The organism is Allobosea sp. P5_A5, assembly GCF_056400625.1.
The window spans coordinates 225,496-280,899 of the sequence record NZ_JBFUKY010000003.1 but is presented as its reverse complement, the minus strand read 5'-3'; the positions used below and the strand labels follow the sequence as shown (position 1 = coordinate 280,899).

Here is a 55,404-nt window from a genome sequence, read left to right as displayed (position 1 = left end):
GAGCCTGGTCAGCCTCGCGCTCGGATGTTTCGGCATCGCCGAGATCACCAAAAACCTCGACGCGAAGGAGGAGCGCACGCCCTTCAACGGCGCGATCAAGCTGATGCCGACCTGGCCGGAGTTCAAGCGCATTATCCCGAGCGCGCTGCGCGGCAGCGTCGTCGGCTCCATCCTCGGCATTCTGCCCGGCGGCGGGCCGGTGATCGCGCAGTTCGCGGCTTATGGTCTCGACAAGAAAGTCAGTAAATATCGCGACGAGATCGGCCAGGGTGCGATCGAAGGCGTCGCTGGCCAGGCGGCGGCGGACGAGGCTGCCGCACGCACCAGCTTCATCCCGCTGATGAGCATCGGCATCCCTGAAAATGCGGTGATGGCGCTGATGATGGCCGCCTTCATCATCAAGGGCATCCAGCCCGGCCCGAACATGATCGCCAAGCACCCCGACCTGTTCTGGGGCCTCGTCGCCAGCATGTGGGTGGGCAACTGCTTCCTGCTGATTCTCAACGTGCCGCTGGTGCGGTTCTGGCTCTCGGTCTTCAAGATTCCCTACAACGTGCTGTTCCCGTCGATCCTGTTCTTCTGCTGCATCGGCACCTTCAGCACCAACAACAGCCTGCACGACATCTACACCACCGCCGCCTTCGGCCTGATCGGCTACATCATGATGCGGCTGGCCTTCGACCCGGCGCCGCTGATGCTGGGCTTCATTCTCGGGCCGATGCTGGAGGAGTATTTCAGGCGCTCGATGCTACTGAGCCGGGGCAGCTTTCTGACCTTCTTCGAGCACCCGATCAGCGCAACGCTGCTGACGATCCTCGGGCTGTTCCTGGCCTGGCAGACCTATGCCGCGATCAAGGGAAAACGCGCGACTCTCGCGGACGCGATCGACGTCCAGCCTGCCCCGCACTGACAAACGCGGGCTTAGACGGCACGCTCCCGGCGCGCCGACAGTCGAACCGGAACCCTTCCGAGGCGGCCGGCCATGATCATGGCCTTCGGCGCGACGATGCCGGCCCGCAGACGGCGCCCTCCGAAGGAGATCGCGGCGCGCTCGCTTAGCGCCGCCGCCACCCCACGCAGTGGCAGGAGGGCAGGCCGTTCCGGCGCCAGCAGAAGATGCCGCTCGAGCACCTGGACCCAATGAGGCTGCGGCACGTCTCCGGCATCCAGCAGCAACAGCATGTCGCCCCGCGCCTGCTGGGCGCCCAGATGCCAGACCTCGGAGTGGCCAGCGCGGAGATAGCTTGCGCCGGTGGCATCGGCGATGCGCTCGATCTCGCCGCCGCCGGCCGTCTCGACCACCACTGCATGGCCGAGAAAGCCCTCGGCCACCGCCGGGATCAGGACGGCGAAGGTGGCGGCAAGCGCCTGAGATGAGCCCGGCACACGGATGACGGCTGTGAGCATCCGCAATTCTTATGTCGCAGCGCAGCATGTCGCAATCCTGTCACTTGCCAAATGTTCTTGCTCTGTTCACATTGGGGTTCAGGAAATCAGCGGCGACTCGTGGCGCCGCTCGGGATCGACAAAGATGATTCAGGTCAGACCGACATCACGTCCCACGCCCGCGGCCCAGCCGCTTCGGCGGCAGGACGGCGCTTCCGTATCCGCCACAGTCAAGGTCGCGCCGGTTGATCCGCTCGCTTATGCCGGTCATCGCATCGACCCCGAGCGCCGGCGCGGGCGCGGCGCCACCATCAATCCCGGCGGGCGGTTCGAGTCGGAGCAGCGCGTCGCCGAGGACGATGGCTGGGGGTCGCTCGGCGAATTGCCGGCGTTCAAGACCGAGATCGCTTTTGAAAAAGCCCGCACGATCATCACGCGCAATGATTCGCCCGACATTTCCTTCGACAGGTCGATCAATCCGTATCGGGGCTGCGAACATGGCTGCGTCTACTGCTTCGCGCGGCCGAGCCACGCCTATCTTGGTCTTTCGCCAGGCCTCGATTTCGAGAGCAAACTGACGGCGAAGCCCGATGCGGCGGCGCTGCTGGAAAAAGAGCTGTCCGCGCCCTCATACCAACCGCGCACTATCGCGATCGGTACCAATACCGACCCCTACCAGCCGATCGAGAAGAAATTCCGGATCATGCGGGATGTGCTGGAGGTTCTGGCCAGGTTCAATCACCCCGTCGGGATCGTCACAAAATCCGCGCTGGTGCAGCGCGACATCGACCTTCTGGCTCCGATGGCGGCGAAAGGGTTGGCGAAGGTCGCCCTCTCGGTGACGACGCTCGATCCCAAGACGGCGCGCGGGATGGAGCCGCGTGCGGCCTCGCCCGCAAAGCGGCTGGAGACGATCCGCAAATTGTCGGACGCCGGCATCCCGGTGACGGTGCTGGTCGCGCCGATCGTGCCGGCGATCAACGAGCACGAAATCGAGCGCATCCTCGATGCCGCGAAGGCCGCGGGTGCGCAGGAGGCCGGCTATGTCCTGCTCCGGCTGCCGCTCGAGGTGCGCGACATCGTGCAGGAGTGGCTGCTGACGCACCACCCCGACAAGTTTCGCCATGTCATGTCGCTGATCCGCTCGACACGGGGCGGGAAGGACTACGATGCACAATGGGGTCAGCGCATGGTCGGCTCCGGCCCCTACGCCTGGATGATCGGCCGGCGCTTCGAGATGGCCGCAGAGCGCATCGGCTTCAATACGACGCGCAAGCGGCTGCGCACCGACCTGTTCGTGAAGCCGCAAAAGGAAAAGGCGCAGCTGAGTTTGTTTTGAGGGGCGGAGGATCCGCGCCGTCATACTCGCCCTTGTGGCGAGTATCCACGTCTTGAACACGACACTCGACCAGCGAAGACGTGGATGGTCGGGACAAGCCCGACCATGACGATGAAGCGCCTGTCGCACGGGATAGGCGGTAAGTCCTCTGGCCCCTTTCGCCCATCCGTTGCATAAGCCACGCCATGCCCGCCGATTTCACCCGCGAGACCCTTGCCATCGCTGGCGGCCTCTGGCCGCTCGCCGGCGTCGACGAGGTCGGGCGCGGGCCGTTGGCGGGACCGGTGGTGGTCGCCGCCGTGATTCTCGACCCGGACCGCGTGCCGGCAGGGCTCGACGATTCGAAGCAGTTGCCGGCGCCGATCCGCGAAGAACTCTTCAACGAGATCATGGAAAAGGCCCTGGCGGTCAGCGTCGCCAGCGCGACGGCAGTCGAGATCGACATCATCAACATCCGGCAGGCGACGCTGCTGGCGATGCGTCGCGCGGTCGCGGCGCTGCCGCTGTCGCCGCTGCACGTCCTGGTCGATGGGAACGATCCGCCGGTCTTCGCCTGCGGTTGCGAGGCCATCATTCAAGGAGATGGGGCAGTGGCCTCCATCGCCGCCGCCTCCATCATCGCGAAGGTGACGCGCGACCGGATGATGGCGCGGCTCTGCCGGCGCTACCCGGCCTACGGCTTTTCCAGCCATGTCGGCTATGCGACGCCGCAGCACCGGCGCGCCATCGCCGACCACGGCCCCTGCCCGGAGCACCGCTTTTCCTTCGCTCCCGTCAAAGGCGTCTGGGCGCGATAGGACGGCCGGTTCGCTTCCCGTCATTGCGAGGAGCGAAGCGACGAAGCAATCCAGAGGGACTGAGTTCAAACTCCTGCGCCTGCCCCCTGGATTGCTTCGCTGCGCTCGCAATGACGGTTGAGGTTGGCCCCTGCGCGCCAGTCTCGGCAGCGTCACCCCGACGCCATCGCGTGCATTAACCTCGGCTTAGGAATTTCCCTTATCGCGCAAAGGGCTAGGCAAAAGCTGCAGCCCCAGAATGGGACGCATTTTTTTCAATCCGGAAACGCGGCTTTTACCCTGTCTCGGCAATATCGAGCTTGTTGAAGTTGCGTAACGGTCTTGGCGTCATGGGTATCTCGCGTACCGGGACCGCCAGCGCTCCCGTCCGGATTCAGGTTTCGCGTACCGGACGGCCCGCGCTGGGGGCTCGGATGAAGGCCTCGGGCCTTCACGAACATCTCGGGACGGTCGAGCTCCCGCTCGACCAGGTTCTCGTCGGCGATTGCATCGCGGCGATGAACGCCCTGCCGCCGGCCAGCGTCGACCTCGTCTTCGCCGACCCGCCCTATAATCTTCAGCTTGGCGGCGACCTGCGCCGGCCCGACGACAGCCTCGTCGATGCCGTCGATGACGACTGGGACAAGTTCGCCTCCTTCGCCGAATACGACGCCTTCACCAAGGCCTGGCTCGCGGCCGCACGCCGCGTGCTGAAGCCGGACGGGGCGCTGTGGGTCATCGGCAGCTACCACAACATCTTCCGCGTCGGCGCGATCCTGCAGGATCTCGGCTTCTGGATGCTGAACGACATCGTCTGGCGCAAGGCCAACCCGATGCCGAATTTCCGTGGCCGGCGCTTCACCAACGCACATGAGACGCTGATCTGGGCGGCGCGCGGCGAAGCCTCGAAATACACCTTCCATTACGAGGCGCTGAAGGGCGGCAACGACGACCTTCAAATGCGCTCGGACTGGTATCTGCCGCTGTGCACCGGCGACGAGCGCCTGAAGGACGAAAGCGGCACCAAGGTGCACCCGACGCAGAAGCCGGAGGCCCTGCTGGCCCGCGTGCTGCTCTCGGCGTCCAATGCCGGCGACGTGGTGCTCGACCCGTTCTTCGGCACCGGCACCACAGGCGCGGTCGCCAAGGCACTCGGCCGCCGCTTCATCGGCCTCGAGCGCGATCCGGTCTATGCCAAGGCGGCGCGCGCGCGGATTGCCGGCGTGACGCCTTTGCCACCGGAAGCCTTCGCCACGGCACCCTCCAAGCGCAGCGAGCCGCGCGTGCCGTTTCTAAGCCTCGTGGAGGCTGGGCTGGTGAAGGCGGGCGAAACCGTTGTCGACGACAAGCGCCGCCATCAGGCCGTCATCCGCGCCGACGGCACGCTCTCGATCGGCCCCGCCATCGGCTCGATCCACAAGGTCGGCGCGCTGGTGCAGGGTCTGCCGAGCTGCAATGGCTGGACCTTCTGGCATGTCGAGCGGGACGGAAAGCTGATGCTGCTCGACGTGTTCCGCGGTGAGATCAGGGCGCAGATGGCGGCGGCTTGAACCGCCCTCTGGCACCGTTCATGCTTCAGCCTGCCGCCTAGGCAGGAGACAGGACATGGACCCGACCACATTGGCGGCCTTTGCCGCGGCTTTCTTCGTCTTCGCGGCGAGCCCCGGTCCGGACAACATGACGATCGTGGCGCGCACGCTCTCTCACGGAGCGGCTTCCGGCATCGCCTATGGGCTCGGCACTGTCGCCGGCATCCTCATCTTTCTGGTGCTTGCGGCATTCGGCCTGTCGCTGCTTGCCGCTGAAATGGGCATGGCGATGACGGTGCTGCGCTATGCTGGCGCCGCCTATCTCGTCGTCATGGGCGTGATGCTCTGGCGCGCCGAGCCGACCCTGCCGACCGCCGATGACGGGACCAGCCGACGCGGCGTCCTGCCAGTATTCCTGACGGGCGTCGCTCTCAATCTCGGCAATCCCAAGATGCCTCTGTTCTATCTGGCGCTGCTGCCGCATGTCGTCGGGCCGCATCTGAACATCTCGGAGGTCGCGATCCTGAGCGGCATCATCTTGGTGGTCGAAGCCGTGGTGATCTGTGGCCATGTGCTTCTGGCAGGACGGGCGCGGCGCTGGCTGCGCACCACCCATGCCGTGAAACGGATGAATCGCGCGGCCGGTGGAGTCATGATCGGCACCGGCGCGCTCGTCGCCGTCACACGCTGAGGCCTGCGGGTTTCAGACCGACGACAGCCAGCACCTTGACCATCAGCCCCGATAACGGCTCCTCCCCGAGCCGCGCCAGCGGCGTGAAGCGCATGCCGACAGGCGCCAAGGTCTCGGTCGGAACGCTTCCGGTGAAGACCGTCAACTCCAGCGGGAAATGCGTGAAGACGTGGCGCACGGGCTGCGACACCGTCTCCCAGCGCAGCGGCACCGGGGCGTCTTGGGCGGCGCCGTCGAGCTCGTAATCGACACGCCATTCGCTGGTCGGAACCTCGGCCATGCCGCCGAGCAGGCCTTTCGGCGCGCGTGTGCGCAGCAGCACGGCGCCATCGGCACGAGTGAGCACGAAGGCGGCGCCGTACCGGGTCGCGCCGGCCTTCTTCTTCGCCTTGCGCGGAAAGCTCTCTTGCGTGCCCTCGATGCGGGCGGTGCAAGGCCCTCGCCATGGGCAAAGGCCACAGGCCGGGTTGCGCGGCGTGCAGATGGTGGCGCCGAGATCCATCAGCGCCTGGGCGAAATCGCCCGGCCGCGCGCGCGGCAATAGCGCCAGCACCTTCTCGCGGACCAAAGGCCGAGCGCCGGGCAATTCCTGCTCGATGGCGAAAAGCCGGGTCATCACGCGCTCGACATTGCCGTCCACGGCTGCGGCGGGCTGGTCGAAGGCGATCGAAGCCACCGCACCTGCGGTGTAGGCGCCGATGCCCGGCAAGGCGCGCAATCCCTCTTCCGTTTGTGGAAAGCGTCCGCCATGCTGCTCGACCACAGCCTTGGCGCAGGCATGGAGATTGCGCGCACGCGAGTAGTAGCCGAGCCCGGCCCAGGCCTGCATCACCTCTTCTGACGGCGCTGCCGCCAACGCTTCGACGCTCGGAAACCGCGACATGAAGCGCTCGTAATAGGGTTTTACCGCCGTAACGGTGGTCTGCTGCAGCATGATCTCGGAGGCCCAGACCTGGTAAGGGTCGGGGGTCGTGCCGGCCGTGGCGCGCCAGGGCAGCGCCCGGCGATGGCCGTCGTACCAGGCAAGAAGATCATCGGCAGCAGGCTCAGTCATGTTGCCGATGTAGCGTGTCCTTTCCGACGAGCAAGCTGACCACTCAGCCGAGCGCCACGGGCCAGGCCATCATAGCGCGCTGTGCCACCGCCTCGAGCTCGGCTGCATCCGCACCGTCGCGAGCCAGGATCGACATGCCGCCCTGGGCGGCCACGACGAAACGAGCCAGGCCGGCGATATCGGTATCGGCGGCGAGTTCGCCAGCGGCCAGACCGCGGCCAAGACGCTCCTCGATTCGGGTTATAGAGGCGGCCCGCGCAGCGCGGACACGCTCGCCAAGCTCGAGATATCCCTCGCAACCGACCGAAGACAACATCACCATGCAGCCGCGTTGCCCCGCCGGCTCGCCGGAGCTAGCCAAGGCCGCAGCCGAATCGAACAGGAAGGATGCGACGGCCTCCCGCGCGCTGGCGGCGGCCGCAAAGTTGGACCAGACCAACCCACCGAAGCGCTCCGAATAGAAGCTTAGAGCTTCCGCATAAAGAGCCTCCTTGGAGCCGAACGCTGCGTACAGGCTGGGGGCGCCAATGCCCATGATCTCCGTCAGATCGGCGATCGACGTTGCGGCGTAACCCTTGCTCCAAAACAGTCGCGTCGCCAGCTCCAGAGCAGCCTTGCGATCAAAAGTACGCGGCCGGCCACGTGGGCGCTGGGAAGTCCCACCGGCCGTTCCCATCTGTCCACCCGCTTTCTGCATCGCTCACTATATAAATCTCTTGACGGGTCGATGCAACGCACCTAGCTATTTCTGTATCGCTTAATACAGAAAGATGGATCCATGACCGATCTGACCGGCAAGCGCGCTCTCGTCACCGGCGCATCCCGCGGCATCGGGGCCGCCATCGCTTTGGCCCTGGCGGAACAAGGCGCCGATGTCGCCATCACTTATGAGCGCTCGGCCGATAAAGCCGCCGAAGTCGTGCGAGCCATCGAAGGCAAGGGCCGGCGGGGCTTCGCGATCCAGGCCGACAGCGCCGATGCGGCCGCGGTAAAGCGCTCGGTGGACGAGGCGGCACAGCGCCTCGGCGGGCTCGATATTCTCGTCAATAATGCCGGCATCGCGCGCGGCGGGCCGGTGGCCGAGCAGAGCCTGGTCGATATCGACGCGCTTCTGGCGGTCAACATCCGTTCCGTCGTGCTCGCCTCGCAGGCGGCGATCGCGCATCTGCCGGAAGGTGGACGGATCGTCTCCATCGGCTCCTGCCTCGCCGAGCGCGTCCCCTTCGGCGGCGTCACCGTTTATTCCATGACCAAGTCGGCGTTGCTCGCATTTACCCGCGGCCTTGCGCGGGAGCTCGGGTCGCGAGGCATCACGGTCAACCTGGTGCATCCGGGCTCGACCGACACCGATATGAACCCGGCCGATGGCCCGCAATCCGACGTGCAGCGGGCAAATTCGGCGCTTGGCCATTATGGCAAGCCGGAGGATGTCGCGGCGGCGGTCGCGTTCCTGGCAAGCCCGGCCGCGAAGCAGATCACGGGCACCGGCATCACGGTCGATGGCGGCGCAAACGCCTGAGCGGCGCGGGGCCGGCTCGTGGGCCTCGCGCACTGCGTGTGCCGAGGCTTGCGAACCGTCTGCAGGGGGCTCAGAATGTCGGCATGGTTGCCAAGGCGCTCGCCGAACTGATCGAGGATTGCATCGCGCCCGCGCTCGCCGCGCAGGGCTTCGCGGGGCGCGCCATCGTGACGCTCTGGCCTGAGATCGTGGGCGAAAGGCTGGCGACGCGCTCGCGCCCGCTCAAGATCGACTGGCCGAAACGACGCCCGGCCCCGGGCGAGACAGCCGATCCCGCCACGCTGGTGGTGAGGGTCGAGAGCGCTTTCGCCCTCGAGATGCAGCAGGTCGGACCTCTGGTGGTTGAGCGGGTCAACACGCATCTCGGCTGGCGGGCCGTCGGCAAGCTCGTGCTGAAGCAAGGGCCGGTGGCGGTTGCCGTGACCAAGCGGCCGCAGCCGAAGCTGGACGAGGCGACGGCGGCCGCGGTCGATCGGCAGGTGGCGGGTGTCGAGGACGAAGGCCTGCGAGAGGCGCTGGCCCGGCTCGGCAAGGCCGTGGCGCAAAAGGCTCTGGCTGAAACTGACACGGCTTCGTGAGCCGGGGCTTGCCGGCGCAGATGCGCTCTTGCCACAATCTCCTTGCCTCTATAGCTCCCGAGTTCGACCTTTGCCCCTTCTTAAGGACGCTTCACGATGACCAACAGGCGACAGCTCCTGACCGGTGCAGCCGGGATCGCCGCCGCCGCGCTGATCGGCACCGAATTCGAGCTTGGTGCCGCCCAGGCACAGACCAAGCTGCCGGATGCGGGCCCGCTCGGCGATGCCTGGCTCGGCTCCACTGAGGCCAAGGTCACCGTCATCGAGTATGCCTCGATGACCTGCTCGCACTGCGCCGCCTTCCATGAGACGACCTGGCCGGAATTCAAGAAGAAATACATCGATACCGGCAAGGTGCGCTTCACGCTGCGGGAATTCCCGCTCGATCCGCTGGCGACGGCGGGCTTCATGCTGGCGCGCTGCAACGGCAACGACAAATACTACCCAATGACGGATTTGCTGTTCTCGCAGCAGAAGAACTGGGCTTTCGTCGACAAGCCGGTCGATGCGCTCTCGGCGCTTGTGAAACAGGCCGGCTACACCCAGGAATCCTTCGAGGCCTGCTTGAAAAGGCAGGACATCTATGACGGCATCACCGCTGTGAAGGATGGCGGAGCCAAGGCTGGCGTGGACTCGACGCCGACCTTCTTCGTCAACGGCCAGAAGGTCCCCGGTGCCATCTCGATCGCCGAGTTCGACAAGATCCTGGAGCCGCTGCTCGCGAAGTGAACGGCGCGCGTCTGCGCGCGCTCGGTTCGTCCCGCGCCTTTCAGCCTTCGTCAGCCGCGTTGTCGCCTTGCGATTCCTCGGGATGAGGGCTGATTTGTTTCGTGCCCACCATGCAGCTGACCTGACCCTATGCAGCTGACGCGGCTCAAGCTCACCGGCTTCAAGACATTCGTCGAGCCGACGGAGTTTGCGATCGAGCCCGGTTTGACCGGGATCGTCGGCCCCAATGGCTGCGGCAAGTCCAATCTCGTCGAAGCCCTGCGCTGGGTGATGGGCGAAAGCTCGTTCAAGAACATGCGCGGCTCGGGGATGGACGACGTCATCTTCGGCGGCTCCAGCGAGCGGCCGGGCCGCAATATGGCGGAGGTCGCGCTGACGCTGGACAACAGCGACCGCAAGGCCCCGGCCGCCTTCAACGAGACCGACGTGCTGGAGATCACCCGCCGGATCGAGCGGGACGAGGGATCGACCTACCGCGTCAACGGCAAGGAGGTTCGCGCACGCGATGTCCAGCTCCTGTTTGCGGATGCAGCCACAGGCGCCCGCTCGCCGGCACTGGTCCGGCAGGGGCAGATCAGCGAAATCATCTCGGCCAAGCCACAGTCTCGCCGTCGCATCCTGGAAGATGCTGCCGGCATCGCGGGCCTGCACAGCCGCCGCCACGAGGCCGAGCTCAGACTGCGCGGTGCCGAAGACAATCTGATGCGGCTGGAAGACGTCCTCGGCGAGATCGACGGGCAGATCGAATCCCTTCAACGGCAGGCGCGACAGGCCGGACGCTATCGCAGCCTCGCCGCCGATATCCGGCGCAGCGAGGCCGTGCTCGCGCTGATAGCCCTGCATGAGGCGCGGACGCAGGAGGCGGCAGACAAGCATGCGCTGGACGAGGCCGTGCGTGCCGTCGCGGATGCGACCGGGATCCAGGCGGGCGCGGCGAAGCAGCAGGCCGTCGCCGCCCATGCGATGCCGGCCCTGCGCGAAGCGGAAGCCGCAGCCGCTGCGGGGCTGGTGCGCCTCAAGCGCGGCCTGGACGAACTGGAAGCCGAGAATCGGCGCGCCAAGCAGCGCGCGGAAGAGCTGGCCAAGCGGCTCGCCGAGCTGGAAGCCGACCTTGCGCGGCAGGAGAGCGCCGGCCGCGATGCGCAGGAGAGCCTCGACCGGCTGAGGGGCGAGGACGCTGCGTTGCGCGATGAAGGCGATCGCGCCGGCGACATGGCGGCAGCCGGCGCCGCCTTGCGTGATACGGAAGAGGCGCTTGCCGCCGCAGAAGCAGCCCATGCCACGGCACAGGCAGCGCTTGCTGAGCTCAGCGCTCGCCGGGGCGCCCTGGACCGCGCGCTGCGGGAGGCGCGCGATCGCGAGGAGCGCGCGGCGGCCGAGCGCGACAGGTTGAAGTGCGATCGCGCCTCTTTGGTTGGAGCCGGTGCCGGGACGGAGCTCGACGGGCTGCGCCTCGCGCTGTCCGAAGCCGAGGCCGCGCTCGCCGACGCGGACCGCCAGGCGATGGCGGGCCGCGTTGCGCTCTCACAGGCTCGCGAACAGGAAAACCGCCTCCGCACGCCGCTGGCGGAGGCGCAACGTAAAGCTCAAAGCCTCGAAACCGAGGTGGCAACCTTAAAAAAGCTGCTCGCGCCCGCGAGCAGCGGCCGCTGGCCTGCGATCCTCGATTCGATCCGGGTTGCGCATGGTTTCGAGATCGCGCTGGGTGCGGCGCTCGGAGACGATCTCGACGCATCGGACGATGTGAAGGCGCCAGCGCATTGGCGGGAGACGGCCACCCCGGCCGACCCTACTTTGCCCGATGGCGCACAGGCACTCGCGCTGCATGTCGAAGCGCCCGCCGCCCTGCGTCGGCGCCTCGCCCAGATCGGGATCGTCGAACGGGAAGCCGGCGCGCAGCTTCGGGCGGGGCTGCGACCCGGCCAGATGCTGGTGACGCGCGAGGGCGACATCTGGCGCTGGGACGGCTTCACCAGCGCCGCTGACGCTCCCTCCCCGGCCGCGCGCCGGCTTGCCGAACGAAACCGCCTCGACGTGCTGGCAGGGGAGGCCGAGGTCGCTCGCGCCGCAGCCGAGACCGCGCGTCTCGCGCTGGAGGGCGCAACCACCGCCACACGCGTGGCGACGGGAATGGAGGCCGCCGCGATCGAGACGGCCCGGCAAAGTCGCCGCCAGGTCGACCAAGCGCGAGACGCCCTCGCGCAGGCCGAGCGCAAGCAGGCCGAGACGGTGGCGCGACTTTCCGGTTTGTCGGACGCGATCCTGCGGGCGGAGCGCGCTGCCACGGAGGCCGCCGGACAAAAACGCGAGCATGAGGTGGCGCTGGGCGGCCTGCCGGCTTCGGACGTGCTCGAACGAACGCAGCTCGAAGCCAGGGCCGCGCTCGCCGAACGCCGCGTCGCGGCATCTCATGCCAGCGCGCGTCAGCAAACGCTTGCGCGCGAGATGGAGCTCAGGGCCAGGCGCCGCGAGGCGATCGCCGCGGATATCGCCGCCTGGACGAAGCGAGCCGATGCCGCCCGGCTGTCAGCTCAGGAGGGGCAGCAGCGCATCGTGAGCATCGCCGCCGAACGGCAGGTCCTGCTCGAGGCGCCGGACACGTTCCTGAGCGAAAAGCGCCGGCTGACCGTCGAGATCGAGCAGGCGGAGATGGCCCGGCGCGCAGCCGCCGACGGGCTGGCAGGCGGCGAAGTCGCGTTGGCCGAGAGCGATCGGCAGGCGCGCATCGCGCTCGAAGCGCTCGCCGGCGCCCGCGAACGGCGCGCAGCGGCTGAGGTGAGATGTGACGCGTCCCGGCAGCGCATTACCGACGTGATCCGCCAGATCGAGGATGGGCTGGAGACGGACCTCGACGCGCTTCATGCCATCGCCGGCGTCAGACCTGGCGACGCCTTGCCCGAGGCGGAAGCCTTGGAACGTCGCCTCGCCAATCTCAAGGCCGAGCGCGAGCGCCTTGGTGCGGTAAACCTGCGGGCAGAGGAGGAGCTAGGCGATATCCGGGGCAAGCGTGAAGGCCTGTCGACCGAGCGGGACGATCTGACGGAGGCGATCCGGCGGCTGCGCCAGGCCATTGGCGCACTCAACCGCGAAGGCCGCGAGAGGTTGAGCGCGGCCTTCGAAATCGTCAACGGGCACTTCCAGCGGCTGTTCGGCGTGCTTTTCGGCGGCGGCGAGGCGCAGTTGCAGCTGGTCGATTCGGAAGACCCGCTGGAGGCTGGGCTGGAGATTTTCGCCCGGCCACCGGGCAAGAAGCCACAGGTGATGACGCTGCTCTCCGGAGGCGAGCAGGCGCTGACGGCGACAGCGCTGATCTTCGCGGTATTCCTCACTAATCCGTCGCCGATCTGCGTGCTCGACGAGGTCGATGCGCCGCTCGATGACGCCAATGTCGAGCGCTACTGCGACCTGCTAGCCGATATGGCGCGCGACACCAGCACACGCTTCATCCTGATCACGCACAACCCGATCACAATGGCGCGGATGCAGCGGCTGTTCGGGGTCACCATGGCCGAACGCGGCGTGAGCCAGATGGTCTCCGTCGATCTGACGACCGCTGCGCTGATCCGCGAGGCGGGCTGACGGCGCCTGCCAGGACCATGGCGGCACCTTGCACCGCCGAGCCGTGAATGGCCTTCAGGCCGCTGAAAAAATGCCACAATCCCCGCCGCATTCCGGCAAGATTGTCGCAGTTTGCCCGAATTTATAGATATTCCAATGCGTTAGGCGTTCCTTCCCTGCCTTGACAGCGCAGGAGGCTGCCAATAAAGGAGGCCTTGCTGACGACGGCTCGATGCGCGGGTTGGGCGAGGTTGCACTGGTTTTTCGCCGTATCGTGGCGTTTCCACGATGAGAACGGAGTTAAACCATGACCGAGCCCGAACCCAACGCCTCAGACTCGGAGTTGCGCGCAAGACTGGGTTCCCTGAAGTCCGCCCTCAAGCGGACGGAGGCGGACGGAAAGCCGGGCGCCAGCTCGGCTGGAGAGGACAAGGCGCTTGCGGGCGCGATGTCCTCGGGCTTTCGCGCCGCGACGGATCTTGCAGGTGGTGTCATCTCGGGTGCCCTGATCGGGTACTTCGGCGACCGATGGCTTGGAACCTCTCCGTTCCTGCTGATCGCCTTTCTGGTGATCGGTACCATCGCCGGCTTCCGGTCCGTCTATCGGCTCGGCTCGCGTCCGACCTCCGGGTCAGGCAGCGGCTCGAAGGACAACTAGCGAAGGGCGGCCGCCTCCGGCCGCACGGCAAGGGACGAAACAATGGCGGCTGGCGGCGGAATCGATCCGATCCACCAATTCCAAATCCACCCGATCGTGGAATTGAAGCCGTTCGGCCTCAATCTGTCCTTCACCAACACCTCGCTGTGGATGGTGATCGTGCTCGCCATCGTTTCGGCGGTGATGATCTATGGTTCGAGCCAGCGTTCGGTCGTCCCCGGCCGGCTGCAGTCGCTCGCCGAGATGATGTATGAGTTCGTCGCCTCGACCATCACCGGCGTGATGGGTCGCGAAGGCATGAAGTTCTTTCCCTTCGTGTTCTCGCTCTTCATGTTCGTGCTGGCGAGCAACATGCTCGGCATGATCCCGGGCTCCTTCACCGTCACCAGCCAGATCATCGTCACCGCCGCCTTCGCCGTCCTCGTGATGGGCGTCGTGCTGGTCTATGGCATCGTCAAGCATGGCACGCATTTCTTCGGCCTGTTCGTGCCGTCGGGCGTTCCCGGCTGGCTCCTGCCCTTCATGGTGCTGATCGAGGCCGTTTCCTTCCTGTCGCGCCCGGTTTCGCTGTCGCTTCGTCTGTTCGGCAACATGCTCGCCGGCCATATCGCGCTCAAGGTCTTCGGCGGCTTCGTCGTCGTGCTGCTGGGTTCGGGCGCTGTGCTGAACTATGCGATCGCGCCGCTGCCGCTGCTGCTGGCGGTCGCGCTGACCGCGCTCGAGTTCCTTGTCGCCTTCCTGCAGGCCTATGTCTTCGCGATCCTGACCTGCGTCTATCTCAACGACGCGCTGCACCCCGGCCACTAAAGGTCGCAGCGCTCGCGAGAGTTCATCCCACCCGTCAAAACGTTCCACACTGGAGAAAAACCATGGATCCCGTTGCAGCCAAGTTCATCGGTGCCGGCCTTGCTTCGCTCGGCATGGGCCTCGCCGCCATCGGCGTCGGCACCATCTTCGGCAACTTCCTCTCCGGCGCGCTGCGCAACCCCTCGGCCGCCGACGGCCAGTTCCCGCGCGCCTTCATCGGTGCGGCGCTCGCCGAAGGCCTGGGCATCTTCGCCTTCGTCGTGGCGCTCGTCCTGCTCTTCGTGGTCTGACGCCTCCGCGCGACTGCCGCTTTACAAGTCGCGCGCGCCGACCTTCGATGGCGGCGGGCGCGACTTGATCCCTATTTTGCGCTGAAAGGCTCCTCATGCCGGTTCGTTCTTCAGGGTTCGTGCGACAAGGATGGGCACTGGCCCTCGCCTGCCTCGCCACTCTGGTGGCTGGAGCGGCTCAGGCTGCTGCTCCGCATGGCGAAAGCGGCGAAGGTTCGTCCTTTCCGCCCTTCGACCCCACCCATTTCGCCAGCAATCTGTTCTGGCTGGCCATCACCTTCACGGCCCTCTACTGGCTGATGTCGACCGTCGCGCTGCCGCGCGTCGGCTCGATCCTGGAAGAGCGCGCCGGCACGATCAGCCGTGATCTCGACAATGCCAACGCCATGCAGGCCAAGGCAGAGGAGATGGCGCAGGCTTACGAGAAAGCCCTGACCGAGGCTCGCAAGAATGCCCAGGGCATCGCCCAGGCAGCCCGCGAGACTGGTGCCAAGGCGAGCGACGCCCAGCGCCACGCCACGGAGGCGGAGCTTGCCGCTAAGCTCGCCGAGGCGGAAGCCACCATCGCCACGACCAAGACCAGCGCGATGAGCAATGTGCGTGACCTCGGCGGCGACATCGCCGTCGCCATCGTCACCAAGCTGACCGGCCAGGCGCCGACGGCGGCCGAAGCAACGGCTGCGGTCGACCAGGCCCTGACTCGCGGCTGAGGAGAGTTTCGATGGATACCTTCTGGGTCGGTGTAGCCCTCGTCATCTTCCTCGCCATTCTTGGCTATTTCGGCGTGCCGAAGACGATCGTGAAGGCGCTCGACGCGCGCGGCGAGCGTGTCGCGCAGGAGCTGGCGGAAGCCCGTCGCCTGCGTCAGGAAGCCGAGAAGCTGCTGGCGGAGTACGATTCCAAGCGCAAGGCTGCCGAGGCCGAAGCTGCCGAGATCATCGCGTCGGCCAACGACGAAGCCAAGCGCCTCGCGGCCGAGGCTGAAGCCAAGCTCGCCGATTTCGTCGCGCGCCGGACCAAATCGGCGCAGGAGAAGATCGCGCAGGCTGAAAGCCAGGCTGAGGCGGAGGTTCGCGCCGCAGCGGCCGAGGCAGCGACCAAGGCAGCTGCGACCATCCTGCGTGGCCAGATGGCCGGCAATGCCGGCGAGGCTGCCTTCTCCTCCGGCCTGAGCGAGGTCCGCGCCAAGCTCAACTGAGCCGGCCGGTACCCCTGACCAAGCGAGACACGCCGCTCCCGACCGGGGCGGCGTTTTGCTTTGGCGGCGCGATCGAACTCTGCCCGGGTGGCGCGCGACGCGTGTCGTCGAGGTTCGAAGGGCCACAACGATCCGACACTTTCGGCGCCGTGCAGGCCGCTTGAAAGCCTGCTGGTAGCAGCATTCACAACCGGCGCGCTCGCCCTCAGCCTTTAGATCCCCTCCGGCTCAGGCTCAGAACCGACGGGCTGCTGTCGAGGCTGGCAGAAGCCGGGCGTTTCCCGTTCGTGCTCGGCCGGCATGGCTATGCCGGACTTTATCCGCGTTCTGGCCAGACCGGCGCATTGGGAGGCCGACTAGGACACCCACCCCTGTCAGGAGCTTGCCCGCCGCAGCGGAGCACGCTTCCTCGGCTTACACAGGCACCTATCCGCGAATTCGGCCATCGCAATCCTCGGCCCCGCGAGCGCGAGGCGGCCTGATCGCAACGACCGGCCGGCAGGGTAACGATCGGCGGCGAATCTTGGCCGCGTGCTCGGGCGATCAAAGCGGTGACAGCGATCCCGAAAGCGCCCAGGAGGCTCAGTTGCGGATGGTCGACGCCGGAGCCGGCGCGTCGCCTGCGGTATTGACCGGGCGGACCGGAGGAATGGCAGCCGCCTTGGGCTTCGGCTTGCGGGCCTGCACGGTCGAGGTGGCGATGCCTTGCGGCGTGTCGAGGCCATAGATGTCGTCGCGGAACTGGACCTGTCCGTCAGCGCCTTGCCAGGCCGTGAGATAGACCCAGGCGACCGGCACCGACTTCTTCAGCGCGATGTTCTTGCGCTCCCCTTTGGCGATTTCGGCGTCGATTGCGGCCGTGGTCCATTCCGTGCCGTCGAGCAGCCAGGCGGCCAGCTCCCGCACCCCCTCGATTCGGGCGCAGCCGGACGAGTTGAAGCGGACATCGTTCTTGAACAGCGTCTTTTTCGGCGTGTCGTGCATGTAGACCGCCTCGCCATTGGGCATGTCGATCTTGAGCTGGCCGAGCGAATTGGTCGGGCCAGGCTCCTGGCGCACGTAGAAATAGGGGTTGGTCAGGCTCGCCCATTTGACGCTCGCCGGATCGATCTCCTTGTTCTCCGCACCGAGCAATTTCATGTTCGATTTCGCGATGAAGGTCGGGTCCTTGCGCATATGCGGGATGATGTCGGCCTTCACGATCGACATCGGCACCGTCCAATAGGGGTTGAGGTTGACCGAGGTGATGTTGGCCTGGATCACCGGCGAGGGCCGATCCGCCCGGCCGACGATCGCCAGATGGCGTTCTTTCACCTGCCCGTCCTCGACAGCCTCGACGCTGGCGCCGGGGATGTTCACCACGACATAGCGATGGGCAAAATTGAAGCCGTTGCCCTTGAGCCGCTCCAGCGTCGCCGTGAGCTGGTTCAAGCGCGCCTCGACCGGCGTATTCATCGCCTTCAACGTCAGGCGGCCGACAGTGCCGAGGTCCGACAGGCCGTGGCGGCGCTGGAAGCGCTTCACCGCCTCGACCACCGTGGCATCGTAGAGATCTCCGGGGAGCGCTTCCGCCGGCAGGTCGCCACTGGCAAGGAGCCGCTGCTTCAGTGCCAGGACATCAGGCCCCGTCGCATCCGGCTTCAGTGCGGTTGCACCCCCCGGTACCCGGGGCCAGCCGCCGCGCGAGGCGACATCCTCATGCGCGATCAGGGCCTCGAGCGTGCGATCATAGGTGTTGGGACCGTAGCTCGGCTCGTTGGCACGGGCAGGCTGCACCGAGAGAGCGGCAATCGTCGCCGTCGCGAGGATGGCGTTACGCAGGAACATCGAAGAACCCCCGAGCCGCGCAAGGCGGCACGGGGGCCATCATTCCCGGACATGGTCAAGGAATGTTTAAGGAGCGCGGGTTGCCCTTCACCATACTGACGTGAGGCGTCAGGGATAGCACATGCAAAGTCATTCGGTCCGGTCGTCATGCTCGGGCTTGACCCGAGCATCTTATGCCGGAGGAGGCTCCGTTACGGATGGAGGCTCCCCTACCTCCTCGTCCGGAGATTCTCGGGTCAAGCCCGAGAATGACGCCCCGCCCCAACCCAGCGCGTTACTCCGCCGCCGCTTGCACTGGCTGGGGTGGCGTCCATTTCAGCACGGGCTGACGCGCGGCGCGGGTCTCATCGAGCCGGCGCAGGGGGGCGTGATGCGGAGCGGCGGTAAAGCGCTCCTTGTCGTTGCCCTTCGCGGCCATGGCGAGATCGCGCAAGGTGGCGATGAAGAGGTCCAGCGCAGCCTTCGATTCCGATTCGGTAGGCTCGATCAGCATCGCGCCATGCACGACGAGCGGGAAATAAACCGTCATCGGGTGATAGCCCTCGTCGATCATCGCCTTGGCGAAGTCGAGCGTGGAGACCCCCGAGCCCTTCAGCCACTCGTCATCGAACAGCACCTCGTGCATCGAGGGATGATCCGGGAAGGGCAATGTCATCAGGTCTGACAAGCCCGCCCGGATGTAGTTGGCGTTCAGCACCGCGTCTTCGGAGGCCTGCTTCATGCCGTCGGCGCCGTGGCTCAGCATATAGGCCAGCGCGCGGACATACATGCCCATCTGGCCGTGGAACGCGGTCATCCGGCCGAAAGGCTGGTTGCCCGCCGGGGCATCCTCGCGCGACTCGATCAGATCCGGCCTGCCGTTCTCGACATGGATAAACGGCACGGGCGCGAAGGGCGCCAGACGCTCGGAAAGCACGACCGGGCCAGCACCGGGACCACCTCCGCCATGCGGCGTCGAGAAGGTCTTGTGCAGGTTGATGTGCATGGCATCGACGCCGAGATCGCCCGGACGGGCCTTGCCAACGATCGCGTTGAAGTTGGCGCCGTCGCAATAGAAATAGGCGCCCGCCTCATGCAGCGCGGCGGCGATCTCGACGATCTGCGGCTCAAAGATGCCGCAGGTGTTCGGGTTGGTCAGCATGATCGCGGCGATGTCGGGCCCAAGCAGAGCCTTGACGTCCTCGACTGCGACCGTGCCATCCGCGCGGGCCGGCACCGACTTCACCGAGAAGCCGATCAACGCCGCGGTCGCCGGATTGGTGCCATGCGCCGATTCGGGCACGAGCACGACAGTGCGGGTGGCGCCCTCGCCCTTGGCGGCGATCGCGGCCTTGATCGCCATCATGCCGCAGGCCTCGCCATGGGCGCCGGCCTTGGGGCTCAGCGCGACGGCCGGCATGCCGGTCAGCGTCATCAGGTAACGCGAAAGTTCCAGCATTAGCTCGAGTGCGCCCGGCACGGTCGATGTCGGCTGAAGCGGATGCACATCGGAAAAGCCGGGAAGCCGCGCGACCTTCTCGTTCAGTCGCGCATTGTGCTTCATCGTGCAGGAGCCGAGCGGGAACAGGCCCGTGTCGATGCCGTAGTTCTTCTGGCTGAGGCGCACATAGTGGCGCATCGTCTCGGGTTCGGAGAGGCCGGCCAGGCCGATCTCGCCTTGGCGCATGTGCTGGCCCAGCCGCGACTTGAACGGCGCAGGTGCCTCGATATCCACACCGGTGGATTCGTGATGGCCGATCTCGAAGATCAGCGGCTCGATCTGCTGAAGCGCGCGGTTGCCGGTGAAGGTGGGGTGCTCGGCCTGAGCGACCTCGCCTCCCTGAGTGGGGCGTCCCTGACGGTTCAGCATCACAGCACCTCCGCGAGCGCCGCCGCGAAGGCCGCCCGGTCATCATCGGTATTCACCTCGGTCGAGGCGACGAGCAGCAGGTCGTCGAGACCGGCCTTCGGCAGCAGCCGCGAGACCGGCACACCGGCGAGGATGCCCTTGGCGGCCAGAGCCTCGACGATGTCGGCCGCAGGCCTGGGCAGCTTCACGGTAAATTCATTGAAGAAGGTCTCGTTTAGCACCGAGACGCCCTTCACGCCTGCCAACAGATCGGCGAGCTTGACGGCGTTGGCATGGTTGACCTCGGCGAGGCGCGTCAGCCCCGCCTGCCCCAGCAGCGTCATGTGGATGGTGAAGGCCAGCACGCAGAGGCCGGAATTGGTGCAGATGTTCGAGGTCGCCTTGTCCCTGCGGATATGCTGCTCGCGGGTCGAGAGCGTCAGCACGAAGCCGCGCTGCCCGGTCGAATCGACCGTCTCGCCGCAGAGCCGGCCGGGCATCTGGCGGATATATTTCGATTTTGCCGCGAAGAGCCCGACATAGGGGCCGCCAAAATTCAGGGCGTTGCCGATCGACTGGCCTTCGCCGACGACGATGTCGGCATCCTGCGCGCCCGGAGGCACGACAGCGCCAAGCGAGACGATTTCGGTGAAGACGGCGATCAGCAGAGCGCCATGGGCGTGGGCCTTCTCGGCGATTGGCCTCAAATCGCGCAGATTGCCGAAGACATCGGGCGATTGCACAACGACGCAGGAGGTCTGGTCGTCGATCCGCGCGAGAATATCCTCGCTGGCCGAGACGTCGGCTTCGAGCGCGACGACCTCGTCGCTTGCCATCTCGGAGAGCGTCTTCACGACCTCGGTATAGTGCGGGTGCAGGCCGCCCGAGAGCACCGCCTTGCGGCGCCTGGTGACGCGATGCGCCATCAGCACGGCCTCGCCCGTGCCGGTCGAGCCGTCATACATCGAGGCGTTGGCGACCTCCATGCCGGTCAACGCGGCGACCTGGGTCTGGAACTCGAAGAGATATTGCAGCGTGCCCTGCGCGATCTCGGGCTGGTAGGGCGTGTAGCTCGTCAGGAATTCCGAGCGCTGGATCAGGTGGTCCACCGTCGCCGGGACATGGTGCTTGTAGGCACCCGCGCCAACGAAAAAGGGCACGGATGAGGCCGCGGTGTTCCTGCCCGCCATCTTGCCCAGAATGCGCTCCACCTCGAGTTCGCCCTTGGCGCGGGGCAGATCGACCGGCGTCTTCAGCAGCTTGTCTGCCGGCACGTCGCTGAACAGCGCATCGATATCGGGAACGCCGATGCGCGCGAGCATATCCTCGCGGTCGGTCTTGGTGAGCGGGAGATAGCGCATCAATGTTCCTCAAAATGGCGTCACGCCCGGGCCCGACCCGAGCATCTCTTGAACCCGTGCCTGCTCGTCACGAAACCCCCCGGCTCGCCGCTAAGCGCCGCCCGGGAACGACGGGTGTCCGGCGTCAGAGCGACTTCACGTAGTCCTGGTACTCGGCCTCGCTCATCAGGCTTTCGAGCTCGCCCGCATCCTTGATCTTGAGCTTCAGGAACCAGCCCTTGCCGGCCGGGTCCTCGTTCACGGTGCCGGGCGCGGCCTCGAGTTCGCTGTTCACTTCGACGACCTCGCCGGAGATCGGCGCATAGACCTCGGAGGCGGCCTTGACGCTCTCGACCACGGCGGCCTCGCCACCTTTGCCCAGTGCCTTGCCGATTTCAGGCAGCTCGACGAAGACGACGTCCCCGAGCTGGCTCTGGGCATAGTCGGAGATCCCGACGGTGCCGGTGTCACCCTCGATGCGGATGTATTCGTGATCCTTGGTGTAGCGGGTCTCAGCCATGGGTTCCTCCTGGCGAAATAGCAATAACGGGCGAAAAAACCAGAAAGCTCGATCAGCGCTTGTAGCCGTTGGGGACGAACGGCATCGGCGCGACCACAGCCGGCAGCGGCTTGCCGCGCACGATGAGCGTGAGCTGCGTGCCGGGCGCGGAGTGGGCTTTGGTGACGTAGCCCATGGCGCAAGGGCCGTTCAGCGTGGGGCCGAAGCCACCCGACGTCACGATGCCGATGATCTCGCCCTCCATCGTGGCGATCTCGCTGCCCTCGCGGGCCGGCGCCCGGCCTTCAGGCAGCAGTCCGACGCGGATACGCGGCACGCCGTCCGAGAGTTCGCGCTGGATGCGGGCGGCGCCGGGGAAACCGCCCTCCTCGCGTCGGCGCTTCTGGATCGACCAGTTGAGCGCCGCCTCGATCGGCGATGTCGTCGTGTCGATGTCGTGGCCGTAGAGGCACAGACCCGCTTCGAGGCGCAGCGAATCGCGCGCGCCCAGGCCGATCGGCTTGACCGGGCCGTCGAGCAGCAGCGTGTCCCAGATTTCGCCGATCTTCGACGCAGCAGCCGAAATCTCGTAGCCATCCTCGCCGGTATAGCCGGAGCGGCTGACATTGGCCTTGATACCGGCCACCTTCATGGTGCGAGAGGTCATGAAGCCCATTTCGGCGGCCTCGGGCGCAATCTTGGCAAGCGCTGCTTCCGCACCCGGTCCCTGTAGCGCGACCAGGCCGCGATGCTCGGCGCGGATCAGTCGCACATTGGCCGGCAGACGCGCCTGGATATGGGCATAGTCGGCATCCTTGCAGGCGGCGTTGACGACGAGATAAAGCGCGCCATCCTCCTCGGGATCGAGCGGGCGCGTCACCATCAGATCGTCGAGGATGCCGCCGTCCTCGTTGAGCAGTTGCGAATAGCGCTGCTTGCCCGGAGCGAGGTTGACGATGTCGGCCGGGATCAGCACCTCCAGCGCCTTCGCTGTGGTCTCGTGGTCGGGACCGACGAGAAAGGCCTGGCCCATATGCGAGACATCGAACAGCCCCGCCTTCTCGCGGGTCCATTTGTGCTCGGTCAGGATACCCATGGGGTACTGGACCGGCATGTCATAGCCGGCGAAAGGCACCATCCGGGCGCCGAGCGCCACGTGACGAGAATGGAGCGGGGTTTTTAGAGGCGCAGCCAGAGCGACAGGCACGGCCGGAACTGCGGCATCGGCAGTCCGGGCGTCGGCAGTTTCGGCGTCAGCGGCTTCGGAAGCCATGGCGGCCCCTTCCAGAATCGAGCGCAAGCGCCGGACGGATGTCCGGAGCGCGCCCCCTCTGTCTTGGAACCTGAGAGATTTCCCCGCCACGCCATAAGCGCGGACAGGTTACGCCCGTCGGTGGGCGGAATCGCTTCCGCCGCTTTCCAGAGCGCCAAATCCCCAAGCGGTCCTTTTTGCCTGAGCGTTTCCGGGGCGGTTGCGCCTTCGGCGCCGGGCCTGACGGATCAGACCCGGTCTCTCCCGCGGGGATATACGGCTGCAGGCAGAGATACAGGACGCGCCGACTCAGTCAATCCAGGCAACGCCCTCTTTCCGCGCAGAAGCCGACGTTATCGACGGCGGCTGCGCGCTGCCGGGGCAGAGCCGCCTTGACCAAGCCCGACGATGACCTCGACTTCGCCACTGCCCGGCGGCACGACCATGCCATCCTCGATATGCGTGAAATCCGCGCCGGTCTGGCCACCGGGGATCGTCGCGCCGACACGGGCGGTGCGCCGCGCCACGAGCTTGCCGTCCAGCGTCACCGTGATCGTCAGCGTCCCGCCATAGCTGCCGGGGCTGCCGGTCGGCCCGAGCAAGGCGCGGCCCTGCACGCCGACCTTGAGCCGGAAGCCGCCGTTGCCCGTAGGCGTGCATTCCCGCGCGACGTCGTTGATCGAAACCTGGTAGCGCAGGCCGCTGCTGTCCTGGCCCGACTGGGCGCGGATCGCCGCGCCTCCGTCGGCGACGATCACCTCCGGGCAGACGATCGGCTGGACCTCGTCTTCCTTCTTCAACTGATCCGGCGCCGGCGGCGTCGCCGACTGGAACATGATGACGTTGAGCGCCGTGCTGTCCTTCGGCAGGATCGACCCGCCGCAATTGGCAAGGCCAAGGCCCAGCAGCGGCAAAGCGAGCCAGCAGCCCGCATTCAAAGCCCGATCGATCACGGCAACGCCTCCACGCCAGGTCCGAAGCCGTTGAGGGAAACGGGCACGCCCACCCCCTCCTCCGGCGTTTGGAACACGATGAATGTAGCGGTCTTGCCGCCTTTGAGCTGCCCAAGCAGCGTATCGTCCATCACCACCTCGGCGACGCAGCCCGTCGTCAGGCAACGAACGAAACCGGCACGGCCGATATCCTTGTCGTCGATCTTGAGGCCGAGCCCGGAGGGCAGCAGCACGCCGAGCGGCGCGACCACGCGCAGCAGGCGGCTCTTCTGATCCGCCGTCTTCAGCACGATCACCAGCAGCGTCAGATTGGGCCGGTCCTCGGCAGCGACGTTCTGGACGAGCGCGCATTGCTCGGCCTTGGCGCCGGGCGGCGTCTCGCACCGCATCTGCCAGTCGCCATGTGTCGAACGCACCGCGCCCTGCGCAAAAGCGGAGCTGGCGGAGAGGCTCGTGGCCGAGAGCGCCAGCACCAGAGCGCCGACCATCCCGAGGATCCTCGTCATCCCAAGCACCTTCTTCCAAAACCGCCGCAACGGTCGAAACAGAACCTTCGGGAGAATCGGGCGAAACCCGACAGCGCCGCGACAAGCCCGGACAATCGTCAGAAATGCGTTCGGACCATGCAGGCTCCGCCCTGTCAAGGCGCCATGGCCCCTCCGGAGAGAGCACTCACGGCCGTTGCGCGCCTTTATGCCGCAGGACCCCGCGCAAGCCTAGCATTGCCCTCTGGCGTAACCGGCTTCTTTGATTTATCGCAATCCCGAAGAACGAGGCGGCCGCGCAGTCGCCGCGTTACGCGTGGACCAGGCTTCGGCTTCCACGCAGGCCGATCGAGGAGCTATGTCGGACCGATGCGATTTCTGAGCAGGACCCAATTTCCGAGCAGGAGACTTGCGATGCCGGCCGCATCCGCCCTGGCCGTCGCCGCGCTTGCGAGCGTTCCAGCCTTAGCCGGAACCGGCATGCCCTCTCCCTGGCAGATGAACCTGCAGGGCGCTGCCACGCCCGTGTCGGAATATATTCACTGGTTCCACGATTGGCTGAACATCATCATCACGGTGATCACGGTCTTCGTGGCGGGCCTGCTGATCTATGTGGTCTTCCGCTTCAACGAGAAGGCCAACCCGGTTCCCTCCAAGACCACGCATAACGCGCTGCTCGAGGTGGCCTGGACGATCATCCCGGTCCTGATCCTGGTCGTGATCGCCATCCCCTCCTTCCGCCTGCTCAAGCTGCAGCTCGAGGTGCCCAAGCCGGACATGACCCTGAAGGTCACCGGCAAGCAGTGGTACTGGTCCTATGAATACGCGCAGGAGGGCGGCAGCCCGTTCGGCTTCGATTCGCTGATGCTCGACGAAAAGGCCCGCGCCGAGGCCATCGCGTCGAAGAAGATCGCGGCCGATGAGGCGCCGCGCCTGCTCGCCGTCGATAACGAGGCCGTCGTGCCGGTCGGAAAGATCGTCCGCGTCCAGGTCACGGGCGCCGACGTCATCCACCAGTTCACGATTCCCTCCTTCGGCATCAAGCTTCTCGCCATTCCCGGCCGCCTAAACGAGACCTGGTTCCAGGCCGACCGCGAGGGCATCTATTACGGCCAGTGCTCCTTCATCTGCGGGCAGAACCACGCCTTCATGCCGCTCGCCATCCGCGTCGTCAGCCAGGAGCGCTATGCCGCCTGGCTCACCGAAGCGAAGCAGAAATTCGCGAATGCCGAAGATGCGGGCCGCAAGCTCGCCGCGGCTGCGCAGTAAGATTCGAGGAGAGACCACGATGGCGACAGCGGCTCAGCACGCTCACGGCCACGACGCCGCGCACGACCACCCGACCGGGTGGCGTCGCTGGCTCCTGTCCACCAATCACAAGGACATCGGCACGCTCTACCTGCTGTTCGCGATCATGGCAGGGCTGGTCGGCGGCTTCCTGTCAATCATGATGCGCATCGAGCTGATGTATCCGGGGATGCAGATCTTCGCGAGCGGCCAGACCTACAACGTCTTCGTCACCGGCCACGGGCTGATCATGATCTTCTTCATGGTGATGCCGGCGGTGATCGGCGGCTTCGGCAACTGGTTCGTACCGCTGATGATCGGCGCGCCGGACATGGCGTTCCCGCGCATGAACAACATCTCGTTCTGGCTGACGGTCGCCGGCTTCGTCCTGCTCTGCATCTCGCTGTTCGTTCCGGGCGCGCCCGGCGTCAACGGCGTCGGCACCGGCTGGACGCTCTATCCGCCGTTCTCGTCCTCGGGCCATCCCGGTCCTTCGGTCGATTTCGGCATCCTGTCGCTGCATCTTGCCGGCGCGGCCTCGATCCTGGGCGCGATCAACTTCATCACCACCATCCTGAACATGCGCGCGCCCGGCATGACCATGCACAAGATGCCGCTGTTCGCCTGGGGCGTGCTCGTCACCGCCTTCCTGCTGCTGCTGGCGCTGCCGGTGCTGGCCGGCGCGATCACCATGCTGCTGACCGACCGTAATTTCGGCACGACCTTCTACGATCCGGCCGGCGGCGGCGATCCGATCCTGTACCAGCACCTGTTCTGGTTCTTCGGTCACCCCGAAGTGTACATCATGATCCTGCCGGCCTTCGGCATCGTCAGCCACATCATCTCGACCTTCTCGAGGAAGCCGATCTTCGGCTATCTCGGCATGGCCTACGCGATGGTCGCGATCGGCGTCGTCGGCTTCATCGTGTGGGCGCACCACATGTATACCGCCGGCCTCTCCCTCAACACGCAGCGCTATTTCGTGTTCGCGACGATGGTCATCGCGGTGCCGACTGGCATCAAGATCTTCTCCTGGATCGCGACGATGTGGGGCGGCTCGATCCGCTTCACTGCGCCAATGGTCTGGGCGATCGGCTTCATCTTCCTGTTCACCGTCGGCGGCGTCACCGGCGTGGTGCTCGCCAATGCGGGTGTCGACCGTTCGCTGCACGCGACCTATTACGTCGTGGCGCATTTCCACTACGTGCTGTCGCTCGGCGCCGTGTTCGGCATCTTCGCGGGCTTCTATTACTGGTTCCCGAAGATGACCGGCTACATCTTCCCGGACTGGATCGGCAAGCTGCACTTCTGGATCGCCTTCATCGGCGCGAATCTGCTGTTCTTCCCGCAGCATTTCCTCGGGCTTGCGGGCATGCCGCGTCACTATGTCGACTATCCCGACGCGTTCGCCGGCTGGCACTTCTGGTCCTCGATCGGCTCCTACATTTTCGCCGGCGGTTTGTTGGTCTGGTTCTACGGCATCGCCGTGGCCTTCAGCCGCAAGGAGCTTGCAGGCAACAATCCGTGGGGCGAAGGCGCGACGACACTGGAATGGACTCTGTCCTCGCCGCCGCCCTTCCACCAGTTCGAGACGCTGCCGCGCATCACCGGCTCGGACCACTGAAGACTTCGATTATCGCGCGTTGATTTGACGCGCGATAATCCTGCTGATTGCTGAAGCATCAGATTTATCCGAAAAGTGGCTTCCACTTTTCGGTCTGATGCCAAAGGCGACGGGCGACCAGCCCGTCGCAGCCCCTCTCCCGAGCGCCTCGTCGCAGGCGTTCCGGAGACGGGCGGCACCTTTTAAGACGCCGCACCGATGTCGCGCCCGCTCACGGGCGCCCCTGTCAGAGTACGAAGACGAACCGATCGATGTCCGCTGCGTTCGATACCCGCTCCGAAGGCACCGGCATCGCCTCGACCGGCGAAGCCCGCGATTTCTTCGCGCTGCTGAAGCCGCGGGTGATGTCGCTGGTGATCCTGACGGCATTGACCGGCATGGCAACGGCGCCGGGCTCCGTGCATCCCGTGCTGGCGGCCGCGGCGCTTCTGGCGATCGCGGTCGGAGCCGGCGCGTCCGGCTGCCTCAACATGTGGTATGATGCGGATATCGACGCGCTGATGAGCCGGACGGCCAAGCGTCCGATTCCGTCCGGTCGCGTCCTGCCATCCGAAGCGCTGGCCTTCGGGCTGACGCTCTCGGTCGGCGCGGTGCTGGTCCTCGGCCTCGTCGCCAACATGCTGGCGGCCGGCCTGCTGGCCTTCACGATCTTCTTTTATGCCGTCGTCTACTCGATGTGGCTGAAGCGCTCGACGCCGCAGAACATCGTCATCGGCGGCGCGGCCGGCGCCTTTCCGCCGATGATCGGCGAGGCCGTCGTCACCGGGCATCTCGGCTGGCACTCGCTGGTGCTGTTCGCGATCATCTTCCTGTGGACTCCGCCGCATTTCTGGGCGCTGGCGCTGGTCAAGTCGGGCGACTATGCGCGCGCCGGCATTCCGATGATGCCGAACGTTGCCGGCCCCGCCGCGACACGCCGGCAGATCGTGCTCTATTCGCTGATCATGGCGCCGGTCGGCGTCCTGCCCGCATTGATGGGCTTTGGCGGCCTGATCTACCTGGTCGCATCGGTGACCACAGGGCTTGCGATGGTCGTGCTGGCCTTCCGCGTCTGGCGGCGCAGCGAGGGAGAGGCCGCGGTCAAGGCGTGCTATTCGCTCTTCGGCTTCTCGATCTTTTATCTGTTCCTGCTTTTCGTCGTCCTGCTCGCCGAGAACAGCCTTGGCCTAATGTGGGCCCTGCCGAAGGTGATCGGATGAGCGAGAACGGACAGCCTCCTCGCACTCCGGCTCCCTTCTCGCCGGAAGACATGGCCCGGCGTCGCCGGCGTTCGGTCGCGCTTGCACTGGTCCTGGCCGGGCTTGTCGTGTTCTTTTTCGTGGTGACGCTGGTGAAGACCGGCCCCGCGATCATGAACCGGCCGCTGTGATGGAGACGGCTCCGCATCCGGTCCGCCCGAAAAACCTGGGCCGCACGGCGCTGATCTGCGTCGGCACGGCCTTCGGAATGCTCGGCCTCTCGTTTGCCGCCGTGCCGCTTTACGATCTGTTCTGCAAGGCGACGGGCTTCGGCGGCACGCCGAAGATCGGCACCGCAGCGACCGGCAAGGTGCTGGACCGGACGATCGCCGTGCGTTTCGACGCCAATGTCGCGCCGGGCCTGGGCTGGACGTTCACGCCGGAGAGCCCCGAGATCAAGGCGCAGGTCGGCATCACGCAAACCGTGTTCTACAAGATGACGAACCGCTCGGACCGCACGGTCACGGGCATCGCGACCTACAACATCACGCCCGAGCAGAGCGCCGCCTATTTTGTCAAGATCCAGTGCTTCTGCTTCACCGAGCAGACGCTGAAGCCCGGCGAGAGCTTCGAGGCGCCGGTGGTCTTCTATATCGACCCCGAGATCGCACAGAACCACGAGCTCGACGGGATCAAGGGTCTGACGCTTTCCTATACCTATTTCGCCTCCAAGGCAGGGCAGCCGGTCGTCGAAGGCCGGGCCGGCTCCGCCGAGGGTGACGCCACCAACCCAAAACTGTAAAACGCGCTCGTTACGAAGCGCGGACGAAACAGCCGCACGCGGAGACCGATTATGGCCGGGGCCCACACCAAGCACCACGACTACCACCTCGTCGATCCGAGCCCGTGGCCGCTGGTCGGCGCGAGCAGCGCGACCGTGATGGCGATCGGCGCCGTGATGTGGATGAAGGCGCTGCCGATCGGCGGCATGCATCTCGGCCCGCTGCTCTTCGGCGTCGGTGTACTCGGCGTGCTCTACACCATGCTGTCGTGGTGGATGGACGTAGTCCGCGAGGCGGAGAAGGAAGGTCACCACACCCGCGTGGTGCAGCTTCACCACCGCTACGGCATGATGATGTTTATCGCTTCGGAAGTGATGTTCTTCGTCGCGTGGTTCTGGGCCTATTTCGACGCGAGCCTGTTCTCAGGCGAGCATATCAACTTCCTGCGCTATGATTTCACCGGCGGGCACTGGCCGCCGAAGGGGATCGAGACCTTCGATCCCTGGCACCTGCCGCTGCTCAACACGCTGATCCTGCTGACCTCGGGCACGACCGTGACCTGGGCCCATTACGCGCTGATCAACAACGACCGCGCCGGGCTGAAGCAGGGCCTCTGGCTGACCGTGATCCTCGGCGCGCTGTTCTCGCTGTGCCAGGCCTATGAATACTCGCACGCCACCTTCGCGTTCAGCGGCAACATCTACGGCGCGACCTTCTTCATGGCGACCGGCTTCCACGGTTTCCATGTCATCATCGGGACGATCTTTCTGGCGATCTGCCTCTACCGGGCCTATCTCGGCCACTTCAAGCCCGACCAGCATCTCGGCTTCGAGTTCGCCGCGTGGTATTGGCACTTCGTCGACGTGGTCTGGCTGTTCCTGTTCGCCTCGATCTATGTCTGGGGCGCCGGCGCAGCGACCGCAGCCGGGCACTGAGCCGACACCGCGATTTTCAGCGGTCACCTGCGAAAAAGGGCGGCCGCGAGGCCGCCTTTGCTCTTTCGGAGGGTCTTTCATGCCCGAGATAAGCCCATCCCTGCCCTCGCCCTACAAGACCGGGCTGACCGGTCGCTGCCCACGCTGCGGCGAAGGCGCGCTTTTCGAGGGCTTCCTGCGGGTAAGACCGCGCTGCAGCGTCTGTGGGCTCGACTACAAATTCGCCGATTCGGCGGATGGGCCTGCGGTCTTCATCATGCTGATCGCCGGTTTCCTGGTGCTGGGTTGCGCTCTTTACGTCGAGATCGCCTATGAGCCGCCGATCTGGCTGCATCTGGCGATGTGGCTGCCCCTCGCCACCCTCGTTTGCCTGGGGCTGCTGCGGCCCATGAAGGGGCTGGCGGTCGCGCTGCAATATACCCACCAGGCCGAGGAGGGTCGGCTCAAGCGATGACCAGCGCAGCGGGCACGGTGAAGCGGACGAGCCTCGTCTTCCCAACGCTGCTGACAGTGGTGGGAACCGTCATTCTGTGCGGGCTGGGGATGTGGCAGATCGAGCGGATGGGCGAGAAGCACGCCTATATCGAGCGGCTGACGTTGCAGGCCGCCGGGGCGCCGGCAGCGATGCCGCCCAGCACCGACTGGGTCAAGCTCGACCCCGCGACGCTCGACCTCACGCATATCGCCGCGAAGGGCGCATATATCGGCGACAGCGTTGCCGGCGTTCGCACCACGATCGCAGCCGGCCCCCCCGGCTCGCGGCAGCTCTCCGGGTTCGGCCGCTGGATCTTCCAGGGGTTCAGGCTGGAGGATGGTGGCACCATCCTGGTCAATCGCGGCTTCGTGCCGGAGGCCCGCGCCAGCCAGATCGGTCCCCTGAGCGGCCCGGCGACGGTGAGCGGTTTCCTGCGCGCAGCGGAAAAGCGCAATGCCTTTACGCCGGATGATCTGCCGGGGCGCCGGGAATTCTTCACGCGCGACCCGGCCGGCATCGCCGCCGCGCTCGGCCTGCCGCCGGCTCCGTTCTATCTGGAGGAGCAACGCGAGGGCGACGGCATGACCCCGCCGGCCGGTGTCGATGTCGGCGAGCTGATCGACCGCATTCCCGATAATCACCTGTCCTACGCGCTGACCTGGTTTGGACTGGCAGCGACGCTGATCGGTGTCTTCTCGGTGTTTTCGCTCCAGGCCCGAAAGCGGGCGCCTGTCGACTGACGCTCACAGGTTTTGCCCAAAGCGGCGGACCGGCCTATAGCATCATCGTTCACCCACAAAGGCTTTCAGACGTGCTGCATGTCTCCACCCGGGGCGAAGCCCCGGCGCTCAGCTTTTCCGACGCCCTGCTGGCCGGGCTCGCCCGCGACGGCGGGCTTTATCTGCCGCAAAGCTTTCCGCGCCTGGACGCCACCGAGATCGCCGGTTTTTCCGGCCAGCCCTATGCGGCGGTGGCCGAGCGCATCGTCGGCGCACTGAGCGACGGCGATATCGAGCCCAAGGCGCTAGGCACGATGATCCGCGACGCCTATGCGACCTTCCGGCATCCGGCCGTCTGCCCGCTGACGCAGATCGGCGACAATCTCTTCGTGCTTGAGCTCTTCCACGGCCCGACGCTCGCCTTCAAGGACGTGGCGATGCAGTTGCTCGGGCGGCTGATGGACCATGTGCTGGGCCAGCGCGGGCAGCGCGCCACGATCGTCGGCGCGACCTCCGGCGATACCGGCGGGGCCGCCATCGACGCCTTCAAGGGGCTGAAGAGCGTCGACATCTTCATCCTGTATCCTGAGGGCCGCGTGTCCGATGTGCAGCGCCGGCAGATGACCACGGTCGATGCCGACAACGTCCACGCCATCGCGGTCGAGGGCACGTTCGACGATTGCCAGAATCTCGTGAAGGCGATGTTCAACCATCACGCCTTCCGCGACGAGATCGGCCTTTCAGGCGTCAATTCCATCAACTGGGCGCGCATCGCGGCGCAGGTGGTTTATTATTTCACGGCTGCCGTGTCCCTCGGCGCGCCGGCGCGGCCGGTTTCCTTCGCGGTGCCAACCGGGAATTTCGGTGACATCCTCGCCGGCTGGGTCGCCAAGCAGATGGGGCTGCCGATCGAGCGGCTGACCATCGCCACCAACAGCAACGATATCCTGACGCGCACTCTGGCGAGCGGCGTCTACGAGATGCGCGGTGTCCACGCCACGACCTCGCCTTCGATGGATATCCAGATCTCGTCGAATTTCGAGCGGCTCCTGTTCGAGGCCCATGGCCGCGACGGCGCAGCGGTGCGCGGGCTGATGCAGTCGATGCAGCAGTCGGGCCGGTTCGAGATCGGGCCCGAGCCCCTCGCGCGCATCCGCAGCGAGTTCGATGCGACGGCGCTGAGCGAGACGGAAATCGCAGCCGAGATCCGCGAAACCTGGACCGAGAGCGGCTATCTGCTCGATCCTCACAGCGCGATCGGCGTCGGCGCGGCCCGCAGGCAGCTGGCACGCAAGCCCGCGACCCCCGTCGTCGTGCTCGGCACGGCCCATCCAGCCAAGTTCCCGGCTGCCGTCGAGGCCGCCAGCGGCATCGTGCCGGTGCTCCCGGCGCACCTCGCCGACCTGATGGAACGGCAGGAGCGCATGATTCTGCTTCCCAATGATCTCGGCGCGGTCGAGGCCTTCGTGCGCACCCGCGCCCGTGCCGTCCGGGGAGCCGCGGCGTGAGCGTCGCGGGGCCGACCGAGACCGCCGGGATCGCGGCGCCCGCCCTTGGCCGAGGGGCACATGATCCGGATGTCGATCTGACCACGCTGCCATCCGGCCTGCGCATCGTCTCGCAACGCATGGACCATGCCGCGACCGTTTCGCTGGGCTTGTGGATCGGCGCCGGCTCGCGCGACGAGCTGCCCCATGAGCACGGCCTGGCGCATCTGCTCGAGCATATGGCGTTCAAGGGCACGGCGAGGCGCAACGCGTTGCAGATCGCCGAGGAGATCGAGAGCGTCGGCGGTGATCTCAACGCGGCGACGTCGGTCGAATACACCTGCTACACCGCCCGCGTCCTCGGAAGCGACCTCGCGCTGGCGGTCGATATCCTCGCCGATATCGTGACCGGCCCTGCGCTGACCGAAGACGAGCTGAAGCGCGAGAAGGGCGTCATTCTGCAGGAGATCTCGGCCGTGCAGGATACGCCGGACGATCTCGTCTATGACCGCTTCCTGCAGGCCGCCTTCCCCGACCAGCCGGTCGGCAGGCCGATCCTGGGAACGGCTCAGACCGTCAAGGGCTTCACGGCCGATGCGGTCCGGGCCTATCTGGCGCGCAACTATCATTCGGGCAACATGGTGCTGGCGGCGTCCGGCGCGGTCGACCATGCCGAGCTGGTGGCGCTGGCGCGCGAACATCTGGCGGCGCTTCCGGCACCGCCCGTCGAAATCCTAACGCGCGAAGGCGGTGAATATCGCGGCGGCGAGGCGCGAATCGGCTCCGACGAGGAGCAGGTGCATCTGGTGCTCGGCCTGCCCGGCAAGGCCTTTGCCAACGGCGCCCATTATCCGCTGCAGATCTTCGCTTCCGTGCTCGGCGGCGGAATGTCGTCGCGGCTGTTCCAGGAGGTGCGCGAGCAGCGCGGCCTCGCCTATGCGATCGATGCCTTCCATTGGCCCTTCTCCGATTGCGGCGTCTTCGGCATCGGCGCCGGCACCGCCCCGGAGGATGTAGGCGAGCTGATCGAGGTCGCGCTTGGCTGCCTGCGCAAGGCGGCGGAGGACGTCTCGGAAGCCGAGGTCGCCCGCGCGCGCGCCCAGATGAAAGTCGGGCTTCTGGCCTCGCTCGAGAGCCCCGGAGGCAAGCTGGAGCAGATGGCGCGGCAGGTTCTGCTCTTCGGCCGGGCCATCCCGCGCGAGGAGCTCGCGGCGCGGCTCGACGCCGTGACGCTCGCGGATGTCCGCGCCGCCGGGCGCGCGCTGCTCGGCCACCAGCCGACGATCGCGGCCATCGGTGCGCTCCATGGCCTGCCCCCGGCCAAGCGCCTGCGGCAAGCCGCCCGCGCGGCGGATTGAGACGGCGATGGCGCTCTTCCGCTTTCCCAGCGAACCGCAGAGCCGCCCGCTGATCCGGACGACCAACCTCTACCTCCGCGCCCCGGACCCAGACGACTTCTCCGCCTGGGCCGTACTGCGGATGGAAAGCCGCGAGTTCCTGACGCCCTGGGAGCCGACATGGAACGAGGACGACCTGACCCGCCAATCGTTCCGTCTGCGGGCCAAGCGCGCGACACGCGAAATCGGCAATGACGAGGCCTATTCGCTTTTCGTCTTTGAAGCCCATTCCGAGGCACTGCTCGGCGGGCTGACCCTGGGTCTGATCCGGCGCGGCGTCGCGCAGGCCTGCACGCTGGGTTACTGGATGGGCCAGCGCCATGCCGGCAAGGGACATATGAGCGAAGCGGTGCGCGGCGCACTGCGCTTCGCCTTCTCGGAGCTGGCGCTGCATCGCGTCGAGGCTGCCTGCCTGCCCAACAACCTGCCGTCGCGCCATCTGCTGGAGCGGGTCGGCTTTCGCCATGAGGGGCTGGCGCGGGGCTACCTCAAGATCAACGGCGTCTGGGCCGATCATCTGCTCTACGCGGCGCTTTCGTCAGACAGGCCGGCCGGGGGCCAGGCTTGAGCGTCGCGGTGGATGGCAGGCCTGCCCTGCCTTGCCCTCGCCATGAGCGACCGCTACGAAAAATCGTTCAATATCGAACGATCGTCTTCCGTCTGGTTTCCGAGCGCAGCTTGTCCATTTCCGAGCGATTCCTCCGGATCGGCCTTGCCGTCGCCGGCTTTGCCCTGTGGTTCAGCTTCGCCGGCATCAGCCCGGCCTTGGCGGTCGATGCGGTTCGGGTGCCGCTCGACGCGGCCGTCATCGACCTGACCAACATCGTTGAGCGCAATAAATCGGACGGCGACGTCATCCAGATTTCGACCGCGCCTGGGCCGGACGGAATCGTGCGTCGCATCGCGGTGAAGGCCCGCGAGGCCGGCGCGAGGCCGGACTGGATCGTTTTCGCGCTCACCAACGATTCGGACGAGCAGATCGACCGGCTGCTGGTCGCTCCCTTTCACCGGCTGATCGGCTCGGGCGTCGTCTGGCCCGATCTCGGCGACCGGCGCATCGAGGCTGTGACCGCGAGCCAGGGCCTCTCGCCCGACCGGGAGGCCAGTCCCGATGCGGACATCTTCCTGATCACGCTCGACCCCGGCACGACGGTGACCTTCGTCGCCGAGCTGAAATCGCCGAACCTGCCGCAGCTCTATCTCTACGAGCCCGACGCCTACCGCCAGAAAACCAACGGGCTGACGCTCTATAAGGGCATCATCATCGGCATTGCCGGCCTGCTGGCCCTGTTCCTGACCATCATCTTCGTGGTCAAGGGCGCGGTGATCTTTCCGGCCGCCGCCGCGCTGGCCTGGGCTGTGCTCGCCTATGCCGGGCTCGATTTCGGGTTCTTCCAGCGTCTGTTTCCGTTGACGCCACAAATCGAGCGCATCTACCGGGCGGGCGCCGAGGTGGTGCTCGCGGCGACGCTCGTGGTCTTCCTCTTCGCCTATCTCAACCTGTCGCGCTGGCATGTGCGCTACGGCCACATCACCCTTCTGTGGATTCTGGGTCTTGCCGGCCTGATCGGGCTCGCCGTGTTCGATGCGCCGATGGCCGCCGGCATCGCCCGCATCTCGATCGCGGCCGTCGCAGCGATCGGCTTCATCCTCGTCGTGCATCTCGCCACGCATGGCTACGAGCGCGCGGTGATGCTGATTCCGACCTGGTTCCTGCTCGCAGTCTGGGTGACGGCGGCAGGCTTCACCGTGACCGGGCAGTTTCAACGCGATCTGGTCGCGCCTGCCTTACTGGGTGGGCTCGTGCTGATCGTGCTGCTGATCGGCTTCACCGTGATCCAGCACGCCTTCGCCGGCTCCGGCCTGTCGCAAGGGCTGGTTTCGGACACCGAACGCCGGGCGCTCGCCTTGTCGGGCTCGGGCGACCTCGTCTTCGACTGGGATGTGAGCGCCGACAAGATCTTCGTCTCACCGCAGATCGAGGTTTTGCTCGCCCTGCCCAAGGGCACGCTGGAAGGCTCGGCGTCGCGCTGGCTGGAGCTGATGCATGTCGCGGATCGGGACCGCTATCGCGTGACATTGGACGCCGTGCTGGAACAGCGGCGCGGCAAGCTGAACCTCGACGTCCGGATGCGCTCATCGAGCGGCGCTTATCACTGGCTGAACATCAAGGCCCGTCCGGTGCTGGGCTCGGACGGCGAGGTCATCCGTGTCATCGGCACGCTGTCCGATGTCACCGACCAGCGCACCGCGCAGGAGCGGCTGCTGCATGACGCGGTGCATGACAACCTCACAGGGCTGCCCAACCGCAAGCTGTTCCAGGACCGGCTTGGCGCGATCTTCGGCTTCACCCGCGCCGACGACAATATCCGTCCCACCGTTCTCGTCATCGATGTCGATCGCTTCAAGCAGGTCAACGAATCGGTCGGCTTCTCGGCCGGCGATTCGATCCTGCTGACCTTGGCGCGCCGTCTCGGCCGGCTGCTGCGGGCGCAGGACACGCTGGCCCGCATCGGCGGCGATACCTTCGCGATGATCCTGGTCTCGGAGCGCGATCCTGAGCGCATCCTGGCGCTGGCGGAGCTGGTGCGCCGCGCGGTCTCGACGCCGATCACCTATGCCGAGCGCGAGATCGTGCTGACGCCGTCGATCGGGCTTGCTCTGTTCGACCCGGCGCCCGCCGCCCGGAAAGACGACGCGCTGAAGAACGCCGAGCTCGCCATGGCCCATGCCAAGCGCCAGGGCGGCAACAAGATCGAGATCTTCGTGCCGGCGATGCGGACCGACCGCAACGACCGGCTCGCGTTGGAAAGCGACCTTCGCCGCGCAATCGAGCGCGGCGAAATCCAGGTGATGTACCAGCCGATCGTCCGGCTGGAAGACCGTACCATCGCGGGTTTCGAGGCGCTGGTGCGCTGGGACCATCCGCGCGAAGGCCGCCTGATGCCGCAAGACTTCCTCGCCATCGCCGAGGAGACCGGGCTGATCGTCGATCTCGGCATCTACGTCATGGACAAGACGGCGCGAGAACTCGAAGCCTGGCAGGCGGCGCTGGAGGTCGATCCGCCGATCTTCGCCAGCGTAAACGTCTCCAGCCGGCAGTTGCTGCGCCACGACCTGCTGCATGATGTGAAAACGGTTCTAGGGCGCCGACGCGTGCTGCCCGGCACGCTCAAGCTCGAGATCACCGAAAGCCTCGTCATGGAGAACCCGGAATACGCGGCGCAGATGCTGCAGCGCATTCGGGATCTCGGAGCAGGCCTGTCGCTGGACGATTTCGGAACCGGCTATTCCTCGCTGTCCTATCTGCAGCGCTTCCCCTTCGATACGATCAAGATCGATCAGAGTTTCGTGCGCCAGATGGGCCATGGCCGCCTGCCGGTCATCCTGCGCTCGATCGTCCAGCTGGCGGCCGACCTCGGCATGGACGTGGTGGCGGAAGGCGCGGAGAGCGAGTCGGACGCGATCGAGCTCTACCAGCTCGGCTGCCAGTACGCGCAGGGCTACATTTTCGGCCAAGCGATGTCGGCTGCCGAGGCGCGGCGCCTGATGGGCGCGAGCGCGGCGGTGGCGACCGAAGCGGCTTGAGGATCATCGAGACCTGATCGCAGAGCTTCCCGCTCCGCTGGCGTCATTCCGGGGCGCTCCGCAGGCGCGAACCCGGAACCGATCTAGCGAGACATTTGACGCTCGCGAGACATTTGACGCGCGGTTGCGGGCGGGTCACCCGGTCATGGGTTTCGGGTTCTCCGCTCCGCGAAGCCGGAATACCAACGCGATCGTCGCTCAGGCGTGCCCGGCCTCGCGCGACAGGAACGCCGGGTCGATGCCGATCTTGCCCAGCGCGCGGTTGTATTTCGTGTCGATGCCCTCATCGAACAGCAGCGCTGCATCGGCCTCGCAATGCAGCCAGCCATTGGACTGGATTTCGGCTTCCAGCTGGCCGGCGCCCCAGCCGGCATAGCCCAGTGCCAGCACCGCGCTCTCCGGACCCTTGCCGTCCGCGATAGCGCGGAGGATATCGAGAGTCGCGGTCAGGGAGACACCCTCGTCGATGGGCAGCGTCGCCGAATCCAGAAAGAAATCGGCGGTATGGAGTACGAAGCCTCGCTTGGTCTCGACCGGGCCGCCGCGCAGCACCTGCATCCGCTCGGCGCTACCAGGCAGCCGGATCAAGTCCTCCGACGGAATGACGTCGAGCTGCACCAGCAGGTCCGGAAATTTCGTGTCGCCCGCCGGCTTGTTGACGATGATGCCCATCGCCCCGTCCTCGGAGTGGGCGCAGATATAGACGACGCTGCGGCTGAACCGGGAATCGGCCATGCCCGGCATCGCGATCAGGCACTGCCCGTCGAGATAGTTGCGGCCGTCGAGGCGGGTTTGGGAGCCTAACTTCATGCGACCATGCTAGAGCAAACTCGCCCCGGCTGAAAACCGGGATCGGCCGGAAAAGAACGGCATCGCGAATGCGCCCCAATCCGGAGTCATGAACACAGGGTCGCCATCCCGCATTCGCGTGAGGAATCCAGGTTTTGTTCGCTTTCCGGCCCGGCAATCGCTAAGGCAATGCCGTGATCCGCATTTTGTCCCTTCTGGTACTATTGGCCTCCGCCTGCACCGCTCACGCGCAGGACGGGCCGACCGAGGCCGCCACCTCGCCATGGTCGACCAGCGAGTACGCCAGGCTGCGCCTGATCGCCGGGCCGACGACGGCGAGCGGCAAGCAGCGTGTCGGCGTCGAGATCGTGATGTCGCCCGGCTACAAGACCTATTGGCGCAGCCCGGGCGAATTCGGTGTTCCCCCCGCCTTCGACTGGTCAGGCTCTACCAATATCGGCGGCCTCGACGTGCGCTGGCCGGCGCCGCAGCGCTTCGAGGATTCGGCGGGCTATTCGGTCGGCTATGTTGGCGAGGTGGTGATTCCGGTCTCGCTGCAGCCGGTCGATGCCTCGCGCCCCGTGATGGTGGCCCTCAAGCTCGACTATGCGGTGTGCCAGAAAATCTGCATCCCCGTGCATGGCGAGGCGCGCTTGTGGCTGGAGCCGGGCGTCACCACCGTCACCTCGCCGCGGCTGGAGAGCTTCGAGGCTCGCGTGCCTGTGCCGGTGAAGCCCGGACCGCACAAGGAGAAAACCGCGATCCTCGATGCCGGTCCCGACGATAAGGTGGTCGATCCGGGATTGCGGCTGATCCTGCAGGTTCCGACCGGCGGCGGCATCGACGACATCTTCATCGAAGGTTCGGGCATGTGGTCGTTCGGACGACCGCGGCTGACGCCTCAGGCCGACGGCACCGTGCTTGCCCAGATTCGTATAAACGACCGGCCGAAGGGTTCCACCGGTCCGATCCCGCTGATCTTCACGGTCACGGGCGCACCCAAAGCCGTCGAGACGAGGCTCGAACTCGACATCCCCTCGGTCAAGCCCTAATCGGGGAGCACGGCGGCCGCGAGCCGCAGGCTTTCAGGAGACGGGCGCGATGACGATCAAGCTGGGTGACAAGCTTCCGCAGGCGACGTTCCGCGTCATGACGGCTGAGGGCCCCGCGCCCAAGACCACCGACGACTTGTTCAAGGGGCGCAAGATCGTGCTCTTCGCAGTGCCGGGCGCTTTCACCCCGACCTGCCACAAGAACCATCTGCCGGGCTATCTCGCCAAGGCCGAGGAGATCAAGGCCAAGGGCGTCGATGCCATCATGGTCACCTCGACCAACGACGTCTTCGTGCTCGACGCCTGGTCGAAAGCGACCGAGGCCGCCGGCAAGATCGACTTTCTTTCCGACGGCAACGCGGATTTCGCCAAGGCGATCGGCCTGTCGATGGATGGCACGGGCTTCGGCATGGGCACCCGCTCGCAGCGTTATTCGATGATCGTCGACGACGGCGTCGTGAAGGCCCTCAATGTCGAAGAGGCCGCCGGCAAGGCCGATCTCTCCGGCGCCGAGACGATGCTCGGCCAGCTCTGAGCGCTCGACGCGAGACGAAAAAAGCCCGTGCGATGTGCTCGCGCGGGCTTTTCCTTGGCCACTTCATCGGGCGTCCGCCAAATTGATCGATCGGATCGCGGCTTGTCATGAGACAAGCCGGCGCTGTGGGACTAGCCTCTGCATCGGAGGAAAACCATGTCCGACGTCGTCATCCGCCCGCTCACCAGCACAGACCATGCAGCTTGGTTGCCGCTTTGGCACGGCTATTTGAGCTTCTACAAGGCGAGCCTGCCGGCTGAGCTCGACAGCGTGACCTTCAAGCGGTTGACGAGCGGGCAGGAGCCGATGGGCGGGTTTCTGGCGATACGCGAGGGTCATGTGCTTGGCATGACGCATTGGGTGATCCACCGCTCGACCTGGAGCGAGCGCAACATCTGCTATCTGCAGGATCTCTTCACCGTGCCGGAAGCGCGCGGCGCGGGCGTCGGCCGCAAGCTGATCGAGGCTGTGAACGCGATGGCGCGGGCAGAGAATTGTTTTCGGGTCTACTGGCAGACCCACGAGACCAACTTGCCGGGTCAGGCACTCTACGACAAGGTCGCCGACAAGCCGGGCTTCATCGTCTACCGCCAGTCCTTGGGCTGACGGCGTCTTGGGGCTGACGGCAGCGCTGCGTCGATGCAGGGCCGCATTTGCGCGAGTGCAATGCGGACGTATCGGCGAGCTCCTATATGGAAGGGAACTAGTTTCGCAGCGGTTTAGCGCTCGCGCCAATCCTCCCATCGGGCGCTCGACTGCGCCAGACTGAGATCGCCACGTCATGAAGAGCATCGGTTTCCTCTCCTTCGGCCATTGGAATCCCTCGCCGCAATCGGGCACGCGCTCGGCCGGCGATGCGCTGCTGCAATCGATCGATCTGGCCGTCGCGGCCGAAGAACTCGGCGCCGACGGCGCCTATGTCCGCATCCACCATTTCGCCCGACAGCTTGCCTCGCCCTTCCCGCTGCTGGCGGCGATCGGAGCCAGAACGAAGCGAATCGAGATCGGCACCGCCGTGATCGACATGCGCTACGAGAACCCGCTCTACATGGCGGAGGATGCGGGCTCCGCCGATCTGATCGCGGGCGGCCGGCTTCAGCTGGGCTTGAGTCGCGGTTCGCCGGAGCAGGTGGTCGATGGCTTCCGGCATTTCGGCTATCACCCAGCGGAGGGCGAGAGCGACGCCGATATGGGCCGCCGCCATGGCGAGGCTTTTCTCGATGTGCTGCGCGGCGAAGGCTTCGCCCAGCCGAACCCGCGACCGATGTTTCCCAATCCCCCCGGGCTGCTCAGGCTCGAGCCGCATTCGCCCGGCCTGCGCGAGCGCATCTGGTGGGGCGCCGGCTCGAACGCGACCGCCATCTGGGCGGCCAAACTCGGCATGAACCTGCAAAGCTCGACGCTGAAGGATGACGAGACGGGCGAGCCGTTCCACATTCAGCAAGCCAAGCAGATCCGCGCCTATCGCGAGGCCTGGAAGGAAGCCGGGCACCAGCGGACACCCCGCGTTTCGGTCAGCCGCAGCATCTTCGCGCTGACGGACGATCGCGATCGCGCCTATTTCGGCCGTGGCGGGCAGGAGGAGGACAGCGTCGGCTTCATCGACGAGAGCACGAGGGCGATCTTTGGCCGCAGCTATGCGACGGAGCCCGACAAGCTCATCGCCGAACTGAAGAAGGACGAGGCGATTGCCGAGGCCGATACGCTGCTGCTGACCGTGCCGAACCAGCTCGGCGTGGACTACAATGCGCATGTCATCGAGGCGATCCTGACCCATGTCGCGCCGGGGCTGGGCTGGCGCTGACCGTCCTTCGAAGTGCGCGCCCAGCGCTTGCCAAGCGCATCGCGTAACGGCAGTGTGCGCTCCGCAAAACGTCCAGTTCGTGTATGCTGGATCGTGCTCTCGTCGAGCGAGCGAATATGGGACACTGCCACACCATGATCATGAACGATAAAAGCGCCGGCATCGGCCGGACTTCGCTCGACCGCCGGTCGTTTCTGGTCGGGTCCGCCGTCAGCCTCGGCGCGCTCGGGCTGGCCGGTTGCGGGGCGACGGACGGGATGAGCCTCGCTGAAGCGTCGCGGGTCTACGGGCCGGTCGACGACAAGAAGTTCCCGATCCCGGCCGCCGACATCACCAAGGTCGACCCGAAATACTGGCGCCGCACCGTGCGCTACGACACCAAGGAAGCGCCGGGCACGATCATCGTCGATCCCGCCAATTATTATGTCTATCGGATCGAGGGCGACGGCGCCGCGACGCGCTACGGCGCCAATGTCGGGCGCGACGGCTTCCGCTGGAGTGGCGACGCCTATGTCGGGCGCAAGTCGGAATGGGCGACCTGGACGCCGCCGGCTGAAATGATCAAGCGCCAGCCGGAAGCCGCGAAATACGCGCGCGGCATGCCGGGCGGCCTGGAAAATCCGCTGGGCGCGCGTACGCTGCATCTCTACCAGAACGGCCGCTACACGCTCTATACGATCTATGCCTCCAGCGATCCGGACACGATCGGCTCCGGCATCACCAGCGGCTGCGTCGGGCTGCTCAGCCAGGACATGATCGACCTCTACGACCAGACCCCGGTAAAGACCAAGGTCGTCGTGCTGTCGGCCTGAGGCTGGCAGACCGCATGTCCTGATTACGGGTCATCCCGGACAAGCTGCGAAGCAGCGCCTGTCCGGGATGACCGGCGCCTTTTTTGAAGCGTTAAGTCACGCTCGGACGAGCGCACCTCGCCGCAATTATCGAGAACGCCTCAGCCGAAAGTTGCGAGCGGCTGCGCGTAGAGTGCGGCGGAGATCGCAAGGTTGAGCGCCACCGCCAGCCAAAGCCAGACATCGAGGGGGATACGGAACGTCATCGGGACTGCCCTCCGTGATGCAAGGACAATCCGTTGAAGCCAATGCCGTTCCGGCGAAGCGGGCATTTGAGGCAAATGCCTGGTATCGTGGTGAGCGCCGCGTTAACCGCCGCTGAGGCAGGTCACGTTAGCGCGCCGGCTTGAACGGCGCCATTCCGGCCCGCGCCAGAGAGTCGGCGCGTTCGTTCATCGCGTCGCCGGCGTGCCCCTTGACCCATTTCCACTCGATGGTGTGGCGGCCCAACGCGGCTTCGAGGCGCTGCCAGAGTTCGACGTTCTTCACCGGCTTCTTGTCGGCGGTCTTCCAGCCATTCTTCTTCCAGCCGTGAATCCAGCCGGTGATGCCTTGGCGCAGATACTGACTGTCGGTGTGGAGCGCGACCGTGCAGGGGCGCTTCAGCGCCTCCAGCGCCGAGATGGCCGCCATCAACTCCATGCGGTTGTTGGTGGTCTGCGCCTCGCCGCCACAAAGCTCCTTTTCGACGCCGCCGAAGGCGAGGATCGCGCCCCAGCCGCCGGGGCCAGGGTTGCCGGAGCAGGCGCCGTCCGTCCACACATCCACGGCGTCGCTCATGCTTCCTCTCCCGTCATTGCGAGCGTCAGCGAAGCAATCCAGGAGTGGCAGGGCTCGACGCACCCCTGGATTGCTTCGTCGCTCCGCTCCTCGCAATGACGGCGTCGCGTATGCGCCGTTACGCAGTGACCTTCACCGCTCATCGCTTCAGCCCGTATTCGCGCGCGTCGAGGACGCGCTGGTGAAAGGCGAGCTTGCGGTCGTATTCGAGCGGGTCATGCGGCTTGACCAACGCGCCCGGCGGCACATTCAGCCAGTCGACCAACCGGGTCAGCAGGAAGCGCAGGGCCGAGCCCCGGCAAAGCTGCGGCAAGGCCTCGACCTCGGCCGGCTCCAGCGGGCGAACACTCTCATAGCCCGCCAGCAGCGCCTGGCCCTTGGTGAGATTGAACGAACCGTCGGCCTCGAAGCACCAGGAATTCAGGCAGATCGCCACGTCGTAGGCGAAGGCATCGGTGCAGGCGAAGTAGAAGTCGATCACGCCAGACAGCCTGTCGCCCATGAAAAAGACGTTGTTGGGAAACAGATCGGCATGAATCACGCCGCGCGGGAGTTCGGCCGGCCAGCTTGCCTCATGCACGGCGATTTCGGCTGCGACGCGCCTGGCCAGGCCCGGCGAGACCTTGTCGGCATCGCTGCCAGCCTGCTCCGCCAGTGGACGCCAGCCCAGTACGGAGAGCGCATTGACGCGTTCCATCGGGAAATCGGCGCCCGCCTCATGGAGCTGCGCCAGCCCTCGGCCCAGTTCCTGGCAATGCTGCGCGGTCGGCCGACGCACCGACAAGCCGTCGAGGAAGGTCACGATGGCGGCGGGGCGCCCGGCCAGCCGGGCAAGCCTCTCTCCGCGACTGTCCTGCACCGGCTGGGGGCAGATTAGCCCGCGCGAGGCCAGATGCTGCATCAGCTCGACGAAGAAGGGCAGATCGTCCGGGTTCACCCGCTTTTCGTAGAGGGTGAGGATATAGGCGCCCTGCGAGGTGCGCAGCAGGTAGTTGGAGTTCTCAACACCCTCGGCGATGCCCTTGGCGGAGAGCAGATCGCCGATGCCATAGCGCGCCACAAAGGCTGCCAGCTCATCATCGGGAACTTCGGTGTAAACGGCCAAGATGAATGCTCGTTTCGGCTTATTCTGCGGCGGTCTTGGCGGGCTCGCCGCGCAATTCGCGTGGCAGCGGGAAAAACACGTCCTCGCTCGCGGTCGAGACTGTTTCGACACGGACGTCATAGCGCTCGGCGAAGGCGTCGATGATCTCCTCGACCAGCACTTCGGGCGCGCTGGCGCCTGCGGTGATGCCGAGGCTGCGAAGGTTTCCGAAAGCCGACCAGTCGATCTCGTCGGTCCTGAGCACCAGCCGTGCGACCGGGCAGCCGGCCCGCTCCGCGACCTCGCGCAGGCGCTGTGAATTCGATGAATTGGGCGAGCCGACCACGATCAGCCCCTCGACCAGCGGGGCGACGCGTTTCACCGCCTCCTGCCGATTGGTGGTTGCGTAGCAGATGTCTTCCTTGTGCGGCGCGATCAGCTCCGGAAAACGGGACTGCAGGGCGTCGACGATCTCGCGGGTGTCGTCGACCGAGAGCGTCGTCTGCGTCACGTAGGCCAGCGGGACACCGGGCGGGGGGCTGAGCGCGGCGACATCCGCGAGCGTCTCGATCAGGGTGATCGCGCCCTCCGGCAATTGTCCCATGGTACCGATCACCTCGGGATGGCCGGCATGACCGACGAGCAGGATATGGCGGCCGCGCTTGTGATGGACCTCGGCCTCGCGATGCACCTTCGTCACCAGCGGACAGGTCGCGTCGATGGCGAAGAGATTGCGCAGCTTAGCCGCGGCTGGAACCGATTTGGCGACCCCATGAGCGGAAAAGATCACCGGCCGGCTCTCATCGGGCACTTCGCCCAGCTCGGCGACGAAGACCGCGCCCTTCCGCTTCAGGGATTCGACCACGTATTTGTTGTGCACGATCTCATGGCGCACATAGACCGGCGCTCCGTGCAGGCTCAACGCCTTCTCGACCGCGTCGATGGCGCGCACCACCCCGGCACAGAAACCGCGCGGGGCGCAGAGCAGAATGTCGAGCGGCGGCTTGGTCACGCGGCCTTGAAACTCCGGTCGGGATCGAGCGTCTTCTTTCGGCGTGAAGACGGCGATGTCAAGGAAGCGGCCGAGCCGATTGACAGTCATGTTGATATCAACATGACTGTCGGCATGACGATGACGACGGTCCCTTTCGCGACGACGCTGATGGTTCGCGACCGCTGCCTGTGCATGCATGTGCAGAGAGCGGCGCGGGTGCTGGCCCGCCGCTTCGACGATGCCTTGCGGATGCATGGCCTCACCAACGAGCAATTCTCGCTGCTGATGTCGCTGAACCGTCCGGAGCCGCCGACGATTGGTGCCGTCGCCAGAACGCTGGGGGCCGATCGCACCACGCTGACCGCTGCGCTGAAGCCGCTGGTGCGCGAGGGGCTGGCCAGCGTCGCGCCGGATCGGGACGATAGGCGCTCGCGGCGCGTCGCCCTGACGCCCACGGGGCATGCCAAACTCCTGGCCGCGCTGCCGATCTGGCTGGCCCTGCACGAAGATCTGGAGGCCACGCTCGCCGATCCCGACGCGCCGACGACGCGCAAAGGGCTGGACGCGCTGGCCGCATGGACCGCCGCCGAACCAACGACAAAAACAGAGGAGAAAACGCCATGACCATTCACGTCTCCGCCTTCCGCTGGGTGCCGCCGTTCGCGCAAGGCCATGTCCGCGACCTCAGGGTGCGCTGGGCTCTCGAGGAAGCAGGGCTGCCCTATGAGGCCACGCTGATCGGGCGCGACGACCAGTCCTCGTCCGGATATCGCAGTTGGCAGCCCTTCGAGCAGGTTCCAGCGTTTCGCGACGATGAGGTCGAACTCTTCGAGTCCGGGGCGATCGTGCTCTACCTGTCGCGGAAATCGACTGCGCTGGCGCCTGCGGACGAGGCCGGTCGGGCCCGCGTCGCAACCTGGATCCTGGCGGCGCTCAACTCGATCGAGCCCCATATCAGCCAGCTCGCGCTGACCGACATCTTTCACAAGGGAGAGCCCTGGACGATCGAGCGTCGGCCGCAGATCGTGGAGATGGTCGACAAACGCCTGAAGCAGCTCGAAGCCGCGCTCGGCGAGAAGGATTACCTCGAGGGCGATTTCACCGCCGGCGACCTGATCATGGCCTGCGTCCTGCGCGACGTGCCCGACGACATCCTGGAGCGGGTTCCGAAGCTGGCTGCCTATCGCGCGCGCTGCATCGGCCGGCCGGCTTTTCAGCGCGCGCTGGAGGCGCAGTTGAAGCCGTTTTGGGAGAACGCGCCATCTTAAATCAGTTCTTGATCGATAATATCTTGAGCGAAAGATTCATCAATCCACTTGAGGTCGATCTTTAATTTCGATCCATTCTCGCTGAGTTTCATATCTTTTGATAAAGCCAAATTGCCCCGATCATCGATGTTGAACTTACTTCTGATCGATAGAATTATTTTTGCATATTCGGATATGGCCTTATTTCTGTCACTAACCAATTGAGATTTTATTGTAAAGTACGATTTTTCCCATTCTTCGATCAGTTTTATTATGGAAATAACACTTTCAATATTATTTGAAGCTATCTTTTATCTAAACAAATTGTCTTCCATCATTGCCTTAATAGAAAGATCGACGCTGATCGAGACCTTCCCATGCGTTTCATTGATGGATAGCCTTATCGGAGGCATATCATAATGCTGTACATAATTCCTTATGTGATACATTATTCTATAGTACACGCTGGAATCATATTCACTCGATAGCAATTTGTTCCACATATTATATTCAGGAGAATTTTTTCCGTAATCTTTTAAATATGATCTAGTTGAATGATCTATAAATGACCTAAACATACTACACATATTGGCTATTCTTATTGATATTGAATTAGAAAATTCATCCATGAAGTTTGCGTCAACGATTCCATTAGTGAGATACCTGTTACCGCCGTCAATCATTTCTTTGATTAAATCATTTCGATTAAATATGACTCCATTAGCGACATGCAAAGATGATCTAAATTGATTTAATTTGGCTATTGCATTTTCGATGTGGATAACTTGTTCATGATCTAACCTAGCCACCTCTTTAATCGCTGCGCCTCTTTTTTCCTCAGACGTTGCGATTAAGAGAAATCCAACGGGGACTTTTCCATCCTCAGCCATAATACCCTCGGACCGAACACATCAGTTCCGCCTCTCTGCGGTTGCAGACAATGAGAATCGGAACGATGCACGATCCTTATGCTTGCCCCTCGCGCTCTAGGTGCCAAGCCCCTAGATAGGAGCGTCGGCGCCATCGGCCGCCGCCCCTTTCAGCGTGAGCAGTCATGGCCGAAGCCGCCGCCCAAGTCGTTTCCCATGCCAGCTATCTACCGCCGATCCTGACGTTCTGCGCTGGCGCCGTCATCGCCGTGCCGATCTTCCGTAAGCTCGGGCAGTCGGCGGTGCTGGGCTATCTGGCGGCGGGCATCGTGATTGGCCCCTCCCTGCTGGGCGTCATCCAGGACCCGGACGCGATCCGTGGCACGGCCGAGATCGGCGTCGTGCTGCTGCTGTTTCTTGTCGGGCTGGAGTTGCAGCCGGCGCGACTCTACTCGATGCGTCGCGACATCCTCGGCTCCGGCCTGACGCAGATGGCGGTCAGCGCGGGCGTCATCGGGCTCGCCGGCTGGTGGCTTGGACTCTCGATCCCCGGGGCCATCGCCGTCGGTGTTTCCCTCGCCTTGTCGGCGACCTCGATCGCGCTGCAATTGCTCGAGGAACGCGGGGATGGAAACGAGCTTTACGGGCGTCGTACCTTTTCGATCCTGCTGTTCCAGGACATCGCAATCGCGCCGGTGCTTGCCCTGCTGCCGCTGCTGGCGACGACAGAGGGAAAAGCGGGCAGTCCGACAAGCGCCCTGATCGGCCTCGGCATCGCACTGGCGGCGATCGCGGCCATCGTTCTCGCCGGACGCTACCTGCTCAACCCGTTTTTCCGGATTCTGGCTCACAGCGGCGCCAAGGAGGTGATGACCGCTGCGGCGCTGCTCATCGTGCTGGGCGCAGCGCTGCTGATGGAGCATGTCGGGCTCTCCATGGCGATGGGCGCGTTCATCGCCGGCGTGATGCTGGCGGATTCGCATTTCCGGCACGAGCTGGAAGCCGATATCGAGCCGTTCCGCGGCGTTTTGCTCGGCCTGTTCTTCATGGCGGTTGGCATGTCGCTCGATCTCAGGATCGTGGCGGATAACTGGCTGCTGCTGGTCATCGCCGCGCCCCTGCTGGTGCTGTTCAAGATTGCTGTCGTCGCGACCATCCTGCGGGTGTCGTGCTCGTCATGGATCGAAGCGATCCGGGCCGGCGCCCTGCTCTCGCCCGCCGGCGAGTTCGCCTTCGTGCTGCTGCCGCTGGCTCTGGCCAACGGGTTGCTCGATGCCCGCCAGACGGCGATCGTGACCGCGCTGGCCGCCATCAGCATGCTGCTGGGCCCGATCGTCGCGAAGGCGATCGACACCGTCCTGCTCAAGCGGATTACGGCAGAAACGATCGACGAGGATTTCGACGGGGCCGGCCGCAGCGAGGTTCTGGTCATCGGCTTCGGTCGCTTCGGCCAGGTCGTCACCCAGGCGCTGCTGCTGCAGCATATCGACGTCACCATCATCGACGCCGATGTCGAACGGATCCGCTCGGCGGCGAAATTCGGGTTCAAGATTTATTACGGCGACGGAATGCGCCTCGACGTGCTGCGGGCGGCCGGTGCTGGCAAGGCGCGCGTCATCTGCGTCTGCATCGACAACAAGGAGTCCGCTTCGCGGATCGTCGAGATGGTGCGAGCGGAATTCCCGAATGCGCGCCTGCATGTTAGGGCGTTCGACCGCGTCCATGCCATCGACCTGATGAAGGCCAATGTCGACTACCAGATGCGCGAAACCTTCGAATCGGCGCTCGGCTTCGGCCGCGTCACGCTGGAGGCCATCGGCTTGACCCGCGACGAGGCCGAACTGGTCATCGAGCATGTCCGGGATCGCGACGCGCAGCGCATGGAAATCCAGTATAATGAGGGGATCGCGGCCGGCCTCAACCGCGTGCCGCGTGTCTCCCCGGAACCACTCGTCACGCCCAAGGGCAAGTCGAAGGCTCTCACTGCGGAAACGCAGGAGGTCATCGAGGACGGTGGCGCGGAGGTCGCGGTCGGGGGCGTCGGAGAGCCGGAGCGCTGAACGGCGGCGCTGCCCTCCTTCCGCAGTCCATCATCATCGATTGCCAGCGGCCCACCGGCTGCTATCGTCGCGGTCAACTCATAATGATCCGGGAGGCGCCTGATGATGAACCTGTTCGAGATCATGCAATCGGCCCAGAACGGCCAGGCGATGCAGAACCTTGCCCGGCAATACGGCATCAGCATGCAACAGACGCAGGCCGCGCTGGACGCGCTTCTGCCGGCCTTCTCGATGGGGCTTCAGCGTCAAACGCAGAATCCGTATGCCTTCGGTTCGCTGGCGCAGATGATGACGGCCTCGCCCTATGCGCGCTTCTTCGAGGCACCGAGCACGGGCATTCCGCCGGGCGCCAACAGCGCCGGCAACGATGTGATCAGCCGCATCTTCGGGTCGCAGGAGGTGGCGCAAGCCGTTGCGGCGCAGGCTGCCGCGACCAGCGGCGTCAGCATGGCCATCCTCAAACAGATGCTGCCGGTCATCGCTGCGATGCTGATGGGGGGATTATCGAAAACAGCGAGCAGCGAAGGCCTCGGCGGCATGCTCGGGCAATTCGCGGAGATGATGCGCGGCCAGATGCCGAGTGCGCAACCTGCTCCCCAGCCTCAGGTCAACCCGATGGATGCGATCCTGCGCGGGATGTTCGGGCAGGCGAGCGCGGCGCCGCCCCCCGCGGGCCAGACCGGGGCCGGCCCCAACGACCCCTTCGGCGGCATGTTCGGGCAGATTCTCGGCGGCATGTTCGGGGGCGGCGTACCAGGCGCCGGAGCGGCTGGCAGCCCAGCAGCGCCGCCGCCAGCGCCGGAACCTGAAGCGGCTGCGGTACCGAATTCAGACCTGCCGCCCGGCCCCGGTTCGATCGGGCTCGATGCGCTGAACCAGATGTTCGAGCACGGACGCCAGATTCAGGACGATCACCAAAAGGCGATGAAATCGATCTTCGACGCGATGCTGGGCGGCGGCCAGCCGCCACGCTGAGCGGCGTCGAGGCTCAGCGCCAGCCGCTTTCTGAATGAAAAAAGGGCGGAAGCCGAAGCTCCCGCCCGTAAGAGCGCTGCACCAAGGGGTCAGGCGCAGCGCGAAAAAATGTCAGGCGCAGTGAGCCAAAGCGGGTTCGGAGCGCACGGCCAGACTTTCGCCGCGCATGGCCAGCCTTGGGCCGCTTTCGGAGAGGCGGACGGCCTGCTGGCGGCGAGCGTCGGCGACATCGGCGCTGGCACTTGCCCGCGACGCCAGAACCTTGGACGGATCGGCCAACCAGGAACTGGCGAGGGCGCCACTCACATCCGAGCGCACGAGCCCGATATCTTTCAAGCTCCGCTCATCGAGTTCGCCGAGGCGCATGACCTCGCGTCGATGCATCAAGGCGCGGCCAAACAGTACGATTTGCGTCAGGCCCGTGCCGGCAACGCGCACGACACCGGCCGGAACGGACGACAGCGACTTTGCGGCGATGGTCAAGAGCAGCACGACAGCCTCCTCAGGCGAAAGATGAACACGGTGTCCACCGCCGGCCTGGACGCACCTTCTGGCCGCCAATCGGTGAACATCGACAGGTCTAATCCGACGCTGGTCATCAGCCAAACGAATGGTTATGATCTTTCGCAACACGGATATTGATGATGTCCGTTGACGGGAAACGCCATGGCCCATGTGCTCGACGCCGATCAACTGAAGACCTTCGTCGCCATCGCCGACACCGGGTCGTTCACCCGCGCGGCCGAGATCGTCTTCAAGACGCAATCAGCCGTTTCGATGCAGATGAAGCGGCTGGAGGAGCGCGTCGGCAGGCCGTTATTCGGCCGCGACGGGCGCCACGCGAAGCTGACCGAGGATGGCGAGCGGCTGCTGGATTACGCACGCCGGATTGTTCGCCTGAACCTGGAATGCGTCGCGAGCTTTACCGATGCCGACCTCAAAGGCCGCATTCGCCTTGGCGTTCCCGACGATTACGCCGACCGCTATCTGCCGGAAATCCTGGCCCGCTTTGCCCGCTCCAACCCGCGCTCGGAGGTGACGGTCGTCTGCGAACCGACGCCGATGCTGGCGGAGCGGATCGCCACGGGCGACATCGACCTTGCCATCATCACCCATGTCGAGAACCGCGGACAGGGCGAAATCATCCGCATCGAGCCGCTGCTATGGGTGACCTCGGCCCGCCACGCCGTGCACGAGGAAGACCCGCTGCCTCTCGCTTTGGGGCGGCCGAATTGCAATTGGCGCCAGGCCGCGGTCGACGCGTTGGAGGCGAAAAACCGGCGCTTCCGCGTGCTCTACGCCAGCTGGAATTCGACGGCGGTCGGTGCCGCGGTGGTGGCCGGGCTTGCCGTCTCGGTTCTGCCGGAAAGCGCAATCCGTTCGGGAATGCGGATCCTCGGACCTTCGGACGGGTTCGCCACCCTGCCCTCCTGCAAGATCGGGCTCCTGCGGACGCGCTTCGACCCTTCGGTGCTGTCGAATGCGCTGGCAGAGCACATCATCCAGAGCCTGGACAATCTGGCGAGCTTCAAGGTGGCGGCGGAGTAAGGCGCTTCGACCCGAAAAGCGATGCGAAGTCCGATCAGCCGAAGCCGCGTCCGACGGCTTCGAAGAAGCCTTTGACCGTCTGACCTATCTGCGTCGCGCCGGCAATGATCGACAGGGACACGAACCCCGCAATAAATGCGTACTCGATCACGGTCGCGCCGCGCTCGTCGCGCAGCAGACAGACCCATCTGGCGGCAAGCGTCTTCATGCGGCCAGATTAACGGCCCATTCGCGGCAAAAGCGTTAATTTGCCCGGTGCAATGCCACGCTTCCGACGGAAATCGGTATCGCCGGGGTTCAGAACGCCAGCGCCCGCATAACCGGCTCGACGGCGCCGCCCCATTCGCCGCGATAGCGCGCTTCGAGCTGTTGAGCGAGCGTTCGGTCGCCGTCGATGATCGCCTGCAGCGGCGCGAGATGGCGGCTCTCGTCCTGGCCTTGCCCATCCTTGCGCGCGCGGCGCACCAATCCGGCGCGCGACAGTTCCAGCACCTCGCGCGCCACGTCACGGAGCGGACGACCGGCTGCGTCGGCAGTGAGCCCCTGCTTCGGCACGGCATCGCGCAGGGCCTGGCGCTGCTGGGCGTTCCAGCCCTTGACCAGATCCCAGGCCGCATCGAGCGATCGGGTGTCATAAAGCAGGCCGACCCAGAACGCGGCCTGCGCCACCAGCATTTCCGGCGGACCGGCATCGGCGCCGCGCATCTCCAGAAAACGCTTCAGGCGAACTTCCGGGAAGATCGTCGACAGGTGGTTCGCCCAATCGGAAATCGTCGCGCGCTCGCCTGGCAGTAGCGCCAGCCGCCCGGCCAGCAGGTCGCGGAAAGAGGCGCCGGCGACATCGTGGTAAACATCGCCGCGCTTGACGAAATACATCGGCACATCGAGCGCGTAATCGACGTAACCTTCGTAGGACATGCCCTCGTCGAAGGCGAAGGGCAGCATCCCCGAGCGCTCATTATCCGTATCGCGCCAGATTTCGGAGCGCATCGACTGGAAGCCGTTCAGCTTGCGCTCCAGGAACGGCGACGACGCGAAGAGGGCGGTCGCCAGCGGCTGCAACGCCAGCGAGACACGCAGCTTGCGCACCATGTCCGCCTCGGTGGCGAAGTCGAGGTTGACCTGCACCGTGCAGGTCCGGAACATCATATCGAGACCCATGCTGCCGACCTTCGGCATGTAGTTCGCCATGATCTTGTAGCGGCCCTTGGGCATCACCGGCGTCTCGCCCCGCGTCCACAGCGGCGAGGCTCCAAGGGCGACGAAGCCGATATCGTGCGGCTCCGCGACCGCCTTCACATCTGCGATATGGGCTGCGAGTTCGTCGGCGGTTTCGTGGACCGTCTCGACCGGCGCGCCGGAAAGTTCGAACTGACCGCCCGGTTCCAGGGAGATCGCCCCCCCGAGATCGTCCGGTCCGGCCAAACCGATGATATGCCCGTCATCGACGATCGGCTCCCAGCCGAGCCGCTGCTGCATCCCCTCGAGCAGGGCGCGGATGCCGCCGGCGCCAGCGCGCCCCTCATAGGGAACAGGCGCGAGATCGGCGCGATAGAACGGAAACTTCTCGTGCTCGGTACCGATGCGGAAGCGCTCCGGCGGCTTCTCGCCGGCTGCGATCCAGGAAACCAGCTCCTCCTTGGAGCCGATCGGGGTGGAATCGGACACGTCGCGAGCCATAGGCGCTCCGGCAGAACAGACGAAAGGCCTGGGCGCCCGGCTGCCGAAAGGCGGCCGGATCAAGGCGCGGGGAGCACAGACATAGGCGAGAGCCGAACGCGCGACAACGACCGCGGCCTTGCATTCGCGAAAGGGCGGCAAGCGTCCCAGGCAAGGCTAGCGCACCCGGCATGGTCCTCAGCCGGCGCGACGCGGGCCCGATGGATTGATCGAGGGGCGGAGCGCGCCGCCGCCGCCTCGGGTGGTTGCGGCGATCCACTGCACGACTGCGGCCAATGCCGCATCATCGCTCCCACCGGCTTCGCGAGCCCCTTCGAAAACATGCAGTTGCGCGTCGGCGCTGGTCCCGTCCGAGATAATTGCCGCGCAGCGCGCCAGTTCGGGGACGCAGTAGAGGGCGACAGCATCCTCCGCCAGCTCGTTTTGAAGTTCGGCGACGAGGTCCGCGACCGGGCGCATTCCGGAACCATCCGCAGCGATGAGTCCGCCATGGATGCCATAGCGCTGGGCGCGCCACATGTTCTCGGCGGCGATGCCGCGCGTCGCCGGCGTCGGCCGCGCATGGAGCGCGGGATTGCGTAGGAGATGACGAACAAGGCAGCGATATAACGCGGCGATGGCAAGCGTGTCCTCCAGCCGCGTGCAACTGTCGGCGATTCGCAGCTCCAGGGTCGGATGGCGCAGCGAGGGGCGGATCGCCCACCAGATATAGCTCGCATCCTTGATAGCGCCCGCTTTGGTCAGCGCCTCGACATAAGCGCGATAGTCGTCCGGCTCGGTGAAAAGCTCGGGCAAGCCCGTTCGAGGCAATTCGTTATAGGCCGCAAGGCGATAGCCGAGCAGGCCCGTCGGGGCGCCCTGTCAGAAGGGTGACGAGGTCGAAAGCGCCAGGAGAAGCGGCAGATAAGGCATCAGGCGGGCCATCAACCGAATGCGATCGTTTTCATCTTGCACCTCGACATGGATATGCAGACCGCAGAACTGATTGCGGCTGCCGATCATCTGAAGATCGCGCAGCAGCGCATCATAGCGCGCCGCATCCGTGACCTTCTGCTCGGACCACACCGCACGGGGATGGGTGCCGGAGGCCAGCAGCAGCATGTCGTACTTCGCCGCGAGCCCGGCCAGCCCCTGCCGCAGGCGAAGCAACGTGCTGCGCGCTTCAGTCATATCGCCCATCACCGGCGTCGCGATCTCGATCTGCGACTGCAGCATTTCGCGTTGCACCTCCTCGGGAAAGGCGGCCTGCGCGGCTTCGATAAAAGCCGGCGCCACCTTGCCGACCGCGCCGTGCGTCGTGGCGTCAGCGAGGAAATACTCCTCTTCGATGCCGAAGGGGAACGTCGCGTCCATCTGTCTGCCTCCATC

Annotated in this window: 54 protein-coding genes, 1 pseudogene and 1 riboswitch (1 of these 56 only partly in view); of the genes and pseudogenes, 36 read left to right on the top strand and 19 right to left on the bottom strand. The window is 65.4% G+C overall.

What is annotated here, in order from left to right; genetic code table 11:
* Positions 1-910, top strand: partial view of a tripartite tricarboxylate transporter permease gene (locus tag AC1DR6_RS08185; RefSeq protein ID WP_476828701.1) — the 3' portion only. 608 nt of this gene lie to the left of the window's left edge; the window shows 910 of its 1,518 coding nt (coding positions 609-1,518); its start codon lies beyond the left edge, outside the window; its stop codon occupies positions 908-910.
* 11 nt (positions 911-921) lie between these two features.
* Here the strand turns inward: AC1DR6_RS08185 and AC1DR6_RS08180 are convergent, their stop codons facing one another.
* Complete coding sequence (locus AC1DR6_RS08180; protein ID WP_476828700.1) at positions 922-1,407, bottom strand: glycosyltransferase family A protein; 486 nt, start codon at positions 1,405-1,407, stop codon at positions 922-924.
* A gap of 124 nt (positions 1,408-1,531) precedes the next feature.
* Here AC1DR6_RS08180 and AC1DR6_RS08175 point away from each other — a divergent pair, with 124 nt between their 5' ends.
* The 4 genes from AC1DR6_RS08175 (at position 1,532) to AC1DR6_RS08160 (ending at position 5,721) form a co-directional block, all read left to right on the top strand.
* On the top strand, positions 1,532-2,725 hold the full coding sequence (locus AC1DR6_RS08175; RefSeq protein ID WP_476828699.1) for a PA0069 family radical SAM protein: 1,194 nt from the start codon (positions 1,532-1,534) through the stop codon (positions 2,723-2,725).
* Between the two features lie 185 nt (positions 2,726-2,910).
* Positions 2,911-3,522 (top strand): ribonuclease HII, encoded by a 612-nt coding sequence (locus tag AC1DR6_RS08170; protein ID WP_476828698.1) that lies wholly within the window; start codon positions 2,911-2,913, stop codon positions 3,520-3,522.
* Positions 3,523-3,851: 329 nt separating this feature from the next.
* The gene (locus AC1DR6_RS08165) at positions 3,852-5,051 is read left to right on the top strand and encodes a DNA methyltransferase (RefSeq protein WP_476828697.1); all 1,200 of its coding nucleotides are present in this window, start codon (positions 3,852-3,854) and stop codon (positions 5,049-5,051) included.
* A 55-nt stretch (positions 5,052-5,106) separates the two neighbouring features.
* Positions 5,107-5,721, top strand: coding sequence for a LysE family translocator (locus AC1DR6_RS08160; RefSeq protein ID WP_476828696.1), 615 nt, complete (start codon positions 5,107-5,109; stop codon positions 5,719-5,721).
* Here AC1DR6_RS08160 and mutY read toward each other — a convergent pair.
* Positions 5,711-6,775, bottom strand: coding sequence for an A/G-specific adenine glycosylase (gene mutY / locus AC1DR6_RS08155; protein WP_476828695.1), 1,065 nt, complete (start codon positions 6,773-6,775; stop codon positions 5,711-5,713). The genes AC1DR6_RS08160 and mutY overlap by 11 nt on opposite strands.
* A 43-nt stretch (positions 6,776-6,818) precedes the next feature.
* Positions 6,819-7,472: a TetR/AcrR family transcriptional regulator gene (locus AC1DR6_RS08150; RefSeq protein ID WP_476828694.1), complete on the bottom strand. Its 654-nt coding sequence runs from the start codon at positions 7,470-7,472 to the stop codon at positions 6,819-6,821.
* 81 nt (positions 7,473-7,553) lie between these two features.
* Here AC1DR6_RS08150 and AC1DR6_RS08145 point away from each other — a divergent pair, with 81 nt between their 5' ends.
* The 9 genes from AC1DR6_RS08145 to AC1DR6_RS08105 all read left to right on the top strand — a co-directional run bounded on the left by AC1DR6_RS08145 (position 7,554) and on the right by AC1DR6_RS08105 (position 16,112).
* Entirely contained in the window at positions 7,554-8,294 is a 741-nt protein-coding gene (locus tag AC1DR6_RS08145) for an SDR family NAD(P)-dependent oxidoreductase (protein WP_476828693.1), read from the top strand.
* Positions 8,295-8,377: 83 nt separating this feature from the next.
* Positions 8,378-8,872 (top strand): DUF721 domain-containing protein, encoded by a 495-nt coding sequence (locus AC1DR6_RS08140; RefSeq protein WP_476828692.1) that lies wholly within the window; start codon positions 8,378-8,380, stop codon positions 8,870-8,872.
* A 96-nt stretch (positions 8,873-8,968) separates the two neighbouring features.
* Positions 8,969-9,601, top strand: coding sequence for a DsbA family protein (locus tag AC1DR6_RS08135; RefSeq protein ID WP_476828691.1), 633 nt, complete (start codon positions 8,969-8,971; stop codon positions 9,599-9,601).
* Positions 9,602-9,730: 129 nt separating this feature from the next.
* A complete protein-coding gene (gene smc, locus AC1DR6_RS08130; protein ID WP_476828690.1) occupies positions 9,731-13,180 on the top strand; it encodes a chromosome segregation protein SMC in 3,450 nt (1,149 codons plus the stop codon).
* A 286-nt stretch (positions 13,181-13,466) separates the two neighbouring features.
* The gene (locus AC1DR6_RS08125; protein WP_476828689.1) at positions 13,467-13,817 is read left to right on the top strand and encodes an AtpZ/AtpI family protein; all 351 of its coding nucleotides are present in this window, start codon (positions 13,467-13,469) and stop codon (positions 13,815-13,817) included.
* 42 nt (positions 13,818-13,859) lie between these two features.
* Positions 13,860-14,624, top strand: coding sequence for a F0F1 ATP synthase subunit A (locus tag AC1DR6_RS08120; protein ID WP_476828688.1), 765 nt, complete (start codon positions 13,860-13,862; stop codon positions 14,622-14,624).
* A 62-nt stretch (positions 14,625-14,686) separates the two neighbouring features.
* Positions 14,687-14,914 carry a F0F1 ATP synthase subunit C gene (locus AC1DR6_RS08115; protein WP_038360954.1) on the top strand — a complete coding sequence of 76 codons (228 nt, stop codon included), beginning with the start codon at positions 14,687-14,689 and terminating at the stop codon, positions 14,912-14,914.
* 95 nt (positions 14,915-15,009) lie between these two features.
* Entirely contained in the window at positions 15,010-15,624 is a 615-nt protein-coding gene (locus AC1DR6_RS08110; RefSeq protein ID WP_476828687.1) for a F0F1 ATP synthase subunit B family protein, read from the top strand.
* 11 nt (positions 15,625-15,635) lie between these two features.
* On the top strand, positions 15,636-16,112 hold the full coding sequence (locus AC1DR6_RS08105; protein ID WP_476828686.1) for a F0F1 ATP synthase subunit B family protein: 477 nt from the start codon (positions 15,636-15,638) through the stop codon (positions 16,110-16,112).
* 582 nt (positions 16,113-16,694) lie between these two features.
* Here the strand turns inward: AC1DR6_RS08105 and AC1DR6_RS08100 are convergent.
* The 7 genes from AC1DR6_RS08100 to AC1DR6_RS08070 form a co-directional block, all read right to left on the bottom strand.
* A complete protein-coding gene (locus tag AC1DR6_RS08100; RefSeq protein ID WP_476828685.1) occupies positions 16,695-17,939 on the bottom strand; it encodes a L,D-transpeptidase family protein in 1,245 nt (414 codons plus the stop codon).
* Between the two features lie 274 nt (positions 17,940-18,213).
* A complete protein-coding gene (gcvPB, locus tag AC1DR6_RS08095) occupies positions 18,214-19,788 on the bottom strand; it encodes an aminomethyl-transferring glycine dehydrogenase subunit GcvPB (RefSeq protein ID WP_476828684.1) in 1,575 nt (524 codons plus the stop codon).
* Positions 19,788-21,128 (bottom strand): aminomethyl-transferring glycine dehydrogenase subunit GcvPA, encoded by a 1,341-nt coding sequence (gene gcvPA / locus AC1DR6_RS08090; RefSeq protein WP_476828683.1) that lies wholly within the window; start codon positions 21,126-21,128, stop codon positions 19,788-19,790. The genes gcvPB and gcvPA overlap by 1 nt, the downstream gene beginning before the upstream one ends.
* A gap of 124 nt (positions 21,129-21,252) precedes the next feature.
* Complete coding sequence (gcvH, locus tag AC1DR6_RS08085; RefSeq protein ID WP_476828682.1) at positions 21,253-21,627, bottom strand: glycine cleavage system protein GcvH; 375 nt, start codon at positions 21,625-21,627, stop codon at positions 21,253-21,255.
* 52 nt (positions 21,628-21,679) lie between these two features.
* Positions 21,680-22,879 (bottom strand): glycine cleavage system aminomethyltransferase GcvT, encoded by a 1,200-nt coding sequence (gcvT, locus tag AC1DR6_RS08080; RefSeq protein WP_476828681.1) that lies wholly within the window; start codon positions 22,877-22,879, stop codon positions 21,680-21,682.
* A 157-nt stretch (positions 22,880-23,036) separates the two neighbouring features.
* A riboswitch (glycine riboswitch) is annotated at positions 23,037-23,135 on the bottom strand.
* A gap of 76 nt (positions 23,136-23,211) precedes the next feature.
* Complete coding sequence (locus AC1DR6_RS08075) at positions 23,212-23,811, bottom strand: hypothetical protein (RefSeq protein WP_476828680.1); 600 nt, start codon at positions 23,809-23,811, stop codon at positions 23,212-23,214.
* Positions 23,808-24,299 carry an invasion associated locus B family protein gene (locus AC1DR6_RS08070; RefSeq protein WP_476828993.1) on the bottom strand — a complete coding sequence of 164 codons (492 nt, stop codon included), beginning with the start codon at positions 24,297-24,299 and terminating at the stop codon, positions 23,808-23,810. The genes AC1DR6_RS08075 and AC1DR6_RS08070 overlap by 4 nt, the downstream gene beginning before the upstream one ends.
* A gap of 411 nt (positions 24,300-24,710) precedes the next feature.
* On the opposite strand from AC1DR6_RS08070, the gene coxB reads away from it, so the two are divergent.
* The 12 genes from coxB to AC1DR6_RS08010 all read left to right on the top strand — a co-directional run bounded on the left by coxB (position 24,711) and on the right by AC1DR6_RS08010 (position 37,768).
* On the top strand, positions 24,711-25,565 hold the full coding sequence (gene coxB, locus AC1DR6_RS08065) for a cytochrome c oxidase subunit II (RefSeq protein WP_476828679.1): 855 nt from the start codon (positions 24,711-24,713) through the stop codon (positions 25,563-25,565).
* A gap of 19 nt (positions 25,566-25,584) precedes the next feature.
* Positions 25,585-27,207: a cytochrome c oxidase subunit I gene (gene ctaD / locus AC1DR6_RS08060; protein WP_476828678.1), complete on the top strand. Its 1,623-nt coding sequence runs from the start codon at positions 25,585-25,587 to the stop codon at positions 27,205-27,207.
* A gap of 251 nt (positions 27,208-27,458) precedes the next feature.
* Complete coding sequence (locus AC1DR6_RS08055; protein ID WP_476828677.1) at positions 27,459-28,406, top strand: heme o synthase; 948 nt, start codon at positions 27,459-27,461, stop codon at positions 28,404-28,406.
* On the top strand, positions 28,403-28,576 hold the full coding sequence (locus AC1DR6_RS08050) for a hypothetical protein (protein ID WP_476828676.1): 174 nt from the start codon (positions 28,403-28,405) through the stop codon (positions 28,574-28,576). Before AC1DR6_RS08055 ends, AC1DR6_RS08050 begins: the two co-directional genes overlap by 4 nt.
* A complete protein-coding gene (locus AC1DR6_RS08045; protein ID WP_476828675.1) occupies positions 28,576-29,187 on the top strand; it encodes a cytochrome c oxidase assembly protein in 612 nt (203 codons plus the stop codon). The genes AC1DR6_RS08050 and AC1DR6_RS08045 overlap by 1 nt, the downstream gene beginning before the upstream one ends.
* A 51-nt stretch (positions 29,188-29,238) precedes the next feature.
* On the top strand, positions 29,239-30,102 hold the full coding sequence (locus AC1DR6_RS08040; protein ID WP_476828674.1) for a cytochrome c oxidase subunit 3: 864 nt from the start codon (positions 29,239-29,241) through the stop codon (positions 30,100-30,102).
* A 79-nt stretch (positions 30,103-30,181) separates the two neighbouring features.
* A complete protein-coding gene (locus AC1DR6_RS08035; RefSeq protein WP_476828673.1) occupies positions 30,182-30,556 on the top strand; it encodes a DUF983 domain-containing protein in 375 nt (124 codons plus the stop codon).
* On the top strand, positions 30,553-31,317 hold the full coding sequence (locus AC1DR6_RS08030) for an SURF1 family protein (RefSeq protein ID WP_476828672.1): 765 nt from the start codon (positions 30,553-30,555) through the stop codon (positions 31,315-31,317). The genes AC1DR6_RS08035 and AC1DR6_RS08030 overlap by 4 nt, the downstream gene beginning before the upstream one ends.
* 71 nt (positions 31,318-31,388) lie before the next feature.
* Positions 31,389-32,804: a threonine synthase gene (thrC, locus tag AC1DR6_RS08025; RefSeq protein ID WP_476828671.1), complete on the top strand. Its 1,416-nt coding sequence runs from the start codon at positions 31,389-31,391 to the stop codon at positions 32,802-32,804.
* Between the two features lie 29 nt (positions 32,805-32,833).
* Entirely contained in the window at positions 32,834-34,141 is a 1,308-nt protein-coding gene (locus tag AC1DR6_RS08020; RefSeq protein WP_476828992.1) for a M16 family metallopeptidase, read from the top strand.
* A gap of 7 nt (positions 34,142-34,148) precedes the next feature.
* Entirely contained in the window at positions 34,149-34,748 is a 600-nt protein-coding gene (locus AC1DR6_RS08015) for a GNAT family N-acetyltransferase (RefSeq protein ID WP_476828670.1), read from the top strand.
* A 110-nt stretch (positions 34,749-34,858) separates the two neighbouring features.
* Positions 34,859-37,768: an EAL domain-containing protein gene (locus tag AC1DR6_RS08010; protein WP_476828669.1), complete on the top strand. Its 2,910-nt coding sequence runs from the start codon at positions 34,859-34,861 to the stop codon at positions 37,766-37,768.
* 198 nt (positions 37,769-37,966) lie between these two features.
* Here AC1DR6_RS08010 and AC1DR6_RS08005 read toward each other — a convergent pair whose 3' ends face one another.
* Positions 37,967-38,578 carry a YqgE/AlgH family protein gene (locus tag AC1DR6_RS08005; protein WP_476828668.1) on the bottom strand — a complete coding sequence of 204 codons (612 nt, stop codon included), beginning with the start codon at positions 38,576-38,578 and terminating at the stop codon, positions 37,967-37,969.
* A gap of 173 nt (positions 38,579-38,751) precedes the next feature.
* Here AC1DR6_RS08005 and AC1DR6_RS08000 point away from each other — a divergent pair, with 173 nt between their 5' ends.
* From AC1DR6_RS08000 to AC1DR6_RS07980, 5 genes are all read left to right on the top strand, one after another.
* Positions 38,752-39,609: a protein-disulfide reductase DsbD domain-containing protein gene (locus AC1DR6_RS08000; RefSeq protein WP_476828667.1), complete on the top strand. Its 858-nt coding sequence runs from the start codon at positions 38,752-38,754 to the stop codon at positions 39,607-39,609.
* A 49-nt stretch (positions 39,610-39,658) separates the two neighbouring features.
* Positions 39,659-40,144, top strand: coding sequence for a redoxin family protein (locus AC1DR6_RS07995; protein ID WP_476828666.1), 486 nt, complete (start codon positions 39,659-39,661; stop codon positions 40,142-40,144).
* Positions 40,145-40,300: 156 nt separating this feature from the next.
* Positions 40,301-40,750 (top strand): N-acetyltransferase family protein, encoded by a 450-nt coding sequence (locus AC1DR6_RS07990; RefSeq protein ID WP_476828665.1) that lies wholly within the window; start codon positions 40,301-40,303, stop codon positions 40,748-40,750.
* Positions 40,751-40,925: 175 nt separating this feature from the next.
* Positions 40,926-41,948 (top strand): LLM class flavin-dependent oxidoreductase, encoded by a 1,023-nt coding sequence (locus AC1DR6_RS07985; RefSeq protein ID WP_476828664.1) that lies wholly within the window; start codon positions 40,926-40,928, stop codon positions 41,946-41,948.
* Between the two features lie 134 nt (positions 41,949-42,082).
* Positions 42,083-42,760 (top strand): L,D-transpeptidase, encoded by a 678-nt coding sequence (locus AC1DR6_RS07980; RefSeq protein ID WP_476828663.1) that lies wholly within the window; start codon positions 42,083-42,085, stop codon positions 42,758-42,760.
* Positions 42,761-43,132: 372 nt separating this feature from the next.
* Here the strand turns inward: AC1DR6_RS07980 and rnhA are convergent, their stop codons facing one another.
* The 3 genes from rnhA to ispH all read right to left on the bottom strand — a co-directional run bounded on the left by rnhA (position 43,133) and on the right by ispH (position 45,765).
* Positions 43,133-43,579 (bottom strand): ribonuclease HI, encoded by a 447-nt coding sequence (rnhA, locus tag AC1DR6_RS07975; RefSeq protein ID WP_476828662.1) that lies wholly within the window; start codon positions 43,577-43,579, stop codon positions 43,133-43,135.
* A 139-nt stretch (positions 43,580-43,718) separates the two neighbouring features.
* Entirely contained in the window at positions 43,719-44,684 is a 966-nt protein-coding gene (locus AC1DR6_RS07970; protein ID WP_476828661.1) for a homoserine kinase, read from the bottom strand.
* A gap of 19 nt (positions 44,685-44,703) precedes the next feature.
* On the bottom strand, positions 44,704-45,765 hold the full coding sequence (ispH, locus tag AC1DR6_RS07965) for a 4-hydroxy-3-methylbut-2-enyl diphosphate reductase (RefSeq protein WP_476828660.1): 1,062 nt from the start codon (positions 45,763-45,765) through the stop codon (positions 44,704-44,706).
* A 30-nt stretch (positions 45,766-45,795) separates the two neighbouring features.
* Between ispH and AC1DR6_RS07960 the strand changes: the two genes are divergently transcribed.
* Both AC1DR6_RS07960 and AC1DR6_RS07955 read left to right on the top strand, forming a co-directional pair.
* Positions 45,796-46,281 carry a MarR family winged helix-turn-helix transcriptional regulator gene (locus tag AC1DR6_RS07960; protein ID WP_476828991.1) on the top strand — a complete coding sequence of 162 codons (486 nt, stop codon included), beginning with the start codon at positions 45,796-45,798 and terminating at the stop codon, positions 46,279-46,281.
* Complete coding sequence (locus tag AC1DR6_RS07955) at positions 46,278-46,925, top strand: glutathione S-transferase family protein (protein ID WP_476828659.1); 648 nt, start codon at positions 46,278-46,280, stop codon at positions 46,923-46,925. Before AC1DR6_RS07960 ends, AC1DR6_RS07955 begins: the two co-directional genes overlap by 4 nt.
* Before the next feature lie 290 nt (positions 46,926-47,215).
* Here AC1DR6_RS07955 and AC1DR6_RS07950 read toward each other — a convergent pair whose 3' ends face one another.
* Complete coding sequence (locus AC1DR6_RS07950) at positions 47,216-47,794, bottom strand: hypothetical protein (RefSeq protein WP_476828658.1); 579 nt, start codon at positions 47,792-47,794, stop codon at positions 47,216-47,218.
* A 164-nt stretch (positions 47,795-47,958) separates the two neighbouring features.
* Here AC1DR6_RS07950 and AC1DR6_RS07945 point away from each other — a divergent pair, with 164 nt between their 5' ends.
* Together AC1DR6_RS07945 and AC1DR6_RS07940 are read left to right on the top strand one after the other, a co-directional pair.
* Positions 47,959-49,833, top strand: coding sequence for a monovalent cation:proton antiporter-2 (CPA2) family protein (locus AC1DR6_RS07945; RefSeq protein WP_476828657.1), 1,875 nt, complete (start codon positions 47,959-47,961; stop codon positions 49,831-49,833).
* 102 nt (positions 49,834-49,935) lie between these two features.
* Positions 49,936-50,808 (top strand): DUF937 domain-containing protein, encoded by an 873-nt coding sequence (locus tag AC1DR6_RS07940; RefSeq protein WP_476828656.1) that lies wholly within the window; start codon positions 49,936-49,938, stop codon positions 50,806-50,808.
* Between the two features lie 111 nt (positions 50,809-50,919).
* On the opposite strand, the gene AC1DR6_RS07935 is transcribed toward AC1DR6_RS07940, so the two are convergent.
* Positions 50,920-51,501: a YjiS-like domain-containing protein gene (locus AC1DR6_RS07935; protein WP_476828655.1), complete on the bottom strand. Its 582-nt coding sequence runs from the start codon at positions 51,499-51,501 to the stop codon at positions 50,920-50,922.
* On the opposite strand from AC1DR6_RS07935, the gene AC1DR6_RS07930 reads away from it, so the two are divergent.
* The gene (locus tag AC1DR6_RS07930; RefSeq protein ID WP_476828654.1) at positions 51,475-52,356 is read left to right on the top strand and encodes a LysR substrate-binding domain-containing protein; all 882 of its coding nucleotides are present in this window, start codon (positions 51,475-51,477) and stop codon (positions 52,354-52,356) included. The two genes, AC1DR6_RS07935 and AC1DR6_RS07930, sit on opposite strands and share 27 nt — an antisense overlap.
* Before the next feature lie 34 nt (positions 52,357-52,390).
* Here AC1DR6_RS07930 and AC1DR6_RS07925 read toward each other — a convergent pair whose 3' ends face one another.
* From AC1DR6_RS07925 to AC1DR6_RS07915, 3 genes and pseudogenes are all read right to left on the bottom strand, one after another.
* On the bottom strand, positions 52,391-52,564 hold the full coding sequence (locus AC1DR6_RS07925; protein ID WP_476828653.1) for a Flp family type IVb pilin: 174 nt from the start codon (positions 52,562-52,564) through the stop codon (positions 52,391-52,393).
* Positions 52,565-52,653: 89 nt separating this feature from the next.
* On the bottom strand, positions 52,654-54,036 hold the full coding sequence (locus AC1DR6_RS07920) for a glutamate--cysteine ligase (protein ID WP_476828652.1): 1,383 nt from the start codon (positions 54,034-54,036) through the stop codon (positions 52,654-52,656).
* A gap of 177 nt (positions 54,037-54,213) precedes the next feature.
* Positions 54,214-55,389, bottom strand: a pseudogene (locus AC1DR6_RS07915) (carboxylate-amine ligase).
* Positions 55,390-55,404: the final 15 nt, after the last annotated feature.

Excerpts from the sequence above, each read along its gene's own strand:
- AC1DR6_RS08180 (WP_476828700.1), bottom strand. The coding sequence starts at position 1,407 with ATGCTCACAGCCGTCATCCGTGTGCCGGGCTCATCTCAGGCGCTTGCC.
- AC1DR6_RS08175 (WP_476828699.1), top strand. The coding sequence starts at position 1,532 with ATGATTCAGGTCAGACCGACATCACGTCCCACGCCCGCGGCCCAGCCG.
- AC1DR6_RS08170 (WP_476828698.1), top strand. The coding sequence starts at position 2,911 with ATGCCCGCCGATTTCACCCGCGAGACCCTTGCCATCGCTGGCGGCCTC.
- AC1DR6_RS08165 (WP_476828697.1), top strand. The coding sequence starts at position 3,852 with ATGGGTATCTCGCGTACCGGGACCGCCAGCGCTCCCGTCCGGATTCAG.
- AC1DR6_RS08160 (WP_476828696.1), top strand. The coding sequence starts at position 5,107 with ATGGACCCGACCACATTGGCGGCCTTTGCCGCGGCTTTCTTCGTCTTC.
- mutY (WP_476828695.1), bottom strand. The coding sequence starts at position 6,775 with ATGACTGAGCCTGCTGCCGATGATCTTCTTGCCTGGTACGACGGCCAT.
- AC1DR6_RS08150 (WP_476828694.1), bottom strand. The coding sequence starts at position 7,472 with ATGCAGAAAGCGGGTGGACAGATGGGAACGGCCGGTGGGACTTCCCAG.
- AC1DR6_RS08145 (WP_476828693.1), top strand. The coding sequence starts at position 7,554 with ATGACCGATCTGACCGGCAAGCGCGCTCTCGTCACCGGCGCATCCCGC.
- AC1DR6_RS08140 (WP_476828692.1), top strand. The coding sequence starts at position 8,378 with ATGGTTGCCAAGGCGCTCGCCGAACTGATCGAGGATTGCATCGCGCCC.
- AC1DR6_RS08135 (WP_476828691.1), top strand. The coding sequence starts at position 8,969 with ATGACCAACAGGCGACAGCTCCTGACCGGTGCAGCCGGGATCGCCGCC.
- smc (WP_476828690.1), top strand. The coding sequence starts at position 9,731 with ATGCAGCTGACGCGGCTCAAGCTCACCGGCTTCAAGACATTCGTCGAG.
- AC1DR6_RS08125 (WP_476828689.1), top strand. The coding sequence starts at position 13,467 with ATGACCGAGCCCGAACCCAACGCCTCAGACTCGGAGTTGCGCGCAAGA.
- AC1DR6_RS08120 (WP_476828688.1), top strand. The coding sequence starts at position 13,860 with ATGGCGGCTGGCGGCGGAATCGATCCGATCCACCAATTCCAAATCCAC.
- AC1DR6_RS08115 (WP_038360954.1), top strand. The coding sequence starts at position 14,687 with ATGGATCCCGTTGCAGCCAAGTTCATCGGTGCCGGCCTTGCTTCGCTC.
- AC1DR6_RS08110 (WP_476828687.1), top strand. The coding sequence starts at position 15,010 with ATGCCGGTTCGTTCTTCAGGGTTCGTGCGACAAGGATGGGCACTGGCC.
- AC1DR6_RS08105 (WP_476828686.1), top strand. The coding sequence starts at position 15,636 with ATGGATACCTTCTGGGTCGGTGTAGCCCTCGTCATCTTCCTCGCCATT.
- AC1DR6_RS08100 (WP_476828685.1), bottom strand. The coding sequence starts at position 17,939 with ATGTTCCTGCGTAACGCCATCCTCGCGACGGCGACGATTGCCGCTCTC.
- gcvPB (WP_476828684.1), bottom strand. The coding sequence starts at position 19,788 with ATGCTGAACCGTCAGGGACGCCCCACTCAGGGAGGCGAGGTCGCTCAG.
- gcvPA (WP_476828683.1), bottom strand. The coding sequence starts at position 21,128 with ATGCGCTATCTCCCGCTCACCAAGACCGACCGCGAGGATATGCTCGCG.
- gcvH (WP_476828682.1), bottom strand. The coding sequence starts at position 21,627 with ATGGCTGAGACCCGCTACACCAAGGATCACGAATACATCCGCATCGAG.
- gcvT (WP_476828681.1), bottom strand. The coding sequence starts at position 22,879 with ATGGCTTCCGAAGCCGCTGACGCCGAAACTGCCGACGCCCGGACTGCC.
- AC1DR6_RS08070 (WP_476828993.1), bottom strand. The coding sequence starts at position 24,299 with ATGGTCGGCGCTCTGGTGCTGGCGCTCTCGGCCACGAGCCTCTCCGCC.
- coxB (WP_476828679.1), top strand. The coding sequence starts at position 24,711 with ATGCCGGCCGCATCCGCCCTGGCCGTCGCCGCGCTTGCGAGCGTTCCA.
- ctaD (WP_476828678.1), top strand. The coding sequence starts at position 25,585 with ATGGCGACAGCGGCTCAGCACGCTCACGGCCACGACGCCGCGCACGAC.
- AC1DR6_RS08055 (WP_476828677.1), top strand. The coding sequence starts at position 27,459 with ATGTCCGCTGCGTTCGATACCCGCTCCGAAGGCACCGGCATCGCCTCG.
- AC1DR6_RS08050 (WP_476828676.1), top strand. The coding sequence starts at position 28,403 with ATGAGCGAGAACGGACAGCCTCCTCGCACTCCGGCTCCCTTCTCGCCG.
- AC1DR6_RS08045 (WP_476828675.1), top strand. The coding sequence starts at position 28,576 with ATGGAGACGGCTCCGCATCCGGTCCGCCCGAAAAACCTGGGCCGCACG.
- AC1DR6_RS08040 (WP_476828674.1), top strand. The coding sequence starts at position 29,239 with ATGGCCGGGGCCCACACCAAGCACCACGACTACCACCTCGTCGATCCG.
- AC1DR6_RS08035 (WP_476828673.1), top strand. The coding sequence starts at position 30,182 with ATGCCCGAGATAAGCCCATCCCTGCCCTCGCCCTACAAGACCGGGCTG.
- AC1DR6_RS08030 (WP_476828672.1), top strand. The coding sequence starts at position 30,553 with ATGACCAGCGCAGCGGGCACGGTGAAGCGGACGAGCCTCGTCTTCCCA.
- AC1DR6_RS08015 (WP_476828670.1), top strand. The coding sequence starts at position 34,149 with ATGGCGCTCTTCCGCTTTCCCAGCGAACCGCAGAGCCGCCCGCTGATC.
- AC1DR6_RS08005 (WP_476828668.1), bottom strand. The coding sequence starts at position 38,578 with ATGAAGTTAGGCTCCCAAACCCGCCTCGACGGCCGCAACTATCTCGAC.
- AC1DR6_RS07995 (WP_476828666.1), top strand. The coding sequence starts at position 39,659 with ATGACGATCAAGCTGGGTGACAAGCTTCCGCAGGCGACGTTCCGCGTC.
- AC1DR6_RS07990 (WP_476828665.1), top strand. The coding sequence starts at position 40,301 with ATGTCCGACGTCGTCATCCGCCCGCTCACCAGCACAGACCATGCAGCT.
- AC1DR6_RS07985 (WP_476828664.1), top strand. The coding sequence starts at position 40,926 with ATGAAGAGCATCGGTTTCCTCTCCTTCGGCCATTGGAATCCCTCGCCG.
- AC1DR6_RS07980 (WP_476828663.1), top strand. The coding sequence starts at position 42,083 with ATGATCATGAACGATAAAAGCGCCGGCATCGGCCGGACTTCGCTCGAC.
- rnhA (WP_476828662.1), bottom strand. The coding sequence starts at position 43,579 with ATGAGCGACGCCGTGGATGTGTGGACGGACGGCGCCTGCTCCGGCAAC.
- ispH (WP_476828660.1), bottom strand. The coding sequence starts at position 45,765 with ATGACTGTCAATCGGCTCGGCCGCTTCCTTGACATCGCCGTCTTCACG.
- AC1DR6_RS07960 (WP_476828991.1), top strand. The coding sequence starts at position 45,796 with ATGACGACGGTCCCTTTCGCGACGACGCTGATGGTTCGCGACCGCTGC.
- AC1DR6_RS07955 (WP_476828659.1), top strand. The coding sequence starts at position 46,278 with ATGACCATTCACGTCTCCGCCTTCCGCTGGGTGCCGCCGTTCGCGCAA.
- AC1DR6_RS07950 (WP_476828658.1), bottom strand. The coding sequence starts at position 47,794 with ATGGCTGAGGATGGAAAAGTCCCCGTTGGATTTCTCTTAATCGCAACG.
- AC1DR6_RS07945 (WP_476828657.1), top strand. The coding sequence starts at position 47,959 with ATGGCCGAAGCCGCCGCCCAAGTCGTTTCCCATGCCAGCTATCTACCG.
- AC1DR6_RS07940 (WP_476828656.1), top strand. The coding sequence starts at position 49,936 with ATGATGAACCTGTTCGAGATCATGCAATCGGCCCAGAACGGCCAGGCG.
- AC1DR6_RS07930 (WP_476828654.1), top strand. The coding sequence starts at position 51,475 with ATGGCCCATGTGCTCGACGCCGATCAACTGAAGACCTTCGTCGCCATC.
- AC1DR6_RS07925 (WP_476828653.1), bottom strand. The coding sequence starts at position 52,564 with ATGAAGACGCTTGCCGCCAGATGGGTCTGTCTGCTGCGCGACGAGCGC.
- AC1DR6_RS07920 (WP_476828652.1), bottom strand. The coding sequence starts at position 54,036 with ATGGCTCGCGACGTGTCCGATTCCACCCCGATCGGCTCCAAGGAGGAG.